The organism is Marinobacter bryozoorum, assembly GCF_023156245.1.
GTDB classification, from domain to species: Bacteria; Pseudomonadota; Gammaproteobacteria; order Pseudomonadales; family Oleiphilaceae; genus Marinobacter; species Marinobacter bryozoorum.
In genome coordinates this window covers 1-45,479 of sequence record NZ_JAKZAH010000031.1, presented here as the reverse complement: position 1 = coordinate 45,479, position 45,479 = coordinate 1, and the positions used below count along the sequence as shown (strand labels likewise).

At 58.8% G+C, this 45,479-nt stretch carries 45 protein-coding genes; 34 read left to right on the top strand and 11 right to left on the bottom strand.

The features are described from left to right. Positions 1–71 precede the first annotated feature (71 nt). The gene (locus MLC59_RS14900; protein ID WP_248235714.1) at positions 72–743 is read right to left on the bottom strand and encodes a DUF4457 domain-containing protein; all 672 of its coding nucleotides are present in this window, start codon (positions 741–743) and stop codon (positions 72–74) included. Between the two features lie 436 nt (positions 744–1,179). Between MLC59_RS14900 and MLC59_RS14895 the strand changes: the two genes are divergently transcribed. Then, the gene (locus MLC59_RS14895) at positions 1,180–1,524 is read left to right on the top strand and encodes a PBPRA1643 family SWIM/SEC-C metal-binding motif protein (RefSeq protein WP_248235713.1); all 345 of its coding nucleotides are present in this window, start codon (positions 1,180–1,182) and stop codon (positions 1,522–1,524) included. A gap of 19 nt (positions 1,525–1,543) precedes the next feature. Then, on the top strand, positions 1,544–1,981 hold the full coding sequence (locus tag MLC59_RS14890) for a DUF3010 family protein (protein WP_248235712.1): 438 nt from the start codon (positions 1,544–1,546) through the stop codon (positions 1,979–1,981). A 52-nt stretch (positions 1,982–2,033) separates the two neighbouring features. Here MLC59_RS14890 and MLC59_RS14885 read toward each other — a convergent pair whose 3' ends face one another. Next, entirely contained in the window at positions 2,034–3,296 is a 1,263-nt protein-coding gene (locus tag MLC59_RS14885) for a methyl-accepting chemotaxis protein (RefSeq protein ID WP_345799785.1), read from the bottom strand. A 388-nt stretch (positions 3,297–3,684) separates the two neighbouring features. Here MLC59_RS14885 and radD point away from each other — a divergent pair, with 388 nt between their 5' ends. Further along, positions 3,685–5,457: a DNA repair helicase RadD gene (gene radD, locus MLC59_RS14880; protein WP_248235710.1), complete on the top strand. Its 1,773-nt coding sequence runs from the start codon at positions 3,685–3,687 to the stop codon at positions 5,455–5,457. A 14-nt stretch (positions 5,458–5,471) separates the two neighbouring features. Here radD and MLC59_RS14875 read toward each other — a convergent pair whose 3' ends face one another. Continuing rightward, positions 5,472–6,074: a DUF938 domain-containing protein gene (locus MLC59_RS14875; protein WP_248235709.1), complete on the bottom strand. Its 603-nt coding sequence runs from the start codon at positions 6,072–6,074 to the stop codon at positions 5,472–5,474. 107 nt (positions 6,075–6,181) lie between these two features. Between MLC59_RS14875 and MLC59_RS14870 the strand changes: the two genes are divergently transcribed. The 6 genes from MLC59_RS14870 (at position 6,182) to MLC59_RS14845 (ending at position 9,700) form a co-directional block, all read left to right on the top strand. Next, on the top strand, positions 6,182–6,661 hold the full coding sequence (locus MLC59_RS14870) for an FKBP-type peptidyl-prolyl cis-trans isomerase (protein ID WP_248235708.1): 480 nt from the start codon (positions 6,182–6,184) through the stop codon (positions 6,659–6,661). Between the two features lie 181 nt (positions 6,662–6,842). Further along, a complete protein-coding gene (locus tag MLC59_RS14865; protein WP_248235707.1) occupies positions 6,843–7,235 on the top strand; it encodes a glutaredoxin family protein in 393 nt (130 codons plus the stop codon). Positions 7,236–7,282: 47 nt separating this feature from the next. Continuing rightward, positions 7,283–7,927, top strand: coding sequence for a class I SAM-dependent methyltransferase (locus MLC59_RS14860; protein ID WP_248235706.1), 645 nt, complete (start codon positions 7,283–7,285; stop codon positions 7,925–7,927). Positions 7,928–7,993: 66 nt separating this feature from the next. Continuing rightward, complete coding sequence (locus MLC59_RS14855) at positions 7,994–8,377, top strand: DUF2750 domain-containing protein (RefSeq protein WP_248235705.1); 384 nt, start codon at positions 7,994–7,996, stop codon at positions 8,375–8,377. A 142-nt stretch (positions 8,378–8,519) separates the two neighbouring features. After that, positions 8,520–9,227: a tellurite resistance TerB family protein gene (locus MLC59_RS14850; RefSeq protein ID WP_248235704.1), complete on the top strand. Its 708-nt coding sequence runs from the start codon at positions 8,520–8,522 to the stop codon at positions 9,225–9,227. A 68-nt stretch (positions 9,228–9,295) separates the two neighbouring features. After that, positions 9,296–9,700, top strand: coding sequence for a DUF4112 domain-containing protein (locus tag MLC59_RS14845; protein WP_248235703.1), 405 nt, complete (start codon positions 9,296–9,298; stop codon positions 9,698–9,700). Here MLC59_RS14845 and MLC59_RS14840 read toward each other — a convergent pair. Further along, positions 9,660–9,800, bottom strand: a complete 141-nt coding sequence (locus tag MLC59_RS14840) for a YdhR family protein (protein ID WP_248235717.1) — start codon at positions 9,798–9,800, stop codon at positions 9,660–9,662. The genes MLC59_RS14845 and MLC59_RS14840 overlap by 41 nt on opposite strands. A 168-nt stretch (positions 9,801–9,968) precedes the next feature. Here MLC59_RS14840 and MLC59_RS14835 point away from each other — a divergent pair, with 168 nt between their 5' ends. From MLC59_RS14835 to MLC59_RS14825, 3 genes are read left to right on the top strand one after another with little or no spacing between them, the layout of a single operon-like run. Beyond that, positions 9,969–10,301, top strand: coding sequence for a hypothetical protein (locus MLC59_RS14835; RefSeq protein WP_248235702.1), 333 nt, complete (start codon positions 9,969–9,971; stop codon positions 10,299–10,301). Then, positions 10,294–11,031 carry an AzlC family ABC transporter permease gene (locus MLC59_RS14830; RefSeq protein WP_248235701.1) on the top strand — a complete coding sequence of 246 codons (738 nt, stop codon included), beginning with the start codon at positions 10,294–10,296 and terminating at the stop codon, positions 11,029–11,031. The genes MLC59_RS14835 and MLC59_RS14830 overlap by 8 nt, the downstream gene beginning before the upstream one ends. Continuing rightward, positions 11,028–11,342 carry an AzlD family protein gene (locus MLC59_RS14825; protein ID WP_248235700.1) on the top strand — a complete coding sequence of 105 codons (315 nt, stop codon included), beginning with the start codon at positions 11,028–11,030 and terminating at the stop codon, positions 11,340–11,342. The genes MLC59_RS14830 and MLC59_RS14825 overlap by 4 nt, the downstream gene beginning before the upstream one ends. A 30-nt stretch (positions 11,343–11,372) precedes the next feature. Here the strand turns inward: MLC59_RS14825 and MLC59_RS14820 are convergent, their stop codons facing one another. Both MLC59_RS14820 and rpsT read right to left on the bottom strand, forming a co-directional pair. Then, positions 11,373–11,993 (bottom strand): flavin reductase family protein, encoded by a 621-nt coding sequence (locus MLC59_RS14820; RefSeq protein ID WP_248235699.1) that lies wholly within the window; start codon positions 11,991–11,993, stop codon positions 11,373–11,375. Positions 11,994–12,123: 130 nt separating this feature from the next. Further along, positions 12,124–12,390, bottom strand: a complete 267-nt coding sequence (gene rpsT, locus MLC59_RS14815) for a 30S ribosomal protein S20 (protein ID WP_248235698.1) — start codon at positions 12,388–12,390, stop codon at positions 12,124–12,126. 225 nt (positions 12,391–12,615) lie between these two features. On the opposite strand from rpsT, the gene murJ reads away from it, so the two are divergent. From murJ to MLC59_RS14745, 13 genes are all read left to right on the top strand, one after another. Beyond that, positions 12,616–14,193: a murein biosynthesis integral membrane protein MurJ gene (gene murJ, locus MLC59_RS14810; RefSeq protein ID WP_248235697.1), complete on the top strand. Its 1,578-nt coding sequence runs from the start codon at positions 12,616–12,618 to the stop codon at positions 14,191–14,193. 73 nt (positions 14,194–14,266) lie between these two features. Beyond that, positions 14,267–15,238, top strand: a complete 972-nt coding sequence (ribF, locus tag MLC59_RS14805; protein WP_248235696.1) for a bifunctional riboflavin kinase/FAD synthetase — start codon at positions 14,267–14,269, stop codon at positions 15,236–15,238. Between the two features lie 10 nt (positions 15,239–15,248). After that, entirely contained in the window at positions 15,249–18,068 is a 2,820-nt protein-coding gene (gene ileS / locus MLC59_RS14800) for an isoleucine--tRNA ligase (RefSeq protein WP_248235695.1), read from the top strand. A gap of 15 nt (positions 18,069–18,083) precedes the next feature. Further along, positions 18,084–18,605: a signal peptidase II gene (gene lspA / locus MLC59_RS14795; RefSeq protein WP_248235694.1), complete on the top strand. Its 522-nt coding sequence runs from the start codon at positions 18,084–18,086 to the stop codon at positions 18,603–18,605. 2 nt (positions 18,606–18,607) lie between these two features. Continuing rightward, positions 18,608–19,060, top strand: a complete 453-nt coding sequence (fkpB, locus tag MLC59_RS14790) for an FKBP-type peptidyl-prolyl cis-trans isomerase (RefSeq protein WP_248235693.1) — start codon at positions 18,608–18,610, stop codon at positions 19,058–19,060. A 99-nt stretch (positions 19,061–19,159) separates the two neighbouring features. Next, entirely contained in the window at positions 19,160–20,110 is a 951-nt protein-coding gene (gene ispH / locus MLC59_RS14785) for a 4-hydroxy-3-methylbut-2-enyl diphosphate reductase (protein WP_248235692.1), read from the top strand. A 508-nt stretch (positions 20,111–20,618) separates the two neighbouring features. Further along, entirely contained in the window at positions 20,619–21,149 is a 531-nt protein-coding gene (locus tag MLC59_RS14780) for a GspH/FimT family pseudopilin (protein ID WP_248235691.1), read from the top strand. Further along, entirely contained in the window at positions 21,146–21,628 is a 483-nt protein-coding gene (gene pilV, locus MLC59_RS14775) for a type IV pilus modification protein PilV (protein ID WP_248235690.1), read from the top strand. The genes MLC59_RS14780 and pilV overlap by 4 nt, the downstream gene beginning before the upstream one ends. A gap of 101 nt (positions 21,629–21,729) precedes the next feature. Further along, a complete protein-coding gene (locus MLC59_RS14770; RefSeq protein WP_248235689.1) occupies positions 21,730–22,983 on the top strand; it encodes an IS256 family transposase in 1,254 nt (417 codons plus the stop codon). Further along, entirely contained in the window at positions 22,955–24,139 is a 1,185-nt protein-coding gene (locus MLC59_RS14765; RefSeq protein WP_248235688.1) for a PilW family protein, read from the top strand. The genes MLC59_RS14770 and MLC59_RS14765 overlap by 29 nt, the downstream gene beginning before the upstream one ends. Next, the gene (locus tag MLC59_RS14760; protein ID WP_248235687.1) at positions 24,136–24,618 is read left to right on the top strand and encodes a pilus assembly PilX family protein; all 483 of its coding nucleotides are present in this window, start codon (positions 24,136–24,138) and stop codon (positions 24,616–24,618) included. The genes MLC59_RS14765 and MLC59_RS14760 overlap by 4 nt, the downstream gene beginning before the upstream one ends. Positions 24,619–24,666: 48 nt before the next feature. After that, positions 24,667–28,293: a pilus assembly protein gene (locus MLC59_RS14755; protein WP_248235686.1), complete on the top strand. Its 3,627-nt coding sequence runs from the start codon at positions 24,667–24,669 to the stop codon at positions 28,291–28,293. Between the two features lie 74 nt (positions 28,294–28,367). Beyond that, positions 28,368–28,781 carry a type IV pilin protein gene (locus tag MLC59_RS14745; RefSeq protein ID WP_282451016.1) on the top strand — a complete coding sequence of 138 codons (414 nt, stop codon included), beginning with the start codon at positions 28,368–28,370 and terminating at the stop codon, positions 28,779–28,781. Positions 28,782–28,832: 51 nt separating this feature from the next. Here MLC59_RS14745 and MLC59_RS14740 read toward each other — a convergent pair whose 3' ends face one another. From MLC59_RS14740 to MLC59_RS14730, 3 genes are all read right to left on the bottom strand, one after another. Continuing rightward, positions 28,833–29,414 carry a GspH/FimT family pseudopilin gene (locus MLC59_RS14740; RefSeq protein ID WP_248235685.1) on the bottom strand — a complete coding sequence of 194 codons (582 nt, stop codon included), beginning with the start codon at positions 29,412–29,414 and terminating at the stop codon, positions 28,833–28,835. 123 nt (positions 29,415–29,537) lie between these two features. Beyond that, positions 29,538–30,929, bottom strand: a complete 1,392-nt coding sequence (locus MLC59_RS14735) for a sigma-54-dependent transcriptional regulator (RefSeq protein ID WP_248235684.1) — start codon at positions 30,927–30,929, stop codon at positions 29,538–29,540. 22 nt (positions 30,930–30,951) lie between these two features. Next, the gene (locus MLC59_RS14730; RefSeq protein WP_345799784.1) at positions 30,952–32,598 is read right to left on the bottom strand and encodes a sensor histidine kinase; all 1,647 of its coding nucleotides are present in this window, start codon (positions 32,596–32,598) and stop codon (positions 30,952–30,954) included. A gap of 132 nt (positions 32,599–32,730) precedes the next feature. Here MLC59_RS14730 and MLC59_RS14725 point away from each other — a divergent pair, with 132 nt between their 5' ends. Beyond that, entirely contained in the window at positions 32,731–34,395 is a 1,665-nt protein-coding gene (locus MLC59_RS14725; protein ID WP_248235683.1) for an NAD+ synthase, read from the top strand. Positions 34,396–34,416: 21 nt separating this feature from the next. Here the strand turns inward: MLC59_RS14725 and MLC59_RS14720 are convergent, their stop codons facing one another. After that, positions 34,417–35,250 carry an outer membrane protein assembly factor BamD gene (locus MLC59_RS14720; protein ID WP_248235682.1) on the bottom strand — a complete coding sequence of 278 codons (834 nt, stop codon included), beginning with the start codon at positions 35,248–35,250 and terminating at the stop codon, positions 34,417–34,419. 256 nt (positions 35,251–35,506) lie between these two features. On the opposite strand from MLC59_RS14720, the gene rluD reads away from it, so the two are divergent. From rluD to clpB, 3 genes are all read left to right on the top strand, one after another. Continuing rightward, entirely contained in the window at positions 35,507–36,484 is a 978-nt protein-coding gene (rluD, locus tag MLC59_RS14715) for a 23S rRNA pseudouridine(1911/1915/1917) synthase RluD (protein WP_248235681.1), read from the top strand. Beyond that, positions 36,474–37,217 (top strand): peptidoglycan editing factor PgeF, encoded by a 744-nt coding sequence (gene pgeF / locus MLC59_RS14710; RefSeq protein ID WP_248235680.1) that lies wholly within the window; start codon positions 36,474–36,476, stop codon positions 37,215–37,217. The genes rluD and pgeF overlap by 11 nt, the downstream gene beginning before the upstream one ends. Positions 37,218–37,403: 186 nt before the next feature. Continuing rightward, positions 37,404–39,980, top strand: a complete 2,577-nt coding sequence (clpB, locus tag MLC59_RS14705; RefSeq protein WP_248235679.1) for an ATP-dependent chaperone ClpB — start codon at positions 37,404–37,406, stop codon at positions 39,978–39,980. Between the two features lie 77 nt (positions 39,981–40,057). On the opposite strand, the gene MLC59_RS14700 is transcribed toward clpB, so the two are convergent. Further along, positions 40,058–40,522: a DUF4124 domain-containing protein gene (locus tag MLC59_RS14700; RefSeq protein WP_248235678.1), complete on the bottom strand. Its 465-nt coding sequence runs from the start codon at positions 40,520–40,522 to the stop codon at positions 40,058–40,060. Here MLC59_RS14700 and MLC59_RS19960 point away from each other — a divergent pair. The 5 genes from MLC59_RS19960 (at position 40,521) to pssA (ending at position 45,310) form a co-directional block, all read left to right on the top strand. Further along, positions 40,521–40,643 (top strand): hypothetical protein, encoded by a 123-nt coding sequence (locus MLC59_RS19960; RefSeq protein ID WP_282451015.1) that lies wholly within the window; start codon positions 40,521–40,523, stop codon positions 40,641–40,643. The genes MLC59_RS14700 and MLC59_RS19960 overlap by 2 nt on opposite strands. 431 nt (positions 40,644–41,074) lie before the next feature. Next, positions 41,075–42,793: an acetolactate synthase 3 large subunit gene (locus MLC59_RS14695; protein WP_248235677.1), complete on the top strand. Its 1,719-nt coding sequence runs from the start codon at positions 41,075–41,077 to the stop codon at positions 42,791–42,793. A gap of 2 nt (positions 42,794–42,795) precedes the next feature. Then, the gene (gene ilvN, locus MLC59_RS14690) at positions 42,796–43,287 is read left to right on the top strand and encodes an acetolactate synthase small subunit (RefSeq protein WP_248235676.1); all 492 of its coding nucleotides are present in this window, start codon (positions 42,796–42,798) and stop codon (positions 43,285–43,287) included. A 61-nt stretch (positions 43,288–43,348) separates the two neighbouring features. Beyond that, on the top strand, positions 43,349–44,365 hold the full coding sequence (gene ilvC, locus MLC59_RS14685) for a ketol-acid reductoisomerase (protein WP_248235675.1): 1,017 nt from the start codon (positions 43,349–43,351) through the stop codon (positions 44,363–44,365). A gap of 132 nt (positions 44,366–44,497) precedes the next feature. Continuing rightward, complete coding sequence (pssA, locus tag MLC59_RS14680) at positions 44,498–45,310, top strand: CDP-diacylglycerol--serine O-phosphatidyltransferase (RefSeq protein WP_248235674.1); 813 nt, start codon at positions 44,498–44,500, stop codon at positions 45,308–45,310. The last annotated feature ends 169 nt before the right edge of the window (positions 45,311–45,479 follow it).

Genomic DNA, 45,479 nt, shown 5'->3' with positions numbered 1-45,479 from the left:
CCTTCGCCACCGCGCCTAGCTCTCAAGGCTCTCAGTGGCTCAGTAGATCAGCGAATTAACCAAACGGGACACTAGACCCACTTCCTATGAGGCCGGAAGCGGCCGAACAGGCTGGCCATGGCAATACCGAGCAAACCCAGGGAGCCTGGGCCCGAAACGGGCGCTGGGTCCGTTCCCGGGTTTGTCGGGTCTGAAACCTCGGCGCTGAAACCGATGTTCTGGAAATCAACTTGTCGGTTGGAACCCGTCAGAAATGCTGTCACGTACTGCACATTCAGAGGAGCGGCGAGGTTTATATCCTGGGCCTTAATGCCTGGGCTGCTACCCAGGTCAGGAAAGACTTCCAGGGTGCCAACTTCGGTATTCGAAGCGCTGAAGAACGTGAAATCAATTTCGTCAACATCGAAGTTCTCACCGGTGTAGTTCCAGAAATGGAGCGTACTGATGTCGTATTCCTGGCCGAAATCGAAGTCGAGCTCAAGTCCACCACCAACGCTATCTGCCGTAAACCAAATATGTGTGCTCTGGTTGTGAAATTCTTCGGCGTCCGCTGATGGCGCGTCGATAACTTTGTTGATTGTGTTGCCACCAGCAAAGGTGTTGTTGAACGAGCCGGACGATGTGCCCGATCCGACAGCTACCGAAATGTTAGTTTCGTTAAGGTAAACAGGCGCTGCAACGGCATTCACAGCACCGAACGTACAGATTAATAAAACGCAGCTAAGAGAGGGTTTAAATAACATCCATAGTCTCCTTATACCGTGGGTTTATTGCATGGCGAACCCAAGCAATTCCGGCGCCATGAAGGATTTATCTAATGTATTCCGGAGAGTTCTGTCGGAAGAGCACTTGGTGCTGTAAACCAGGTTGACAAGGAAATGTGTAACTATCCGCGCCAGTTATACGCATTGAGCTTTTCGGGCCATCTGCTGCGGTGAGGTCGAATTGAACCCGAGCGGGCTCATACGGTGGGAAATGGCTGGCCCCGGTTTAATCATCCGGCACGGGAAAGGTTTTGGAGCATTGGCACGCGAATGAAGAGGTAGCGGGTTGCCTATGGTCGCAGGTTATAGAGAAATAGATCTGTCCCGGTTGCCAAAAGCATGCTAAAACGTCGCCGCCCGGAGGCCGATCATGATCGAGCGTCCCAGGCACCCTCTCTTTCACCAGGATGTCAGCATGTCAGACAAGTTTTTCTACAAGGGCCGGCAGGACGCTCGCCAGCACCACACTGCCTACGGCGGCTTTGAGACCAGGGCTAGCAAGAAGGCGGGCAGCAAAAAGTACCCGCTGAACCTGGTGGTCACCAGCGAGGCTCGCAAGCAGGAAGTCGAAGCCCAGGTGGCAGAGGCGGGGCTCTATGCGAACATCACCGTTGATCTCAGCGAAGGGGCCAAAGAGTCCATCAGCGAACTGACAGCCCTCTCCGGAAAAGGGGCGACGGTGACCACGGCCAAGGCTCCGTCCCGGAACGATCCCTGTACCTGCGGCAGTGGCAACAAATTCAAGAAGTGCTGCGGCTGAAGGCCGTCAGGAGAATAGTATGGTGATCTGTGGCGTCGAACTGACCGGTAACGACGCGGTGGTCTGTTTACTGATTCTGGATCGCGGCCAGTTCAGCCTGCCGGAGAGCAAGGTACGAAAGCTGTCGCTGAACCGGAACTACACCCGGGAAGATCTGAAGCAGTTCCAGTCAGATTTCGTTGGCCTGGCGGCCGAGTACGGTGTCTCCCGTGTTGTCATCAAGGAGCGGATGCAAAAGGGCAAGTTCGCCGGCGGCGCCGTCAGCTTCAAGCTGGAGGCCGCCATCCAGCTCATTTCCGGGTTGGATCTGGAAGTAACGTTACTTCCGCCAGCACTGATCAAGTCCACTCTTGCAGCCAATCCGTTGCCGGTGCCGTTCGCTGAAACCGGGCTAAAGGCCTTCCAGGAAACGGCCTTTACTGTTGCCTATGTGGGTCATATGAGGGCTGCCGCCTGACAGGCCGACCCAACCCGGGGCCTGGCGGGACACTAGGGTTCAGTTCTGGCGGTTAGCTACCCAGCCGGTCTGAAAACTGTGAAACCGCATCTACCACCTGTTGCGAGGCGTCCTGGATGTCTTTGATCACGTTACTGGCCTCCACCATCTGTTGATTGACGTGCTCGGCCTGCTTTCTGCCCGTTTCAATGATGTCCACTGCCTGAGAGGTCAGTTCCTGGTTCTGTCCGACTACGCCGACGATTTCTTCAGTAGTGGATGAAGTGCGACGGGCCAGTTCTCTTACCTCATCGGCCACCACCGCAAAGCCGCGGCCCTGATCGCCAGCACGGGCCGCCTCGATGGCCGCATTCAGTGCCAGTAAATTGGTCTGGTCCGCTATACCGCTGATGCTCTGTATGAGTGAATTGATTTTCTGGGATTGCTGATCCAGGTTGCCGATGCTCTCGGCAGCGCTGGTCATTTGCTCAGCCAGTTTCTGCATGACTTCGGCGGTTTCATGCATCACCTCCATCCCGCGCTTGGCGCTGGCGTCGGTAGCCTTGGATGTTTCAAAGGCGACGCCGGCGGCATTGGCCACTTCACGTTCCTGAGAGACCTGTTCGGTGATCACGGTGGCAAACTTGACCACCTTGTAAAATTCGTCCTGGGAGTTCTGAAGCGGGTTATAGGATGCCTCCAGCCAGACTTCGTTCCCAAACTTGTCGATACGCCGGAAGCGATCCGCCACAAACTGACCCTGGCGGAGGCGCGCCCAGAAATGCTCGTACTCCGGGGATTCATAAACATCAGGGGCGCAGAACATGCGGTGGTGCTGGCCCTTGATCTCATCCAGGGTGTATCCCAACGAATTCAGGAACAGGTCATTGGCAGTCAGCACATGGCCGTCCATGTCGAATTCGATCACCGCCGTTGAGCGCTGCATCGCATTGATGAGGTTTTCGTGTTCCTTGGAGGTGCTAATGGTGCGGGTGAGGTTATTCGCGAACGCCTTGTAGCCATTCAGCTCACCGTTTCGATGCTTTACCGGGCAAAGGGTGGTCCGCAGCCACAGTGTTGTTTCATCGCTATTGCTGACCTGCCAGGCACCAACCCAGACCTCCTGGTTCTCGAGCCCGGACTTCATCTTCAGGAAGTGCCCGGTATTACGCAGGGGCTGCGGCACCAGTTCCGTCATTCGTTTGCCGGTAACAGAGTCAGCGCCTGGGCCAAATTCCGACCTGAACTTCTCGTTAACAGAGGTTATAGTCCCTGACCGGTCCATCTCGAGAACCATCATCTCACTGGATACGCTATCGAGAAGTTGACTCAGCATAAACAGTTCATCCTGAAGCGTGGAGTTCTCCTGCCGTGCTTTGCTGTGAAACATACCTGTGATCTCTCGGTTGATCAGATGGTTAGAGCGGTGCACACCAAACATCCATACTCAGTAACAAGGCCTCGAGCCGACAACCAGTTTGTTGAGACTGCTGCCAATGGGGCTCGCTCATCCCTGCTGGTTTAGGAGTCGTTGGGCTGGCATGTGGCCGAGTGCTGTATGTGTAACGGCTGCAAAAGCGAGAGCTGGAGGTTTTTGGTAGCGCTGAGTGTGAAGTTTTGGCTCGTGATGCTTCTGGATCCCGGTTATCCCGCCTATCAATCATGGCGACGGTATTTGTTAGTATGACCACCTTTCCATCGAGACAACGACCAACCGCCGCCCAATGAACACACCTTTCAAGCTCCGGCCTTACCAACAGGAAGCGGTGGAAGCCACGCTGCGTCACTTCCGACAATCCGATGAGTCAGCCGTGATTGTGCTGCCCACCGGCGCCGGTAAAAGCCTGGTCATTGCCGAGCTGGCCCGCCTTGCCCGCCGCAAGATCCTGGTGCTTACCCACGTCAAGGAGCTGGTGGAGCAGAATCACGCCAAGTACGAGAGCTATGGGTCAACCGCTGGCATCTTCTCCGCCGGTCTGAAGCGTCGGGAAAACCAGCACCAGGTGACCTTTGCCAGCGTGCAATCGGTATCGGCGAACCTGGATCACTTCGGGGATGAATACTCATTGGTCATCATCGATGAGTGCCATCGGGTCAGCGGTGAGGAAACCAGTCAGTATCAACGGATCATTGAACTGCTGAGGCAGCAAAACGCTTCCCTCAAAGTGCTCGGGCTCACCGCCACCCCCTACCGGCTGGCCATGGGCTGGATCTATCGCTACCACTACCGGGGCTTTGTTCGGGGCTCGGATGAAGAGCGGGACAAGCCCTTTGGGCGCTGCATTTACGAACTGCCGTTAAGCTACATGATCAATCGGGGCTACCTCACCCGGCCGGAGCTGGTGAACGCGGCGGTGGCGCACTACGATTTCTCCGCGTTGCCCAGGGACCGTTTTGGCGAATACGCCGAGAGGGACGTCAACGAGCTGCTGGGCAAACACCAGCGTGTAACACGAGCCATCATCGAGCAGGTGATTGAGCTGGCAGCTGATCGCCAGGGAGTGATGATCTTTGCGGCAACGGTAGAGCATGCAAGGGAGATTACCGGTTACCTTCCGGAAGACCAGGCCGCGCTGATTACCGGTGCAACGGATCAGAAAGACCGGGATCGGCTGATCCGGCGCTTCAAGCAGCGGCAGTTGAAGTACCTGGTAAATGTGTCTGTACTCACCACGGGCTTCGATGCGCCCCACGTGGACTTTATCGCCATTCTTCGGCCCACCCAGTCGGTCAGTCTGTATCAGCAGATTGTGGGTCGCGGTCTTCGTCTGGACGAAGGCAAGCAGGATTGCCTGGTGATTGACTATGCGGGCAATCATGTGAACTTGTGCCACCCGGAGGTAGGGGAACCAAAACCCAACCCCGACAGCGAGCCGGTGCAGGTATTCTGCCCGGGCTGTGGCTTTGCCAATATCTTCTGGGGCAAGACAGACGCTGAAGGCCGTGTTGTTGAGCATTACGGCCGCCGCTGCCAGGGGCTGCTGGAGCCAGCAGATGGGGACAGGCCCGTCGGGCCGAACGGGCGTGCGCAACAATGCGATTACCGTTTTCGTTTCAAGGAATGCCCGCACTGTGGTGGCGAGAATGACATTGCGGCCCGTAATTGCGGACAGTGCCAAACAGCCATTATCGACCCGGATGATCAGTTAAGGGATGCGCTGAAACTCAAGGATGCAATGGTGATCCGCTGCGCCGGGATAACATTAAGTATTGATGGCAGTAAACTGAGGATCACCTATCACGGTGAAGACGGGGAAGAGCTCGGCGAGTCGTTCGATTTCGGCAGGCCGGCGCAGCGCACCGTTTTCAACCGGTTGTTCGGACGTCGTTTTGCCAACAGCCAGGCCCCGAAAGCCTTCAGCAAGGCGGAGGAGGTGCTGGAGATGCAAGCCATGCTGCCGGCGCCGGACTTTGTCATTGCCCGCAAGCAAAAGCACTACTGGCAGGTTCAGGAACGGATCTTCGATTATCAGGGCAGCTATCGTAAGGCGTACTGAGCCTGGGGATAACTTCAAGCTACTCTCCGAAACACCAGAAGGCGGTTGTTGGCAGGCATGGGATGGTTTTCAGCAAGGGTCATCCCGGCCGATTCAGTCAGGGCGCTGAGGTCGGTGAGGTCCCGGATGCCCATATGTGGCGCCTGGGATTTCAGATGCTGGTCAAAGCGACGGTTGCTCTCACTCGAGTATTCACCCTGGTTGTTGAAAGGTCCGTACAGGCAAAAGGCGCCATCTTCTGGCAGGCGCTCGCCGATATGGCGGAACATCTGTTCGACTTCGCGCCAGGACATGATGTGGACGGTATTGGCAGAGAAAACCCACCTGAAGGATTCGACCGGCCAGTTGGCCTCACTTACGTCCAGCTCAACGACCGGCAGGATGTTGGGCAGGGACGCCTGTTTCAGCCGGGGGCGACACAGGTGAGCCGACTCCGGGTGGTCACTCGGCTGCCATTGCAGGTGAGGCATGGCCTGCGCGAAATGCTCGGCGTGCTGTCCGGTGAGGGTGCCGATCTCCAGGACCTTGCCTGGTGCGTTGAAGATGGCCTTCAGCTTCTCGAGGATTGGGGCCTTGTTATTCTCGCAGGCTTGGGAACAGGGCAGGTCGCTGGTCATCGGGTAATTCTCCTCTCGCGGGCGACAGTCGCGGCTGTGATCTATTAGCTGAGATTAAAGTCGCTGGTGGCTATAATGGCATATCCTTAACCGTCGCAGAGAATCCTATGCCAATCGAAAAGAACCAGGTTGTCCTGTTTCACTACAGCGTCAGTGATGAACAGGGTAATGTCGTTGAAGACTCCCGTGGCGGCGAGCCCAACGCCTACCTGCACGGCCACGGCGGCATCATCCGGGGCCTGGAAGAAGCACTGGAGGGTCGCGACGCCGGCGAAAGTTTCACGGTTACCGTTACTCCGGACAAGGGCTACGGTCCCCGTAAGGATGACGCCATCCAGCGTGTACCGATCAAGCACCTGATGGGCGCCAAACGCTGGAAGCCGGGGATGATCGCCCAGGTGCAAACTGAGCATGGTCCTCGCCACGTACTCGTTGCCAAGGTTGGCCACAAGTTTGCCGATGTGGACACCAACCATCCCATGGCCGGCAGAACCCTGACCTTCGATGTGGAAATCATTGAAGTGCGCCCGGCCGACGCGCAGGAGATAGCCCACGGCCACGTGCATGGCCCCGGCGGGCATCACTGAAGCCCGGTGCTTTCAGCCCGCAAGCACTTGTGTTGGCCGGACTGGTGTGTCGTTGTAGCTTGTCTTTTGCCCAGTGCCAGGTTCGGGCTGACCGCGAGAAGTGATACCCTCTGTCCTCGCGATCAAGCCTGAACGCCGACACCCGGCAGGCCGCTATCAATCCGGAGTTTGAGCATTACCCATGAGAGTCATCATTCGCTATTTTTTCCGCACTCTGCGCCTGGTACTGACCCCCTTCATGCTACTCAGCGAAAAGCTCAGTACGCCCAAAAGCGTAACCCGTTCCGCTGACGAGCAGGCCCGTGTCGACGAGGCCAGTAAAAACCTCGCCCTGTACCAGTTCGGTGCCTGCCCGTTCTGCATCAAGGTGCGCAAGGAGATCGCCCGACTTGGCCTGAACATCGAAACCCGCGATGCCCAGCATGACCAGCGGCATCGGGCAGACCTGGAAGCCGGAGGCGGCCGCATCAAGGTTCCCTGCCTGAAGATTCACCAGGATGATGGTAGCGTCAGCTGGCTGTACGAATCCGACGACATCAAGGCATGGCTGCAAGAGCGCTTTGAGCCCGCGTGACTGCTAAGCTCAACAGACACGCCCAACAGCCAGGTTGAGAAGACAGCATGGATGGAGAAAGCAGCAGCCCGAAGTATGACGCAACCCGAAGAACCAGCCCGCTGGCATTCTTTCGGGGTTTCCTGCGTGAGCCGGCCCAGGTAGGTTCGGTTATTCCCAGTTCACGATTCCTGGAGAAGCGGATTGTCGATGCGGCAGACCTGTCATCAGCCAGGCTGGTGGTGGAGCTGGGGCCCGGAACGGGAGGGACTACCCGTACCTTTCTTCGGCAACTTGGTCCCGATGCGCGTTTGCTGTCCATTGAGCTGAGCCCCTGGTTTCATGAATTACTCCATGAGATCGATGATCCACGTTTCATCAACTACCAGGGCAGTGCCGAGGACCTTGGCGAGATCCTGGCCTGGCACCAGCTTGGGCAGCCGGATGTGGTGATCTCCGGTATACCGTTTTCGAAAATGCCGGAGCAGGTGGGTACGCGTGTAGCGCAGGCGGTGCAGGACTCCCTCGTGGAAGGCGGTTGCTTCGTCGCCTATCAGTTTCTTGGGGACGTGGCGAGGATTACCACGCCGGTGATGGGGCCGGCAGTCAGCACGGCGCTGGAACTGCTGAACATTCCGCCGATGCGGGTGTATCGCTGGCGTAAGCCGTGGCCGGCCGAGTCAGATCCTGCCAACACTGAATCATCGCTGTAATGCCCGATCCTACCGGCTTTTGCGATAGACTCCCAAGACACTAACCGAAAGAGCCGTGGCCCCGTTATGAGCGATAACCCGTTAAGGCAAATTCTCCAGATGGATGGCGAGGAGCGTTATGACTACTTCCTGAGCGAAGTGGCCGAGGAGCGCGAGATCTGGATTCTGGTCAATGCCGACCAACACTTCCTGAAAATCGTATCGGACGAAGACGGCGTGGCGTACCTGCCGGTCTGGCCCCATTCAGAGCTTGCCCTGGATTATGCCCGGGCAGCCGGTGACCTCTCACCAAAAAGTATTTCGCTTCCGGATTTCTTCAAGAAATGGGTGCCAGGACTCACCAGGGACGGGCTGCAGATTGGTGTTCTCCCTGGCGAAGATGGGGAACTCTGGATCACCGCGCCGGAGGAGCTCAAGGGCGATCTGCAGGAGGCGATGGCAAGCTTCTAGGCCCGCACCTGGGTCCACAGCCGTTCCGGGCAAGGCAAAGGCGGAATGAACTTCCCGGAACGTTGCAGCGGAACTATCCTTGTTGACTGAGGGTCAAAAGCCTAGTTTCTGTTTCCCCGCAATCGCTAAAAGGAATTACCCCATGAATGTATCGTCGATTCTGAATCAGCTCATCGGCCAGGCTTCAGGCCAGTCCGGTGGCAAAGGCTCCAGCAGTGGGATGGATGTGGGTCGCGTAGTCGACAGCCTTTCCTCGCAATTAAAAGGTTCGTCGGGTTCGACTGGTGGTATCGATCTGAAAAGCCTGCTGGGTGGCGGCGCGCTGGGTCTGATGGTCGGCTCGAAACGGGGCCGGAAGATGGGCGGCAAGGCGATCAAGTACGGCGCCCTCGCCGGTATCGGCGTGCTGGCCTGGAAGGCTTATCAAAATTATCAGAGCGGGTCTGGTGCTGATGCGTCGCAGGGCCAACCCCTTGAGCATTTGCAGGGGCAGGCCCGGGAACAACGGGGCCTGGAAATCCTGCAGGCGATGATTATGGCAGCCCGTGCTGATGGCCATATTGATGCCAATGAGCGTGCCGTACTGACTCAGGAAATCGAGAAGCTGGGCGCTGACGACGAGTTGCAGGTCTGGGTTCAGCAGCAGTTCGACGCACCACTGGATGCTGATGTGCTCGCCCTGCAGGCCGACTCACCCCAGGCCGCACGGGAAATCTATCTGGTCAGTGCCGTGATTATCGACGACCAGAACCCCATGGAGCGAGCTTGGCTTGACCAGCTGGCTAACGCCCTGAAGCTGCCGCCGACGTTGACGAAAGAACTGGACCGCCAGGTGCTCGAGCCAGCCTGAGCCTGGCCAGATTATGAGTTCCTGTCTGAAGGGGATAAGCCGGTGCTGAGCCAGTCGGGCGAGACGGAATGACAGACCAACGTGCAAAGGCATTGCGCCGGGTTGATCGGTTCAGCCGGCTCATGGACAGCGCAATCGGTATACCGGGCACTCGCTTCTCTGTCGGATTGGACGGCTTGTTGGGGCTGGTGCCGGTGATCGGTGATATGACCGGGTTGTTGCTGTCGGGCTACATCCTGGTGGAGGCGCAGAGGGCCGGGGCCAGTCGGAAGGCCAGGGCCCACATTCTCAAGAACATCCTGCTGGATGCGGTTATCGGCTCGGTGCCGGTGCTAGGCGATGGCTTTGACTTTTTCTACAAGGCCAACCTGCGCAACGCACGCATCCTGCGGGATGAACTCAGTGAGATATCCGGAAGCAGCAATTCAGCCGTCACACCGGGCCGTGATCAATCACAGACAGCGCCTCGTTAACCCCGAACACCTTTGCATTTACCTCCGGTACACCAAACTCCTTGAGCCTGCGGGAGTGCATGTCGAGATAGGCGCGGGCGCTGGTTTCGTCCTCGAACAGATAGATGCCACCGGCTTCCCGTTTATCAGCCCTCTCTTGCAGTTTCCAGAGTGGCTGGCTTCAACTGGAACAGGGATTTTCGTTCAAGGCGGGCTCTCTCTCCGTTAGACTGGGTGTATCCGACCTCTACCCGGGGCCATTACACAAAGCAGACTCGTACGACGTTCCATGCCTGAAGATCCCCTCAAAGCTCTGTCCGATATGGCCAGCGATGCCCACGCCCGCATCCAGCAGGCCCATGAACACATCAACCCCGTCGTCAGCGTCAGGCGGGGCATGCGTGATGTGGGTATTCCTGCCGACGCCATGACCATTGACTGCCTGCGCACGCGTCGGCGGATCAACCTGATCCTGCACGATGAGCAGCCGGGCGTTTTGCTTTATCAGTTTGTGACCATCGATGAGGAGGCCGGGGATACGTTCCAGCCGGTGGATTTCTCAAGCGTCAGCGTGGACACACTGATTCAGTGGATGGAAGAGTTTTTCGGCTGGGATGGATAAGAACTACCCTTACCAGTGGCAGCCGGCCAGGGTCCGTGCAGAATTCTTCCGGCTGCTTCCTATCTCGCTGTTTGTCGTTGCCTTCGGTGCGGCCTTCGGACTGGCGGCGGTGCAGGAGGGGCTGACGCCGCTGCAGACGTTACTGATGAGCGTGACGGTGTTTGCCGGCGCATCCCAGTTTGCCGCGGTGGATATGTGGGGTACCGAGGTATCACTGATTCCGTTATTGGCCGTGGTGTTTGCAATCAACTCTCGTCACCTGCTGATGGGGGCCTCATTGTACCCGGTGCTGCGGGAACTGCCGCCAGGGAAACGCTACGGCGTGCTGCTGTTGCTGACCGATGCTAACTGGGCGGTGGCGGCCCAGGATTACCAGAATGGCCGCAAGAACCTGGAAGTCATCGTTGGTGGTGGCGCGGTGTTGTGGCTGGCCTGGGTGATTGGCACCGGGCTGGGCGTTTACTTCGGCGGCCTGCTCAAAGACCCGCAGGCGCTGGGCCTGGACATGGTGCTGGGGTGTTTTCTGCTGGCCATGGCACTGGGAGGCAAGAAGTCGCCCCGTACCCTGGTCGCGTGGGTGGTTGCCTCGGTGGCTGCGCTGGCGGCCTGGCGCTGGTTACCGCCCAACATCCATGTGGTTGTTGGCGCGCTCGCCGGTGGGGTAGTTGGATTTTTCTGGCTTGAGCCCCGGCAGGGTGGTCAACCCCGGGAGGAGCAGGAGGCGCCATGAGTATCGAGACCACACCCGCAGGTATCCTGGTCATCATCGCCCTCATGGCCGTGGTTACCCTGGCGACCCGCTATGGCGGCGCATTCGTTATGTCCTTTGTGCGGATCAGCCCCCGTATCGAGAGCTTCATCAATGCCATGGCCAGTTCGGTGCTGATCGCGATTATCGTGCCCATGGCCTTCAGCGGTGATGCCGGCGCGCTGGCGGCCCTGGCTACTACGGCCATCATCATGCTTGGCACAAGGCGTCCGCTGCCCGCGATTGCTGCAGGCATCCTGGTCGCAGCCCTTGTTCGCCTGGGGGTCGGGTAGATCCTGGACCTTTGCCTGGCCGGCCCCTGGTCAGCCCGGACGGTTCATCCGGAATTTTTGCCCTGGGCCGACGCTGAAATAATCCGCAGGGCCTCCGCCCCGCATGACCGGTTCAGCCGCACCGGTGTCGTAGATGCCATCCCTCAGCAGGTGCCTTGCAATATGCACCCCTACCACTTCGCCATAGACCATCCAGGTGTCTACGGGCACTCCGTCGGCACCGGTCAGGCGCAGTACCTGGGATACTTTGCACTCCAGAGCCACCGGGCTTTCTGCAACGTGGGGTGCCGATATGACCCGGGAGGGTCGTGGCGTCAGGCCGGAGAGAGTGAATTCGTCCTCCTCGGGGCCAACGGGCGCGCAGGTCTCATTCATGGCTTCGCTTAACGAGCGGGTAACCAGGTTCCAGCAGAACTCGCCGGTCTCCTCTGCGTTACGTACCGAGTCCTTATAGCCAATGCTGGAGAAACCAACGATGGGTGGATGGTAATTGAATGCGTTGAAGAAGCTGTAGGGGGCAAGATTCAGGTTGCCCTGGCCATCGCGGGAGGAGATCCAGCCAATGGGGCGTGGTGCCACCAGGGCGTTGAACGGATCGTGGGCCAGTCCGTGTCCGTTGGCGGGTTCGTAGAAATGGATATCGTCTGCCATAGCGCACACCTTGTTATTGGATCGGTGTGGGCATCATAACCCCTTTGGCAGTGGGGATGGCCAGTAGGTGGCCGGGTGAAAGGCAATAAAAAACCCCGCCGTGGCGGGGTTTTTCAGTCGATCTGACCAGTCAGGCTTTCAGCGCCTTGATCTTGGTGGTCAGACGGCTCTTGTGGCGAGCAACCTTGTTCTTGGCGAAGATGCCCTTGTTGACCATGCTGTCCATGATCGGCTGGGCTTCCTGGAAGGCCTTCTGGGCTTCTTCGTAGTTGCCGGCTTCGATCTTGGACTGAACCTTCTTCATGTAGGTACGCGCCATGGAACGCAGGCTGGCGTTATGCTTGCGGTTCTTTTCGTTCTGACGTGCGCGCTTCTTGGCTTGCGGGGTATTTGCCACCGTGTAACTCCTGAAAAATCTGTGTGAAAATCTGAATTCGCTGAGAGCGCCTTCGCGGAAGTCGCCCCGACAATCGTAGCCGCGCCCACTGCATTCGACGCGTCAAAATAAATGACGCGGAATCATGCCTTCAGACGCCGTCAATGTCAAGGGCCGGGCGCATCTCCCGACGCCCGCAAACCCTGTGATAAACTCCTGCCACCTTTACCACAGGAAGCGGTTTGAATGCGCCAGTCGGAGTCCCCGGAAACCCCGCCACAACCCCCGCAAGCACCCGGCCTGTTGCGATCGTCCGGCGTGGTGGGTGTAATGACCATGCTTTCCCGGGTACTGGGGCTGGTTCGGGATATGGTGATTGCGCGGTATTTCGGGGCCGGCGCCGGGGCAGATGCCTTCTTCGTGGCATTCAAGATTCCGAACTTCCTGCGCCGCCTGTTTGCCGAGGGGGCCTTCTCCCAGGCCTTCGTGCCGGTGCTTTCATCCTATCGTGAGCAGGGTGACATTACCGAGGTCAGGCGCCTGGTCAATGCAGTGGCCGGCTCTCTCGGGCTGGTGTTGCTGGCGGTCACCGTGGTGGCCATGGCTGGCTCCCCGGTGCTGACAGCCGTCTTCGCGCCTGGCTTCACGGATGACGCCGTCAAGTTCGGCCTGGCCAGCGACATGCTGCGCATCACCTTTCCTTATTTATTGCTGATCTCCCTGACAGCATTTGCCGGGGCCATCCTCAACAGCTACGACCGGTTTGCGGTCCCGGCATTCACCCCGGTCATCCTGAACCTGTCGATGATCAGCGCGGCGATCTTTATGACCCCGTTGATGGACGAGCCGGTCATGGCGCTTGCCTGGGGCGTATTCATCGCCGGTGCGTTGCAGTTGTTCTTTCAGTTGCCATTTTTGATGCGTCTGGGGCTCATGCCCCGACCGCGGGTGGATTACCGCCATGAAGGGGTCCGCCGGATCCTGAAGCTGATGGCGCCGGCCTTGTTTGGCGTATCCGTCAGCCAGATCAACCTGCTGCTGGATACGGTGCTGGCGTCGTTTCTGCAGACCGGCAGTGTGTCCTGGCTCTATTATTCCGATCGTTTATCGGAGCTGCCGCTGGGCGTGTTCGGGATTGCCATCGGCACGGTTATCCTGCCCAACCTCTCCCGCAAGCACGCCTCGCAGTCCCGCGACGAATTTGCAGCGACCGTGGACTGGGCGGTACGGGCCGTGCTGCTGATCGGTTTGCCGGCAGCCGTAGCATTGGTGCTGCTGGCTGAGCCGCTGATTGCCACCCTTTTCCACTACGGTGAGGTAACCGACCGGGACGTGGCCATGTCGGCCCAGAGCCTGCGGGCCTATTCCCTGGGGTTGCTCGCCTTCATGCTGATCAAGGTGCTGGCGCCCGGGTTCTTTGCCCGGGAGGATACCAGGACGCCGGTCAAGATCGGTGTGATCGCCATGGTGGCCAACATGGTCTTCAATCTCGCCCTGATCCTGCCCCTGGCCCACGCCGGCCTTGCCCTGGCAACGTCGCTATCGGCCTGGCTGAACGCGTTCCTGCTCTGGCGCGGCCTGGCAAAAGAGGGCGCCTGGAAGGCCCAGGCCGGGGCCATGAAGTTCCTGTTGCAGTTGGCGGTGGCCAATGGAGTGCTGGCTGGTGTGATACTGCTGCTCAATGAGCCGGTGCCCACCTGGCTGGCGTATGGCGGCCTGGATCGTGCGCTTGAAATGGCGGTGCTGGTCGCCGCAGGTGTTGCGGTCTACTTCCTGACTCTCGCCCTGGTGGGCGTGAGGGTAAGACATTTCCGCCGTCGATAGGTTATAATCGCGCGTTTTCTCACCAGCAACATCAGGTTGCTGGCAAGCATCCAATAGAGGGTTCGCAGTACGCATGCGTCTGATCCGGGGGCTGACCAACCTCAAGCTGCTGTCACACCAGGAGAATACCTTTCTGTCTCGGGGCTGCGTGGCCACCGTGGGCAACTTCGATGGTGTGCACCTGGGGCATCAGACCATCCTCGACCAGGTAAAAGACAAGGCCACTGAACTGGGTGTGCCATCCGTGGCCATGGTGTTCGAGCCCCAGCCCCGGGAGTTCTTCCAGGGGGATGATGCGCCACCGAGGCTGACCGGATTCCGCCAGAAGTTCGAGGCCATCCTGTCCCACGGGGTGGACTGTGTGCTGTGCCTGAAGTTCGACGAGAACTTCCGCAGCTATTCCGGCATGGGCTTTATTGAGGACGTGCTGATCGACGGCCTGAAAGTCCACCACCTGGTGGTGGGGGACGATTTCCGCTTTGGCTGCGACCGCGCCGGAGACTTCCAGCTGCTCCGTGAGGTAGGGGAGACGGAAGGCTTCTCCGTGGAGAACACCCGAACCGTCACCATCGACGGGGAGCGTGTCAGCAGCACGCGGATACGCAATGCCCTCCAGACAAACCAGCTTGAGCTGGCCGGGCGCCTACTTGGCCACCCTTACACCATTCGCGGCAAGGTGGTGTATGGCCGTCAGCTGGGCCGTACCATTGGCGCACCGACCGTCAATATACTGCTGGATCGGTTGGCCCCCTTGCGGGGCGTGTACGTGGTGGACGTGGAACTGCCGGATGGCAGTCGCCGTGACGGAGTGGCCAATATCGGCCTGCGGCCTACGGTAGACGGCCGCCAGCCCTCGCTGGAAGTGCACCTGCTGGACTTTGCTGGCACACTTTATGGCCAGCGTATTGCTGTCACGTTCCGCCACCCGCTGCGGGACGAGATCAAGTTTGATTCCATTGATGAACTCAAAGACCAGATCGCCCGGGATTTCGAGAATGCCCGGGCGTGGATCGCCGACCACGGCACGGTCGCCAACCAACACTGACCGAGAGACTATGAGCGACTACAAGCACACGCTGAATCTGCCTGAAACCGCCTTCCCCATGCGCGGTAACCTGGCCAAACGCGAGCCCGACATGCTCAAGCGCTGGCAGGACCTGGATGTGTACGGCAACCTGCGCCAGCAGCGGGAAGGCCGGGACAAGTTCATTCTTCACGATGGCCCTCCCTACGCCAACGGCAGCATTCATATCGGTCACGCGGTCAACAAGATTCTCAAGGACATGATCGTCAAGTCCCGCAGCTTCATGGGCTATGACGCGCCCTACGTGCCCGGCTGGGACTGCCATGGCCTGCCCATCGAGCACAAGGTGGAACAGGAAATCGGCAAGGCCGGGGTCAAGGTAGACTACAAGACCTTCCGCCAGGCCTGTCGTGACTACGCCACCAAGCAGATCGAAGGCCAGAAGGCTGATTTTATTCGCCTGGGCGTCATGGGCGAGTGGGACAAACCCTACCTGACCATGGATCCGAAGGTGGAAGCAGGCATCGTCCGTGCTCTGGGCAAGATCGTCGCCAAGGGGCACCTGGTTCGTGGCTTCAAGCCGGTCTACTGGAGCGTGGTCGGTCAGTCCGCGCTGGCCGAGGCGGAGGTTGAATACCAGGACAAGACCTCAACGCAGATCGATGTGCGCTTCACCGCCGTGGATCAAGGCAAGGCGCTGGCGGCCTTCGGGACCGACCAGGGGCAGGGCGATGTCTCTGTCGTGATCTGGACCACCACTCCCTGGACCATTCCGGCCAACCAGGCGGTGTCCCTCCACGCGGAGCTGGAGTACGCCCTGGTGCAGACCGATGTGGGCCATGGCCCGGAACGGATGATCCTGGCGGCTGAGATGGTCGAGGGCATCATGAGCCGTTGGGATGTGGAGCAGTTTGAAGTACTGGCCACCTGCAAGGGCGAGGCCCTGGAGCGGCTTGAGTTGCACCACCCGATCTACGACAAGCAGGTGCCTGTTGTGCTGGGTGACCACGTCTCTACCGACGCAGGTACCGGCGCGGTCCATACTGCACCGGATCACGGTATGGAAGACTTTGAAGTGGGCAAGGCCTATGGCATCGGCACCATCAACCTGGTCCGTGCGGACGGCACCTACACCGACGCCGCCGGCGAGTTTGCCGGGGTGCACGTATACAAGGCGGATGAACCTGTCTGCTCCGCCTTGGAGCGGGAAGGCAAGCTGGTGCGCTCGGAGAAGTTCCAGCACAGTTACCCGCACTGCTGGCGGACCAAGACCCCGCTGATCTACCGGGCGACGCCCCAGTGGTTTATCAGCATGGACAAGGAAAACCTCCGCGCCGACGCCCTGGAAGCCATCAAGGGTGTGCGCTGGGTACCCGCCTGGGGCCAGAACCGTATCGAAGCCATGTTCGAGCAGAGCCCGGACTGGTGTATCTCCCGTCAGCGCACCTGGGGTGTGCCCATCACCTTGTTCGTCAACAAGGAAACCCAGGAGCTGCACCCGGACACCCAGGCCCTGATCGAAAAGGCCGCCCAGGCCATCGAGAAGGATGGCATCGACGCCTGGTATGACCTCGATATCAACGACATGCTGGGCGCCGACGCGGACCGGTACGAGAAGGTCACCGATACCCTGGACGTGTGGTTTGACTCGGGCGTTACCCATGAATCGGTCCTTCGCCCCCGGTCAGAGCTGGGCCAATTCCCGGCGGATATGTACCTGGAAGGCTCCGACCAGCACCGTGGCTGGTTCCAGTCCTCCCTGAAGACCTCCATCGCCATGAACGGCGTGGCACCCTACAAGCAGGTGCTCACTCACGGCTTCACCGTGGATGGCAAAGGTCGCAAGATGTCCAAGTCCCTGGGCAACGTGATTGCGCCCCAGGAGGTGATGAACGAACTGGGTGCCGACATCCTGCGCCTGTGGGTGTCTGCCACCGACTACAGCGGCGAGATGACGGTGTCCAAGGACATCCTCAAGCAGACCGCCGACGGCTATCGTCGTATCCGCAACACCGCCCGCTTCCTGCTGAGCAACCTCACCGGTTTTGACCCGGCGGAGCATATGGTGGCGCCGGAGGACATGATTGCCCTGGACCGCTGGATGGTGGACCGTGCCCTGCAGCTGCAGAACGAGCTGAACGAGGATTACGGCAACTACGCCTTCCTGCGAATCTACCAGAAGGTCTATAACTTCTGTGAGGCTACCCTGGGTGGCTTCTACCTGGACATCATCAAGGACCGCCAGTACACCACCCCGGCTGACAGCCTGGCCCGCCGTTCCTGTCAGACCGCGCTCTACCACGTGGCCGAAGCCCTGGTGCGCTGGATTGCGCCGATCCTCAGCTTCACCGCCGATGAGATCTGGCAGCACCTACCAGGTGAGCGGGGCGAGACCGTGTTCTATGAAACCTGGTACGAAGGCCTTACCGCGCTGCCGGACAATGCCGAACTGGGTCGTGACTACTGGCGCGAAATCTATAGCGTCAAGGAAGCCGTCAACAAGTGCCTGGAAGAAGCTCGCGGCCGTGGTGAGATCAAGGGTTCTCTCAGTGCGGAAGTGACCCTGTACTGCGAGGGCGAACTGGCGGACCGGCTGAAGCATCTGGATGAGGAGCTTCGCTTTGTGCTGATCACCTCCGAAGCCGCCGTACGCCCGATCTCCGAGGCGGATGGCGCCGAGCAGACTGGTCACGAAGGCTTGATGGTCAAAGTAACCCCGGCGACCCACGCCAAGTGCGAACGCTGCTGGCACCACCGGGAAGACGTTGGCCAGCACGGGACATACACCGATCTGTGCGGCCGCTGTGTGACCAACGTGGAAGGCCCGGGTGAAACCCGCTCCTTTGCCTGACGGAGTGGAACGCTGATGGACGCTGCCATGACACAGGAACAGACCGGCACCAAACTGAAGTGGCTATGGCTGGCCGTGGCGGTGATTGCCATCGACCTGGGCACCAAGGCCATGGCCACCGCCATGCTGACCTACGGCCAGCCAGTGCCGGTGGTGCCCATGTTCAACCTGACCCTGCTGCACAACACGGGTGCGGCGTTCAGCTTCCTGGCAGACGCGGCCGGCTGGCAGCGCTGGTTCTTCGTGGCGCTGGCGGTAGTCGTCAGTGTGGTGCTGGTCTACTGGCTGAAGGGACTGAAACGCAACGAAACCTGGACCGCCGTCGCCATCGCCCTGATCCTTGGTGGCGCGATTGGTAACGTCTATGACCGGGTAGTCCACGGCTACGTAGTGGACTTCCTCCACTTCTACTGGCAGGACTGGCACTTCCCGGCCTTCAACCTGGCCGACACCGCCATCACCATCGGTGCCGGCATGATGATACTCGACATGTTCCGCAAGCCCGACGACCAGGCGGCGGACGGGAGCAACCGATAGCCATGAAAGAACTGCCCATCGACCAGGGAACCCGGGTGACCCTCAACTTCGCCCTCAAGTTCACCGACGGCCAGGTCATCGACTCCACCTTTGAAAAAGAGCCGGCCAGGCTGGAAATCGGCGACGAAAACCTGCCGGAAAACTTCGAGGCCTATCTGATGGGCCTCAAGGCCGGCGACCGGGAAACCTTCGAAGTCCCCCCGGAAAAAGCCTTCGGCCAGCACAACCCCAGCAACGTACAAACCTTCAAGCGCCACGAATTCAGCGCCGACATGGTGCTTGAACCCGGCGTCATGATCTCCTTCGCCGACGCCCGCCAGAGCGAATTACCCGGTGTGGTCAGCCGCGTGGAAGGGGACCAGGTGGACGTGGACTTCAATCACCCGCTGGCGGGGCGTACACTGGTGTTTGAGGTAGAAATTATTGACGTTGAACCTGTTGCGACAGCGCATTAGTTGGCGACTCGCAACCAGTTACGAGGATTCGATGCGGAGAGTACCGCCCCGCAGCGAAGCCAGACTCCCAAGCCAGCAGGCCCGAGTAACCAAGGCACTATGCAAATCAGACTAGCCAACCCCCGCGGCTTCTGCGCCGGGGTAGACCGAGCCATAGAAATCGTCAACCGGGCCCTGGAGGTCTTCGGTGCGCCAATCTACGTTCGCCACGAAGTCGTCCATAATAAATACGTGGTAGACGACCTCCGCAACCGCGGCGCCATCTTCGTAGACGAACTGGAAGAGGTTCCGGACGACACCCTGGTCATCTTCAGCGCCCACGGCGTCTCCCAGGCGGTGCAGAAAGAAGCCGCCGACCGTGGCCTTAAAGTCTTTGACGCCACCTGCCCGCTGGTCACCAAGGTCCACATGGAAGTCATGCGCTACAGTCGTGACGGCCGCGAGTGCATACTCATTGGACACCAGGGCCACCCGGAAGTCGAGGGCACTATGGGCCAGTACGACCGCAGCAACGGCGGCGACATCTACCTGGTGGAAAACGAGGCGGATGTGGCCAGCCTTGAGGTCAAAAACCCTGAGGGACTGTCTTTCGTTACCCAGACCACCCTGTCCATGGACGACACCGCCCGGGTTATTGATGCGCTTCGGGACAAGTTCCCGCAGATAGAAGGCCCCCGCAAGGACGACATCTGCTACGCCACCCAGAACCGCCAGGACGCCGTCAAACAGCTGGCCGGCGACTGCGACCTCATGCTGGTGGTAGGCTCCCCCAACAGCTCCAACTCCAACCGCCTGCGGGAACTGGCCGAACGCATGGGCACCCCGGCCTACCTTATCGACGAGGCCGCCCAGATCGACCCGGCGTGGCTGGAAAACTGCACCGTCGTCGGCGTAACCGCCGGCGCCTCTGCCCCGGAAGTCCTGGTCAACGACGTCATCAAACGCCTCCAGGACCTGGGCGGCACAGCCCCCGAGGAAATCGCCGGACGGGAAGAAAACATCGTCTTCTCTATGCCCAAGGAGCTACGTATCGATGCGGTGAACGTTTAGGCAGCCCCGGCCTGCCTGAACCTTCAACCCCAGCCTGCCAACCCGGGCTTGCGGGCCCCCGTTCACCCAGGCTCACCAACTCCTCCGTTCACCCAGACTCACCAACTCCCCGGTTCACCCAGGCTCGCCTATCCCCCCGTTCACCTTGAGCCTGATTTCCCCTGTTCGCCCCGGGCTTGCGCGCCGCCGTTCACCCAGGCCCACCAACTCCCCGGTTTACCCAGGCTCGCCTACCCCCCCGTTCACCCTGAGCCTGACGAAGGGTGGGATGACAAAACAGCCCCTCCCAGACAAACTCAGAATCAAACGAAGCCAGTGATGCCTTTCAAACGCTCCTCCAACCAGAACCAACGTCCTTCTTCGTTACCCATGCCTGCCATGTGATCCAGATCACGCCCAAACCCTAACCCCAACCGCTTATCCGCCAACTAAAACCGCTCATCGCCTGGCTATAGATGGCAAAATGGACGGCGGTTAATCTTTTGGTAAGTCATGATGGAAGTGGTCTATGCGCGGAAGACATCGAAGTTCCGGTTTTACGCTAGTCGAGTTAATGATCACGCTCGCTGTGCTTGCAATTATCCTGTCCATTGGCGTGCCGTCGTTCAGGACCCTGATGGAAAACAACCGGGTCACCTCACAGGCCAACACGCTGTTGAGTGCAGTGAACCTGGCGCGAACAGAGGCGGTCAAGCGCGGCATAGAGGTGACCTTGAAGCCGGAGCCGGGTGGTTTTAGTGATGGCTATTGCGTAGTCGTAGGGGCGGCAGGCGATCATGCAGACTGCGAAGCGGCGGAAACGGCGAACGACCTTGTCCGAACGTTCGAAAAGCCGGGCGCTCTGACGTTGGCTGACAATGGATTTGCAGGCATCAGTTTCGATGGCCGAGGATTCCGCTCAGATCCCGCTGTAGGCGCTGCTGACCCAGAAATAACGCTTCAGCCCGATTCGTGCTCGACAGGTGATTTAAGGCAACGGAAGCTGGTTGTATCCAATGGAGGGAGGGCATCAGTGATGACGGGGGAGGCGTGTACATGAGGCGTTCGTTTACTTCCACGGCTGTACACCCTGACACTGCCTCTGCTAAGCAGGCCGGCATAGCGTTAATCGAAGTGCTCGTGTCGGTTTTGATCCTTGGCGTGGGGCTCCTTGGTATTGCGGCGATGCAGTCCGTATCCAGTCAAATGACCAACGGCGCCGAGCAGCGTACCCAGGCAATTCTCCTGACCTATGACATGCTGGATCGAATCCGCGCGAACGGGGGCAGTGTGGCTGGCTATGACGGCACCGAGATTAAGCCAGAGGATGTTAACTGTGCCACGGATTTTGCCTGGGACAACACGAAAAGCGTTGTCGATAACGATATTGCTGAGTGGGGCAACCAACTCGCCTGTGTTCTGCCTGAAGCCACGGGCAGGATCTTTGTTAATGCCGCAAACGGAGCAGTCACAGTATGGGTTGACTGGAAGCGACAAGATCCCGATGGGCAACCAGTTGCTGCGACTTCGATACTGTAGGAGTTATGGTGATTTCTGGTGTATGGAAGCAGGCTGAAGAGGTGGCGTATCCTGTTGGTTGATCACCGCGACGATCACAACCAACAGAGGAACGATACGCCATGTCCAAGTCTAACCTGCACGCTCTTTCACAACCAGAGGTAGCCACCAACGACCCGCTGCACGAGCTGATCCAGCAGGGTGCGCGTGATCTCATTGCACAGGCTATCGAGACCGAGCTGGACAGCCTGTTGAAGCAGCATAAAGACCTCAAGGCACCTGATGGTCGCAAGGCGGTGGTGCGCAACGGACACTTGCCCAAGCGCACCGTTCAGACCGGCGTGGGCGACGTCGAGGTCCAGGTGCCCAAGGTCCGGGATCGCAGCGGTTCCGGCATCCGGTTCAACAGCCAGCTACTGCCGCCGTATCTGAAGCGGGCCCGGAGTCTGGAGGAGTTGATCCCCTGGCTCTACCTGCGCGGGGTTTCATCAGGTGACTTCCAGGAGGCCTTGAGCGCCCTGGTTGGCGAGCAGGCCAAAGGGTTGTCGGCGAACACGGTCTCTCGGCTCAAGGCGAAGTGGCTTGATGAGCACAAGGACTGGCAGCGCCGGGACCTGAGCCAGAAACGCTATGTGTACTGGTGGGCAGACGGCGTGTACAGCAACGTCCGCTTGGATGACCGACTCTGCCTGCTGGTGATCATCGGCGTGACCGAGCATGGTCACAAGGAGCTGGTTGCTGTTGAGGACGGCCACCGGGAGTCCGAAGCCAGCTGGCGAGAGCTGCTCACGGACTTGCGCGAACGTGGCCTGGAACCTTCGCCCAAGCTGGCTGTTGGTGACGGTGCATTGGGCTTCTGGAAGGCCCTGAGCAAGGTATTTCCGGACACACGCCATCAACGGTGCTGGGTTCACAAGACGGCCAACGTGCTGGACAAGCTGCCCAAATCGGTGCAGCCGAAGGTGAAGTCAGCCTTGCATGAGATCTACCTGGCCGAGACTCGTGACAGCGCCCACAAGGCTTTTGACAGCGCTTTGCGGCGGTTCCGGGACAAGTACCCCAAGGCCATGGAAAACCTGGAGAAGGATCGTGATGAGCTGCTGGCCTTCTACGATTTTCCAGCGATTCACTGGATTCACTTGCGGACGACCAATCCGATCGAATCCACCTTCGCTACAGTACGGCTCAGAACCAAGCGGAGCCGATCCTGTGGCAACCGGGACACCACGTTATCGATGGTGTTCAAACTGCTCCAGTCCGCCCAGAAACGCTGGAAACGGATCAAGGGGTTCGACCAACTGAAGCTGGTCGTGGACAACGCTCAGTTTCGAGATGGTATACAGGTGGATGATCAATCTGACAGGAACGCTGCCTGATGGTCATACACCAGATTTGACAATAACTCATACTGTAGAGGGTGTGATGGTTAAACGAGCCAATTTCGTTCACAGAACCCGAATGGCGGGTCTCTCGCTGGTCGAGCTGATGATCGCCCTGTTGCTGGGGGTGATCCTGACCCTTGGTGTTACCCAGGTGTACCTGGGAACAAGTCAAACCTATCGGCTTACCGATGGCATTGCGCATGTGCAGGAGACCGTTCGCTTTGCGACTTCAATGTTGCAGCGGGAACTTCGCAGTGCGGGCGGCATGAGCTGTTTGCCTCCGAACAGCATTGACGAAGACGGTAACCCGGACCCTTTGTTGCTCGACAGCAAGCTACAGGGTGATACAGCAGCTTTCCTGGGGACCGGTATCACTGGTTGGGAGGCGAAGGGTACCGGCGTTGGCGATTCGCTTACTATCAGTAGTACCGTCGCGACGAGTTGGGGGGATTGGGCGCAAGGGGTTGGGGGAGACAGCCTGCCTGGTGACCTGGCGGACGAAGACGCCAAACTGATTACGGGCTCCGATGTATTGGTGGTCGATTCGTTCACTAACTTGCCCATTGTCATTGAAGGATACAGCACGGGTAACCTCAAAGTTGCCAACGCATCCAACATCCCCCAGGGGAGTATCATTCTGGCTATAACCCCGGGGTGTGGCGGGGGGGAGCTCTTCCAGAAGGCTAACTCACCCAATGGTAAGTCTATCCCGATGGCAGGCTCTGGCTTTACTCCTGGTAATGAACCAGGCAGTAAATTCTTAAGGGAATATGAAGACGGTTCGAGGGTGGCTCAATTCACCAGAAAGGCCTACTACGTCGCTGAAGGTGCCAGCGGTGTCCCTTCACTGTTTATACGTAGTTTGGTTCCGGGTGTCCCTGCGCAGGAGCTGGTCGAAGGTATCGAGTCCATGCAGGTGGTTTATGGGCTCAAGGGTGAATACAAAACGGCGGATGAAATTGAAGCCAAGTCCTGGCTGGATGTTAGCAGCGTTCGTATCGCGTTTATTGCTCGTAGCGCAGGTAATGCGAACAGTGAGGATATTACCCGTACGTTCAACCTGGTGGGTACGCAAGCCACGACCCCCACGGACAGGCTGGCCCGCGTAGTGGCTTCGACCACCATTGGCCTGAGGAATCGGATGCAATGATAAAGACACCGCGAACCCCGGCCGTCGGTGGTGAGTCCGGCAGTGCCCTGATCGTTTCCCTGGTAATGCTGCTGCTGATTTCCCTGATCGGCATCAGCAGTATGCAAGGTACGGTTTTACAGGAGCGGATGAGCTCAAACCTCCAGGATCGCAACATTGCCTTTCAGGCCAGTGAGAGCGCCCTGAAGGTTGGTGAGGACTGGTTGGCAGCTAACCCATTGGCTGCACTCACAAATGAGCGTCTCGACAGCCCGGCAACATGGGCCGGCGGTGGAGACAACATCCTTCCCGTGATTGTCGGAGATGAGCAGCTTGTATCCCAGCCAAAATATTATGTGGGCTGGCTTGGCGATTACTGTCCGCCGTCTCCTGAAGGTTCATTACCTTGTTATGACCGGTTCGCCGTAACGTCTCGCGCTGAGGGTGGTACTTCAACCTCGGTGGTTATTCTACAGTCTACGTTTATGCCTAAACCTTAGCTGAAAGTGGCGGTCAGTCAGCTTTCCAGTTGAGTCAGGAGATTAGCCATGGCACAGGTCCAAAACAGAATAAAAGCTTTAATCGGCAAGAGGTCAATGCATTGCCTTGCCTCTTGCATCGCCACCGTTTTGACACTGAATTCCGCACTGGCTGATCCAGTCGATATTGCCGATATCCCGCCATCTTTGAGCGCTGGTGTTGAGCCGAATATCATGTTCATCATCGATGACTCGGGGTCTATGCAGTTTGAGTTGCCTGAGAGCCCTTATACTTCCAGTACAGATTACCTTTTCCCCCCCGTTTCTGATATGTACGGGCAGAATATATACGAGAACAATATTTTCGATTTCAGTGATAATAATCCAAGAAATCGATATTTCCGGTCAAATCACAATAACCCGTTTTTTTACAACCCGGAAAAGACCTATGAGCCCTGGTATAAGGGAGACAGGTCACAATGGCCAGATTCTGATCCGACCGCTGCCCCCTATTTCCCGGGTTTGACAAACTCCGCTACACTGGATCTCACTACCGAGCAAAGTTACAATCGGTGGGTGGAGCATGATAGTGGCAACGATTATGACTATGAAAGTGATTCGAAAAATTACTGGCCCATTACCTATTACGTTCTGAAAAACGGTGGTGATGTATGGGATAGGGATAGTTATTATCGGTACCAAATCCGGGATAAAATAGCATACCGAAAAGACCTTGCTGCAGGGGATGGGGGTGAAGAGTCGGTATCAACACTCCAGTTCGGAAATGCCCCTGCAAGAAGCGTTGAGGACGAAATTCAAAACTTTGCCAACTGGTTTTCCTATTATCGTTCGAGGACCTTGGCTGCACGCTCTGGTATAGGTAATGCCTTCTCGCAACAGCCTGAAGGAATGAGAGTAGGATATGGACGTCTTAACAAAGGCAGTTCCACTGTTGATGGCGTTTCCACTCGTACCATTGTGAATGGTGTGCGCTCATTTAAGGGTAGTGATCGAGAGCAATTTTTCACCAGCTTATACACTGATAAAACGCCGAATGAAGGTACACCATTACGATTGGCGTTAAAGCGAGCTGGTGAATACTTCGAAAGGACGGATAACCGGGGACCGTGGGGCGCCGAGCCTGGGGAAAACAATTCTTCAAAGCACCTTGAATGTCGGCAGTCATTTACGATCCTTATGACAGATGGCTACTGGAGTGGCAACAGCCCGAGTGTGGGTGATGTCGACGGTAGTGATGGCGATGCTATCGATGACTATGAAGGTTATAAAGCGGCTGCACCCTTTGAGGACAGCCATTCCAATACACTTGCTGACGTAGCAATGCACTACTGGAATCGGGATCTCCGGCCGGACCTGGATAACAAGGTGCCGACCAGCGGGGTCAATCCTGCCTTTTGGCAACACATGGTTACGTTTGGTGTGGGTCTCGGTGTAAGCGGTACCATCAATTACCCTGGCTCAGATCCGTTTGCTGAAATCGGAAAAGATAACCCCAGTTTTACCTGGCCAGACCCTGACGACAGCGAACCTGCTAAAGTAGATGACCTACTGCATGCAGCTGTAAACAGTCGTGGTGGTTTTTTCAGTGTTGATGATCCGGACAGCTTTGCGACTGAACTGTCTGATGTTCTGTCAGTAATCATTAGCCGGGTTGAACAATCCGCCACCGCAGCCGCAGCCAGTTCGGCAGTGTTCAGCGAGGGCTCGCTCAGCTATTCGGCAGGCTACCGCTCAACCGACTGGAGCGGCGCACTGCAGGCAAGCCGTATCCTGTCCGGAGGCGGCCGTGGCCAGCTCATGTGGGATGCCGAGCGGGAACTGGAATCCAAGGGCTTCAACAACCGAAAGCTCTTCACCCACACCGGGACCGGTGGCGTAACGTTTGATTACGATAACCTTTCGTCGGACCAGAAGGATGCACTGGACACAGCGCTGGACGGAAGCGCCGACGACCTGGGTGCGGACCGGGTCAGCTGGTTGAGTGGCGATACCAGTGCTGGTGAGAACTTCCGGGAACGTACGCACAAGGCGGAGGGTAGCTCCGTTACCCGTCCGCGCATGCTGGGGGACATTATTGGTTCCAACCCCCAGTACGCCGGCAAGGTCAATTTCGGCCACCGGCGTTTGGGAGGTACGGAAGGCACGGCCTACGCCACTTTCCGCGCCAGTGAGGACTATCGCGAACGCCCGGACGCCATCTATGTGGGGGCGAACGATGGCTTCCTCCATGCGTTCCACGCGAAAACCGGTTCAGAGCTGTTTGCGTACATGCCTGGTGAATTCCTGAACCCCGCACCCGGTAAAACCTATGCGGCGGTCAACGAGTTGATGGATCCGGAGTATGACCACCGCTTCTTCGTGGATGGCACGCCGACCATCGCCGACGCCTATGTCGGTGGAGAATGGAAGACCGTCCTTCTTGGTACCACCGGTGTCGGCGGCAAAACCGTCTTTGCCCTGGACGTGACCGACCCCCAAGACTTCTCTTCCAGTGATGTACTCTGGGAGTTTACCGATCCAGAACTGGGGCGTGGTGTCAGCGATGCCCAGATAGTGCGTCTCGATACCGGAAAGTCGGTTGCTGTTTTTGGTAACGGTTACAACTCCACATCCCACGAAGCCGCGCTGTTTGTCGTGGACCTGTCGAACGGGACTTTGCTCAGCAAGGTCAGCACGGGTGCGGGCGATGCCGACGATCCGAACGGCCTCGCCACCCCGGCGATCATGGTAGACCCTCAAACGGGTGAGGCCATTCGGGCATACGCAGGGGATCTCCAGGGGAATATCTGGCGGTTCAATCTTGAAGGCGGTGCTTCCAAGCCCGACCTGCTTTTTACGGCTACCAATGCAGCAGGGGAGGCACAGCCCATTACTGCAGCGCCACGACTGGCCTATGTGCCTGGTGGTGATGCCTCTGAAGTCATTGTACTGTTCGGCACCGGCGCCTATTTCCGTACCGGTGACAAGAGTGACCTTCGGGTGCAAAGTCTTTACGGCATCTATGATGACGGCAAGGCAAAATCAGTCGCCCGGAAAGACCTCCTGGAACAGGAGATCACCAGTCACAAAACGGTGGAGTACACCGTCAAGGCAGGCGCAACATCAGAGCTGCAGGATGTTGTGCTCCGCACGGTTTCGGACAACGCGATTGGTGACTCACACAAGGGTTGGGTACTCGACCTGGATGCGGTCAGTGGCGAGCGGGTGGTCAGTCTGGCGGCCTTCCCGTCCGGCTATCCGGTGAAGCGGGTTCGTTTCAGCACTTTGATTCCCGAGAGCAATGCCTGTGGCTCCGGCCAGACTGGCTGTGTGCTGGATATTGACGTAAAAACCGGCGGCAAGACTGCCGATCACGTGTTCGATCTCAACCGGGATGGCAAGTATGACCTCAGTGATGCTGCTGAATCCGACATCGTGAACGGTGTATGTGAGGTTCTCAGTGGTGAGCGCATTACTGTCATATCCGAGAACGGCAATGACCGGGTCCTGGACTCCGAAATAGTGGAGGTCGGTGACGACTATGACGGACCGGTAGTCGATCCGGATCCTCAGGATCCCGGCGACGACGATCCTGATGACCCCGCACCGGGGCAGGAGCCGCCTTGCACCGGTCCGCTGTGCATCGAAGGTAACGATATGGGATTCGGTCGCCAGAACTGGGAAGAACTGCGGTAATAAGCAGGAAGGGGACACCCTGTCCCTTTCCTGCTTTGTTTTATCACCAGCTACCTTGATTTAGGGCAGAAGTAATGAGGCAAGTCAGCAACCGGGGGTTTACCCTCATCGAGCTCATGATCGTAGTGGCCATTGTCGGCATCATTGCTGCCGTGGCTTACCCCAGCTATCAGAGTCATATTGAAAATACTCGTCGGACAACGGCCCAGGCTGACCTGATGGAATTGGCCCAGTTCATGGAGCGGCAGTACACCAACGGTTACACCTATCGCCCGGGCAATGTCAAACCTACTTTACCCTTCACGACCCAACCACGAAACGGTGGTGCAGCTTTCTATAACTACGGTTTTGATAGCATCGCCGACGACAGCTTTGTACTGCAGGCTAACCCGGTTGGTGGCCAGGCCGGAGATGACTGCGGCTGGCTGAGAGTCGACGAAACCGGCTCCAGGACCAGTGAGTTTGGAGACCCGGACTGCTGGAGGTAGTCAGGGTCGGGCGCTCCGGGTGAGGTCGTTTGATAGCCCTTAGCGGCATGCTCAGGCATTTGAACAGGACACAGGGCTCCCGCCACTGTCTTCAATCACGCCATCACTATCCTTATCCTGTGCCCAACGAGTCCTACCGTTCATTGTGAAGATCAGCCGACGTATCGCGGTGGGGGTCGTGTTTTCGTCTCTTGGGCAATAGGTGAGATTGCCCATAACACCTGGGCTGAAGCCGAGCCCGTTGAACCGGACCATCTTCAGAAAGCCTGGCTTTGCTTGCAGCGTGCCTGCAGGTATTTCCGGCACTGTCAGCAGGATGTTTTCTGAGGCGTTCCGGGTGCCATCACCGTTGCTGTCGGCAAAACTCATCAACTCCTGGTTCCAGTCTGATGTGCACGCCCCGGTGTCCTTGTCCAGAGGGCAGAGTACAACGCTCTCGCCGCGTTTGATGGCTTCCGCACGGGTAAACTGGATTGCCCGGTAGATTTGCCGGGTGACGGATTTCGCCTGGTTGAGCTCGATCAACTTGCCGCTTGCTGGAACGGCAATGGAAATAATGATGGCCAGAACGACCATGGTGATGAGCAACTCTAAAAGGGTAACCCCAATCTGGCTTGCTGGTCGGTGATTCACGCCGTGTCCTCCGTTGACATGGTTGTAACCCGACCTCGACCTGGGCGGGCGTTACCTTAATGTCACGGTGGCTTCATGGCTGTAGGAGATCGGCCAGACCCGATGTAAGTGAGCGTGGTTAATCTACTCCATCCCCAACTTCTTCAACCGATACCGCAAAGCCCGGAAACTGATCCCCAGCCGCTTGGCTGCGGCGGTTTTGTTCCATCGGGTTGCTTCAAGCGCTCTCTCAATCGCCTGGCGTTCGATGGTTTCCAGGTAGTGTTCAAGGTCTATTTCACCATCAGGCAAAGGCGGTAACCCTTCATCTTTGTCGGTTCCACTGGCTTCCGGTGCCTGTTGCTCCTGGTGCAGGTCGACCGGCGGCGTGCCTATGTGCAGGTCATCCGTATCGATCACTTCCGAGTCACACAGGGTAAATGCCCGCTCCAGGATATTCTCCAGCTCCCGGACATTGCCCGGGAAGACGTAGTCCTTCAGATAGTTCAGGGCAGCGTGGCTGAGCCGCGCGGGAGGACACTCGTATTCACGGGCGATGCGTTCGAGGATGTGGTTGGCCAGCAGCGGGATGTCATCCGGACGTTCCCGCAGTGGCGGCACGGCCAGTTCAATGACGTTGATGCGATAGAACAGGTCCTGACGGAAGCTGCCGTCTTTGACCAGTTCCGGCAGGTTCTTGTGGGTGGCGCTCAGAATGCGGATATCCACCGGTACTTCCCGTGATTCGCCAACGGGGCGCACGGCTTTTTCCTGGATGGCCCGCAGCAGTTTCACCTGCATGGCCAGGGGCAGGTCGGCCACTTCGTCCAGGAACAGGGTGCCGCCACTGGCACTGCGGAACAGGCCGTCCTTGTTCTCGTTGGCGCCGGTAAAGCTGCCCTTGCGGTGGCCGAAGAATTCGCTTTCCATCAGTTCGGAGGGAATTGCGCCGCAGTTTACCGCCACAAACGGGGCTTCGCTGCGTGGGCCCTGCATATGGATCATACGGGCGACCAGCTCTTTACCACTACCGGATTCACCGCTGATAAACACCGGCGCCTGGCTTCGGGCGAGTTTCCGTGTCTGGCCGCGAAGGCGCTGGATTTCCCGGGAGTTACCCAGCAGCAGGCCGGGTTCGTCGGCCTGCTGGATCTCCTGTCGTTCCGGCTCCGACAGCTTCAGGGCACTGTTCACCAGTTCCCGCAGGCGGGGCAGTTCCACCGGTTTGCTGACAAAGTCGAAGGCGCCGGCCTTCAGGGCCTCGATGGCGGTATCCATGTTCCCGTAGGCGGTAATCACTGCCACAGGGGTTTCCGGTCGGTGCTCCTGGATCCAGGCCACCAGGTCGATGCCGTTGCCGTCCGGCAGGTTCATGTCGGTAAGGCACAGGTGGGCCGGCTCTGCCGCCAGCAGTTCACGCGCCGTGGCCAGGTCCGGGGCCGAGCGGGTAGCAATGCCCATGCGCACCAGGGTGATTTCCAGCAATTCGCGGATATCCGGCTCGTCATCCACAATCAGCGCGGTATGGGTGGTCATAGGGTTACATCCTTTCTGTTTTTCATATCAGTCGGCCGGACGGGGCAAAGGTGATCCGGAAACAACAGCCTTGCCCGTCGCCTTCAAGCAGGGCCAGGTGGGCCTGGTTGGTTTCGCAAAGCTCCCGCGCCAGGTAAAGGCCCAGGCCCGTGCCGCTCTTGTCAGTGGTGAAGAAGGGTTCGAACACCGAATGGCGGTGCGCTTCTGCAATACCGGGGCCCTGGTCTTCCACGTCGATGTAGGCTCGCTCGCCGTCACTGGTGGCGCTGGCCCGAAGGGTGAGGGTGGCCGTTCCGGTGTGTCGCTTGCTGTAGCGTAGTCCGTTGTCGCAAAGGTTCGTCAGCACCTGTTCGATCTGGCTTTTGTCGAACCGGGCGGCGGGCAGGTCAGGGGCCAGGTCCAGGGTGATCGTGGGTGGCTCGCCGTTGTGGTGGCTGGTGGACTGCTGATAGTCCCGGACGAAGTCGGTGAGCCACTGGTCCAGGTCAATCAGGCGGGCATCTGCCTGGCGGCGGCGGGACAGGTCCAGCACGTTCTCGATAATGCCGTTTACGCGGACCGAGTGCCGCTGGATGATGTCCAGCATGCGCTGATCGGGCTCAGCAATGTCGCCTGACTCGCTCATTAACTGCGCTGCGTGGCTGATGGCGCCGAGGGGATTGCGGATCTCGTGGGCAATCCCGGCAGTCAGCCGCCCCAGTGACGCAAGTTTCATTTGCTGGGCCTGCTGGGTGACCTTGCTGAGGTCTTCGATGAACACCAGTACCAGGTCGCTGCTCTCTTCATCCAGGCGGGTAAAACTTGCCTGGATCATGGGCGATGCCGGCTGTATCTGGCAGGGTTCGGGTCGTTTCCGGGGGTCCTTTTGCCAGGCTCCCAGGCCTTCCAGTAACGCTACTGGTAACACACGGCTCTGGTGCCCACGGTACCCGGTGATGCCGAACAGCAACTCCTCGGCGGCGGCATTGGCAAGGCGGATTCGGCCATCCTGGTCGGTCACCACGATCCCTGTACGCATGCGCTGGATGATCTGCTCGTTGATCTTTTCCAGCTCGATGATACTGCGGGCCCTGGAGTCTGCCAGGGCTTCGCTGCGCTGCATGCGGCGGGTAACCGACTGGAGGATCAGTGCAGCGCCAAAGTAGAGGATACCCAGTGAGCCCGCCCTGACAATGTTGTCTACGCTGTCCCCGTGCACCATGACACCCCACCCGGCGACAGTAAGGGAGCAGATGGCTGCGAGGGCGGCATAGAAAATCCCCATGCGGCTGGGGGTCAGGATGTTCCCCGCTGCCACCGAAATAATGATCAGGTTGGCCAGGCCGTTGGTGATTCCGGAGCTGCTGAACAGCAAAAGATGAATAACCAGGATGTCCAGCAACACCGACAGGGTGATCTGGCGCTGGCTTGGGTTAAGCCCACCCACCAGCATCAGTCCGATGCCGATGTTGAGCATCAGGTAGCCCAACACACCGACCTGGTAATAGGCCGCCAGGCGCAGGGGCTGGTTAAGTTGGGTCGGGTCCACAAACAGCAGCCCGGTCAGCACCAGGCTGATCACAATCCGGTACAGGTTGTACACCCGGAACAGCCGGCGGGACTGGGTAGGTGCTCCCCGTCGGTCAATCCGGCGGGTCGTGCTGGCCATGTCGACAGACGGGTCGCTCAAATGGGGTCTCTCTGCAGTCTGGCAGTGGGTTAAAACGGCCTTCCATGAGTGACTGCGGCAGCAATCCCTTTATTACACCGCGCAGACTCCTATAATAGCCTTTTCACAGCAACAGGTTACAGGAGCGGGCGCATGTCTCAGCAGCCAGGGTCAACAGCAACAGGCCAGACCGCACGGAAACTGACCGTGGTCATGGCGCAGATGGATTTTCTGGTTGGTGATATACCCGGCAATGCCCGGCTGGTCATTGATGCGGTCCGCAGGGCTGAGCGGGAGCATAGCGCAGATCTGGTTGTGTTTCCGGAACTCTGCCTCACCGGTTACCCGCCGGAGGACCTGCTGCTGCGTCCCAGCTTGGACCTGAGGGTAGCGGAGGCACTGGCGTCGTTACAGCAGGCAAACCTGGCTGCAGGCTGTATTATCGGCGCCCCGGTGCGGCAGGGGGGCTTATTGTATAACGCCGCTGTGCTGATCGATCAGGGTGAGATCGCCGCCACCTATTTCAAGCAGTTCCCCCCCAATTACCAGGTGTTTGATGAAAAACGCTATTTTGCGGCCGGCTCCGGCCCCTGTGTCGTTGATTTCCGGGGCGTGCCGATAGGGCTGACGGTTTGTGAGGATATCTGGAGTGATGGCCCGGCAGAGCAGGCGGCGGAGGCCGGTGCCCGGTTGCTGATCAACCTCAACGCCTCCCCCTACGATATCGGCAAGCAGGCCCGTCGCAAGGCGCTGTTGGAAGGCAAGGCCCGGGATAACGGGCTGGCCATCGTGTATGTAAACCTGCTCGGAGGGCAGGATGAGCTGGTCTTCGATGGTGGCTCCCTGGCCTACGATCATTCCGGCGCACTGGCGGTAGAGGCGCCCCAGTTTGATGAGGGGCTTTACCCGGTTGAGTTTATCTGTGATCACCACTGCCAGCCCGTATCCCGGCCCCGCCCGCCTGAGCCTTCCATGGAAGAGAACGTTTACAAGGCGCTGGTACTGGGTGTCCGCGACTATGTGAACAAGAACGGGTTCCGTTCGGTGGTGCTGGGCCTTTCCGGGGGTATTGATTCGGCGCTTACCCTGGCCATTGCCGTGGATGCCCTTGGTGCGGACCGTGTGCATGCCGTGATGATGCCGTTTCGCTACACCTCTTCCATAAGCCTGGAGGATGCGGAGGCGGAAGCGAAAGCACTGGGGGTGCGCTATGACGTGTTCTCTATTGAGCCTATGTACGACAGCTTTATGGCCGCGCTGGAAAAACCGTTTGCGGGCACCACGCCGGACACCACCGAAGAGAACTTGCAGGCCCGCCTGCGGGGCGTGCTGCTGATGTCTTTGTCCAACAAGTTTGGCTCACTGGTGCTGACCACCGGTAACAAGAGTGAGCTCGCCGTGGGTTATTCGACCCTGTATGGCGATATGGCAGGTGGCTTTGACGTGCTGAAGGACGTACCCAAGACCGACGTCTTCCGGCTGTCCCGCTACCGCAATACCATCAGCCCGGTAATCCCTGAGCGGGTAATTACTCGCCCGCCCTCGGCCGAGCTGGCGCCCGACCAGAAAGATGAAGACAGCCTGCCGGGCTATGATGTGCTCGACCAGATTCTGAACCTGTATGTGGAGCGGGATTTCAGCGCTGAAGCCATCATAGCGGAAGGTTTTGAGCGGCAGGATGTGGAGCGTGTGGTGCGACTGGTTGATATCAACGAATACAAGCGCCGGCAGGCCCCGATTGGAGTCCGCATTACCGAAAGGGGGTTCGGCAAGGACCGGCGTTATCCCATCACCAACGGCTGGAAAATCGGCAACTGAGCGGCGTGGTTCCGGGCGGGGTTATTCCCGCCCGAGCAGCCCGAAGGTCATCACGTTCAGCAACGTCCGGTTCTCAGGGGTAAGGTCACGCCCCTGGAAGCGCATGTTGTCGTCGAAGGCTTCGCTCTCCGGGTGGTTCACAGCCAGCAGGCGTACCGCATCCCTGGCTGCATCGTCCAGTTCCAGTGCCTCGTAGGTTTCCGCCATCAGGATCAGGGCTTCCTCGGTAGAAGGGGATTCAGGGAAATTCTCTACCACGTACCTGGCGCGGTTATTGGCGGCCATGTAAGCCTGGCGGCGGATATAGTAGCGTGCCGCGTGGAGTTCCAGCTCCGCCAGGCGATTGCGGATGGCGATCATTCTCTGGCGGGCGTCGGGGGCGTACTGGCTGTCTGGATAGCGATCAAGCAGCTGAGAGAAATCCTGGAAGGCCTGCCGTTGCTCACCCGGGTCCCGGTCGGTGGGGTCTACACCCAGGTAACGGGTTGCCAGTCCCACATCCAGGTTATAGGACGCCAGGCCACGCATGTACAGGGCGTAGTCAGCGTGCTCGCTTTGCGGGTTCAGGCGCAGGAAGCGGTCCGCCGCACTGCGGGCGCCTTCCAGGTCGAGGTTCTGGTGCCGGGCGTAGATCAGGTCCAGCTGGGCCTGCTCAGCGTAGCGGCCGAACGGGTAGTAGGTTTCCAGCTGGTCCAGGTTGCTCTCGGCTTCATTGAAGTTGCCGGAGTTCATGGCCTTGCGGGCGTTGTCGTAATAGGCTTCTTCCGGCAGAACGTCCTGTTCCTCCGGGGTTGACGCGCAGGCGCCCAGAATCAGAGTGGCGGCCAGCAATGTACAACGAAAACCTGATCTCATGCCTGAATCCCGTATAATGACTGATTACCGGTTATCCTTACGGATAACGGAAGTTGGCCATTGTAACGACCTTGTTTGCCATTGTGCAGTGTTTAAGCTGAACATGAGGTAAACAGGCCAATGCCCGAGGGGCATGGCTTGATAACATGGCTTGATAATACAGTGCCAGACTGACTATTCACCAGGTGCGCGCAAACCATGGCAACCCATGCCGGTTTCGATGATGTTTCAGCGCCCGTAACGGCCCGGGGCCAGTATGACCGAACATTCCCGAATACAAGCGTCTTTCGAGGTGCCTCACGAACTCTCTGATCGTCGCCTGGACCAGGCCGTGGCTGAGCTGATGCCAGAGCACTCCCGCTCCCGCCTGCAGGGGTGGATCAAGGGCTGCAACCTGACGCTTAATGGCAAGCAGTGCAAGCCTCGGGACAAGGTTATGATGGGCGACCGCATCGCACTGGATGCGGAGCCCGAAGTCCAGGTGGAATGGCAGGCCCAGTCCATTGAACTGGATGTGGTCTACGAAGACGAGCACCTGCTGGTCATCAACAAACCGGCGGGTCTGGTGGTCCATCCGGCCGCCGGCCATGCGGACGGGACCCTGGTCAACGCATTGCTGAACTATGCACCGGAGGTTGAAAACCTGCCCCGGGCGGGCATCGTACACCGGCTGGACAAGGACACCTCCGGCATTATGGTGGTGGCCCGTAGCCTGATTGCGCACACCTCGCTGGTGGACCAGCTGCAAACCCGCACCATGGGCCGGGAATACGAAGCCGTGGTGGTGGGCGAGCTGACGGGCGGGGCTACGGTGGACGCGCCTATCGGGCGTCACCCCAGGGAGCGCAAGAAGATGGCCGTGGTACCTACCGGAAAGCCGGCGGTGACCCATTACCGGCTGGTGGAACGATTCGCCGCCCATACCCACGTTCGCTGCAAGCTGGAGAGCGGCCGCACCCATCAGATACGGGTTCACATGGCCCATGTGCGCCATCCGCTGGTGGGGGATCCGCTATACGGTGGTCGGCTGAGGCTGCCAAAAGGAACCACCGATGAACTCAGAGAGGTCCTGGCGGCGTTTCAGCGCCAGGCCCTGCACGCCCGCCAACTGACCCTGGAGCATCCGGCAACCGGTGAAACCCTGAGCTGGGAGGTGCCCCTGCCGGAAGACTTTGAAAACCTGCTGGCCGCGCTGCGCAAGCACGCCCGGGAGCTGGAAAGCCGTGAGTTCTGATCTGCCGCTATTGCATCCGGACTGGCCCGCGCCGTCCGGTGTGCAGGCCCTGTGCACGACCCGGACCGGTGGGGTGAGCTCTGGCCCCTGGGAGTCACTGAACCTGGGTGACCATGTGGGTGATAACCACGGAGATGTGCTGGAGAATCGTCGGCGAGTGGCCCACTGGGCCCACCTGGAACCCGAAAACTTTCACTGGCTCCAGCAGGTGCATGGCAAGGATGTAGTCCTGCTGCCTGGCAGTGATCAAATGGCCGATGCCGCGGTGACCAGTGCCCCCGGGCAGGTCTGCGCTATTCTGACCGCAGACTGCCTGCCAGTACTTTTCTGTGAACAGGCTGGTACCCGCGTGGCGGCCGCCCATGCCGGCTGGCGTGGCCTTGCTGATGGCGTTCTGGAAAACACGGTTCGAATGTTTCCTGAATCCCGCGAGGTCATGGCCTGGCTTGGGCCGGCGATCGGGCCGGAGCAGTTCGAAGTGGGGCCGGAAGTGCGGGAGCAGTTTCTGGCAGACAGCCGCGAAGCGGACCGCTTTTTCACCATGTCGCCACAGCGGCCCGGCCATTTTCTGGCGGATATCTACGGACTGGCCCGGTTCCGGTTGGGGCGCCTCGGGGTGACCCGTATCTTCGGGGGCGGGTTCTGTACCGTTACCGAGTCGGAACGCTTCTTCTCCTACCGCCGGGATGGACAGACCGGGCGAATGGCCAGTTGTATCTGGCTGAACAGCTGACCCCCCGCGTTTGCCGTCACCCGGCCCTTTTCAGATGACGTCCGTCAATTTTCTGACACTTTCTTGCTCTCCTACCTTGAAGTCCGTCAACCAGCCCCTACATTCAATGTCAACGCAAACAGGATTGTCGCCGGTTAACCCCTGAAGGGTTGCGACATCCGGACATTGAATCGGGGACTATAAAACATGCGAATCGATAAACTGACCAGCCGACTGCAGACCGCCCTTGCGGATGCCCAATCCCTTGCGGTTGGCAAGGATCACAATTTCATTGAGCCTGTGCACCTCATGCAGGTGCTGCTGGACCAGGAAGGCAGCTCTATCAAGCCGCTGCTGAAGCAGGCGGGCGCCGAGCCAGGCCGTGTTCGGCAGGCTATCGCCCGGGAAATCGAAAACCTTCCGGAAGTGAAGGGCTCTGCCGGTGATGTCTCCATGTCCAATGATATGGGGCGCCTGTTCAACCTGGCTGACAAGCTGGCCCAGCAGCGTGGCGACCAGTTCATATCCAGCGAGTTGATGCTGCTGGCGGCGCTGGACAGTCGGGGCACCCTTGGTCGCGTACTGAAGGAGCAGGGCGTCTCCAAGGAAAACCTGGAGAAGGCTATCGACGAGGTTCGTGGTGGCGAGGCCGTCAACGATGCCGGCGCCGAGGAAAATCGCCAGGCCCTTTCGAAATACACGATCGACCTTACCGAGCGGGCCGAGGCTGGCAAGCTGGACCCGGTGATCGGACGGGATGATGAAATCCGCCGCACCATCCAGGTCCTGCAGCGTCGCCGCAAGAACAACCCGGTTCTGATCGGTGAACCCGGTGTCGGCAAGACCGCCATCGTGGAAGGCCTTGCCCAGCGCATCGTTAATGGCGAAGTGCCGGACGGCCTGAAGGACAAGAAGGTGCTGTCCCTGGATATGGGTTCCCTGATTGCCGGTGCCAAGTTCCGCGGTGAGTTCGAAGAGCGCCTGAAGGCTGTGCTCAACGAGCTGTCCAAGCAGGAAGGCCAGATCATCCTGTTTATCGACGAGATCCACACCATGGTGGGTGCGGGCAAGGCAGAGGGCTCCATGGATGCGGGCAACATGCTCAAGCCCGCCCTGGCCCGTGGCGAGCTTCACTGCGTGGGTGCCACCACCCTGGACGAATACCGGGAAAACATCGAGAAAGATGCGGCCCTGGAACGTCGCTTCCAGAAAGTGCTGGTCAGCGAGCCCTCAGAGGAAGACACCATTGCCATTCTCCGTGGCCTGAAGGAGCGCTATGAAGTTCACCACGGTGTAGAGGTCACCGACGGTGCCATTATTGCGGCGGCCAAGCTGTCCCACCGCTACATTGCAGACCGCCAGTTACCGGACAAGGCCATTGACCTGGTGGACGAGGCAGCGAGTCAGATCCGCATGGAGATGGACTCCAAGCCAGAAGCCCTGGACCGCCTTGAGCGGAGGCTGATCCAGCTCAAGATTGAGCGGGAAGCCCTCAAGAAGGAGAGCGATGCAGCGTCGAAAAAGCGTCTGCAGGAGTTGTCCGACGTCATCACCGGTGTCGAGCGGGAATACGCCGACCTCGAAGAGGTCTGGAATACCGAGAAAGCAGCGCTGCACGGGTCACAGAAGATCAAGAGCCAGCTGGAGCAGGCACGGATCGACCTGGAGAACGCCCGCCGGGCAGGGGACCTGGGCAAGATGTCCGAGCTGCAGTACGGCACGATTCCCGAGCTGGAGCGTCAGCTGGACATGGCCAGCCAGGCCGAGATGATGGAAATGAGGCTGCTGCGCAACCGGGTCACCGACGAGGAAATCGCCGAGGTGGTGGCCAAGTGGACCGGTATCCCGGTATCCAAGATGCTTGAAGGTGAGCGGGACAAGCTGATGCGCATGGAAGAGGCCCTCCATGAGCGGGTTATCGGCCAGGATGAGGCTGTCGAAGCGGTCGCCAATGCGGTGCGCCGTTCCCGTGCCGGGCTGTCAGACCCCAACCGGCCAAATGGCTCGTTCCTGTTCCTGGGGCCGACGGGTGTGGGCAAGACCGAGCTGTGTAAATCGCTGGCGTCTTTCCTCTTTGACACCGAGGAAGCCATGGTGCGTATCGACATGTCCGAGTTCATGGAGAAACACTCCGTCGCGCGCCTGATCGGCGCACCTCCGGGCTATGTCGGTTATGAGGAGGGTGGCTACCTGACCGAATCCGTTCGTCGCCGGCCATACTCGGTGCTGTTACTGGATGAGGTTGAAAAGGCGCACCCGGACGTCTTCAACGTCCTGCTGCAGGTCCTCGACGATGGCCGCCTTACCGATGGTCAGGGCCGTACCGTGGACTTCCGGAATACGGTGATTGTGATGACCTCGAACCTGGGTTCCGACATCATCCAGCAGAAGGCGGGTGAGGAGAACTACGAGGCCATGAAGGGTGCTGTCATGGAGGTGGTGGGTACCCATTTCCGTCCCGAGTTCATCAACCGGGTTGACGAAGTGGTGGTGTTCCATCCGTTGGCGGAGGGCCAGATTCGCGGCATTGCCAGCATCCAGATCCAGTCGCTCAGCAAGCGCCTGAAGGAACAGGATATGAGGCTGGAGCTCGACGAGGACGCCATGGAGTTACTGGCGGAAGTTGGCTACGATCCGGTCTACGGTGCACGGCCGCTGAAGCGAGCGATCCAGAGGATGATCGAGAACCCGCTGGCCCAGAAGCTGCTGCAGGGCGAGTTCGTCTCCGGCGACGTGATTCGCGGTAGTGTTCAGGATCACCAGTTGGTGTTCACCAAGGCTTGACCCGGGCGGGGCGTCACAAAAAAACGGGAGCTTCCGGGCTCCCGTTTTTTGTGGCCGGATAGACGGCGCGGGTTGGTTCAGGATTCGGAGCCGCCGTCGCAGGTTTCCTCGACAATGGCTTCGAACTCGGCGCGTTTTTCCTGGATTTCTTCCGGTGTGAGGTAACGCTGCTCGCCGTCGGCACCTATCACGCGGACACGGGCGTTGCTGTTGACCGCCTGCAGGTTTGCCCGGGCAGCGTCACAACGGGCTTGCCGCTGCTTGCGGCGGGCTTCCTCAACTGCGGTTTCCTTTTCGTTGCGCTCCCTGTCGGCCTGTCGCTCATCCAGCGCTTTTAGCTGTTCCTGGGGTGACTTGCGTTGCGGGCTGCTGGTGGCAGTGCCTGAGCGGACGTTGACGCGGTCTGCCGCGCGACCTACCGGCTCCCGGTCGCCAAAGTGCACCACGCCATTCTCGTCAGTCCATCGGTACACCGAATCGGCTGTGCTCAGGGAGGGGGCGAGCAGCGCTAGCAGGGTGACCAAAATAAGGCGTCGAGTCATGTCTGAAGTCCTTGAGGTAAAACTGGCGGGCCGGCCACGTCTGACCGACTATAACCCGTTCATTAAAGCGAATCATGCCATGGTGGGCAAAGGTTTTCCCGGTTCGGCGCCGAATGTGTGAACCAGCAGGCACCCAGGGACGGGACCGGGTTCCGGGGCAGGAATTGCAGCTTTTTTCCAGTTTGAGGGGGTAACGGCACCATTTCTATTGACAGATACATTCCCGCTGTCAAAATTACAGGTTGCCTGAAAGCAGGGGTCAATACGGCAGGCAATCCCGAGCAGTAACCCCCGTTGAATACCACACTGTACTTCCTGTACCCCGGGTGCAGGCGGTTGCCTTTTTGTATCAGCAAAGCGCTTATATCCTGGCAACCCGTTGACTGGCCCTGTTCCGGAACCCTCAGGAGCCGGGCTGTCCAGGAGACAACCTCTGTCAGACATGGTGTGGCGGAACGCCCAGGCCGGCCTTCAAAAGAGGCATGGCACGGGGCATCCAGGCAATTCGGGAGGATTCCCGTAACATTCACTCGTTTATAGAGGGTAAATCACGTGGAGTTATTGTCTGGTGCCGATATGCTCATCCGCTCCTTGCAGGATGAGGGTATAGAGTACATCTATGGCTATCCCGGTGGTGCAGCGCTTCATATCTATGATGCGCTGTTCAGGCAGGACAAAGTCAAGCACATCCTGGTGCGCCACGAGCAGGCGGCGGTCCACATGGCCGACGGCTACGCCCGCGCATCCGGTAAACCAGGTACCGTACTGGTGACCTCGGGTCCTGGAGCCACCAACACAATTACCGGCATTGCCACCGCCTTTATGGATTCCATTCCCATGGTGGTTCTGTGCGGACAGGTAGCGTCTACCCTGATCGGTGAAGACGCCTTCCAGGAAACGGACATGATCGGCGTCTCACGCCCGGTAGTGAAGCACAACCTGTCTGTGCGTCACCCGGAGGAGATTCCCGAAATTATCCGCAAGGCTTACTACATTGCTTCAACCGGCCGTCCTGGCCCGGTGGTGGTGGATATCCCCAAGGATATGACCACGCCGAACGAGCGTTACGAGTATGCCTTCCCGAACAAGGTCAAGCTGCGTTCCTATAACCCGGCGGTCCGTGGCCACACCGGCCAGATCCGCAAGGCCGTGGACATGTTGCTGGCCGCCAAGCGACCCATTATCTACGCCGGTGGCGGGGTCATCCTGGGCAAGGCCACCGAGCAGCTCACCGAGCTGACCCGGACCCTGGGCTACCCGATTACCAATACCCTGATGGGGATCGGTTGCTATCCGGCATCTGACAAGCAGCACCTGGGCTGGCTGGGTATGCATGGCACCTATGAGTCCAATATGGCCATGCACCACTCGGACCTGATCCTTGCGGTGGGCGCCCGATTCGATGACCGGGTCACCAATGCCACCGAGAAGTTCTGTCCCGGGGCACGCATCATCCATATCGACATTGATCCGGCCTCGATCTCCAAGACGGTAGAGGCGGACGTACCTATTGTCGGTCCGGTGGATGCGGTGCTGCGTGAGATGATCGGCATGGTCAAGGAGGCCAGGCAGGATCCGGACGCCGATGCCCTCAAGTCCTGGTGGAAGCAGATTGACGACTGGCGTGCCTTCCACGGCATGCGCTATGAAACCAGTGATGAGGCCATCAAGCCGCAGGAAGTGATCGAGATGCTGCACCGGCTGACCAATGGCGAGGCCTATGTGACCTCCGATGTTGGCCAGCACCAGATGTTTGCAGCACAGTATTACAAGTTCGACAAGCCCAACCGGTGGATCAACTCCGGTGGCCTGGGCACCATGGGCTTTGGCCTTCCGGCGGCCATGGGCGTCAAGCTGAACTATCCGGACGATGAGGTACTGTGCATCACCGGTGAGGGCAGTATCCAGATGAACATCCAGGAACTGTCTACCTGTAGTCAGTACGACCTGCCCGTCAAGATTATCAACCTGAATAACCAGGCGCTGGGCATGGTCAAGCAGTGGCAGGACATGAACTACGAGTCCCGTCATTCCCAGTCCTACATGGAATCCCTGCCGGACTTCATCAAGCTGGCTGAGGCCTATGGTCACGTGGGCATCCGTATTGAGCGCAAGGAAGACCTTGAGCCCAAGCTGAAAGAAGCCCTGGCCATGAAGGACAAACTGGTATTCCTGGACATCTATGTGGACCGGTTCGAGCACGTCTACCCGATGCAGGTGGCCCGTGGTGCCATGAAAGACATGTGGCTCAGCAAGACGGAGAGGGTGTGATCATGCGTCGAATCATTTCTGTATTGCTGGAAAACGAGCCGGGGGCCCTGTCCCGGGTTGTCGGGCTGTTCTCCCAGCGCAACTACAACATCGAGACCCTGACGGTTGCGCCTACCGAGGATGAGACCCTGTCCCGGCTGACGGTGACCACTACCGGCTCTGACAAGGTCATTGAGCAGATCACCAAGCAGCTCAACAAGCTGATCGAGGTGGTTAAGCTGGTGGATCTGACCGAGGGCGCCCATATCGAGCGGGAGCTCATGCTCATCAAGCTGAAGGCCACCGGTGCCCAACGGGCCGAGATCAAGCGCACCGTGGACATCTTCCGGGGCCAGATCGTGGACGTAACCAGTACCGTTTACACGGTGCAACTGGCGGGCAGAAGCGACAAGCTGGACGCCTTTATCCAGGCTGTCGGTACCACCGGTGTGCTGGAGGTAGTGCGCTCGGGTGTGTCCGGGATCGCTCGTGGCGAAAAAGTGCTCAGTCTCTGAGTGTTCCAGGTTTTTCATTCAGGCCCTGTGATGGCAGGGTCAAATCTAGACAGAGGTTACTATGCAGGTTTATTACGATAAGGATTGCGATCTTTCCATTATCCAGGGCAAGAAAGTGGCCATTCTCGGCTTCGGTTCCCAGGGGCATGCCCACGCGTGCAACCTGAAGGAATCCGGCGTGGATGTCACTGTAGGTCTGCGCCCCGGTTCTTCCTCCATCGCCAAGGCTGAAGCCTACGGCCTGAAGACTGCTGACGTACCGACTGCGGTTGCTGCAGCCGACGTGGTCATGGTTCTGACCCCGGACGAGTACCAGGCGGAACTGTACCAGTCCCAGATCGAGCCCAACCTGAAGGAAGGCGCCACCCTGGCGTTCGCCCACGGCTTTGCCATCCACTACAACCAGATCGTTCCGCGCAAGGACCTGGACGTGATCATGGTGGCCCCCAAGGCACCGGGCCACACCGTGCGTACCGAGTTCGAGCGTGGCGGCGGTATCCCTGATCTTATCGCCATCTTCCAGGACGCGTCCGGCAACGCCAAGAACCTGTCCCTGTCCTATGCCAGCGGCATCGGCGGCGGCCGCACCGGTATCATCGAAACCACCTTCAAGGACGAGACCGAAACTGACCTGTTCGGTGAGCAGGCAGTCCTGTGTGGCGGTACTGTGGAGCTGGTGAAGGCTGCGTTCGAAACCCTGACGGAAGCCGGATACGAGCCTGAAATGGCCTACTTCGAGTGTCTGCACGAACTGAAGCTGATTGTGGACCTGATGTACGAGGGCGGCATCGCCAACATGAACTACTCCATCTCCAACAACGCGGAGTATGGCGAGTACGTGACCGGGCCGGAAGTGATCAACGACCAGTCCCGTGAAGCCATGCGCAATGCGCTTAAGCGTATCCAGAGTGGCGAGTACGCCAAGATGTTCATCTCCGAAGGCGCGCTGAACTACCCGTCCATGACTGCCCGCCGTCGCCAGAATGCCGAGCATCCCATTGAAGTTGTTGGCGAAAAGCTGCGCTCCATGATGCCCTGGATTTCTGCGAACAAGATCGTGGACAAGGACAAGAACTGATCCCCGATCAGTCATTGACCTTTGCAAAGCGCGGCCCTGGTGGCCGCGTTTTGCGTTCAGGGGCTGCCCAATTTTTTGCGGCCGCCCCTTGGGGGGTATACTGACAACTTCATCCATTACGGAATCGGTTACATGAGCGACGAAAAGCACGACCCGAAAGTGGCAGCTACTGAGCGGGACGAAACGCTACCGGGAGAGGTGGAAGAAGAAGAGGTGGTCGAAGGAGCCCGGGTCAGGCGTCGGGGTATCTATCTTCTACCCAACTCACTGACTACGGCGTCGCTGTTTTCCGGATTCTACGCCATCGTTTCCGCGGCCAACGGAATGTTTGCCAATGCTGCCATTGCCATTTTTGTCTCCATGGTGCTGGACGGCCTGGATGGCCGGGTAGCAAGGATGACCAATACCCAGAGCAAGTTTGGTGAGGAGTATGACAGCCTGGCGGATATGGTGGCGTTTGGCGTGGCGCCGGGGCTGGTTGCCTTTTTCTGGTCTCTCAACAGTCTGGGCCAGGTTGGCTGGGCTATTACCTTTATCTACGTAGCAGGTGCGGCCCTGCGTCTGGCCCGGTTCAATACCCAGATCGGCTCGGTAGACAAGAAATACTTCGTGGGGCTGCCAAGTCCGTCAGCCGCGGCCGTGGTGGCTGGCCTGGTCTGGTGCTTCCACAGCTGGGAGCCCTCAGGGTGGCTGACTGCACTGACCATCGTGGTGGTCGGTGGCTCGGGGGTGCTGATGGTCTCCAATATCCTCTATAACAGTTTCAAGGACCTGGATATGCGTGGACGGGTGCCGTTTGCTGCCATCCTGCTTGTAGTACTGATGTTTGTCGTAGTGGCCCTGGATCCGGGTACTGTGCTGTTCAGTGCGTTCCTGATTTACACCCTGTCAGGACCGGTACGTTCGTTGTTCCGTCAGGGACGCCGCCATCCGGTTGAGCGTTGATTGTCCAGATCGATCGAAAACTGGCCGATGTGGTCGCCAAACCAGCGGTCTTATAGCGGCAAACCGAAATCCACATAAAAAAGTTCAAAAACGTCGTTGACAGAAATCGGTGGGGCTGTAGAATGCGCCCCACTTCGACAGGGAACGCCGGCGACGGCGGAACCGGAAG

What these genes read in the sequence shown, in the direction of transcription:
- MLC59_RS14900 (WP_248235714.1), bottom strand. Translation starts at nt 743, where the DNA reads ATGTTATTTAAACCCTCTCTTAGCTGCGTTTTATTAATCTGTACGTTC.
- MLC59_RS14895 (WP_248235713.1), top strand. Translation starts at nt 1,180, where the DNA reads ATGTCAGACAAGTTTTTCTACAAGGGCCGGCAGGACGCTCGCCAGCAC.
- MLC59_RS14890 (WP_248235712.1), top strand. Translation starts at nt 1,544, where the DNA reads ATGGTGATCTGTGGCGTCGAACTGACCGGTAACGACGCGGTGGTCTGT.
- MLC59_RS14885 (WP_345799785.1), bottom strand. Translation starts at nt 3,296, where the DNA reads ATGCTGAGTCAACTTCTCGATAGCGTATCCAGTGAGATGATGGTTCTC.
- radD (WP_248235710.1), top strand. Translation starts at nt 3,685, where the DNA reads ATGAACACACCTTTCAAGCTCCGGCCTTACCAACAGGAAGCGGTGGAA.
- MLC59_RS14875 (WP_248235709.1), bottom strand. Translation starts at nt 6,074, where the DNA reads ATGACCAGCGACCTGCCCTGTTCCCAAGCCTGCGAGAATAACAAGGCC.
- MLC59_RS14870 (WP_248235708.1), top strand. Translation starts at nt 6,182, where the DNA reads ATGCCAATCGAAAAGAACCAGGTTGTCCTGTTTCACTACAGCGTCAGT.
- MLC59_RS14865 (WP_248235707.1), top strand. Translation starts at nt 6,843, where the DNA reads ATGAGAGTCATCATTCGCTATTTTTTCCGCACTCTGCGCCTGGTACTG.
- MLC59_RS14860 (WP_248235706.1), top strand. Translation starts at nt 7,283, where the DNA reads ATGGATGGAGAAAGCAGCAGCCCGAAGTATGACGCAACCCGAAGAACC.
- MLC59_RS14855 (WP_248235705.1), top strand. Translation starts at nt 7,994, where the DNA reads ATGAGCGATAACCCGTTAAGGCAAATTCTCCAGATGGATGGCGAGGAG.
- MLC59_RS14850 (WP_248235704.1), top strand. Translation starts at nt 8,520, where the DNA reads ATGAATGTATCGTCGATTCTGAATCAGCTCATCGGCCAGGCTTCAGGC.
- MLC59_RS14845 (WP_248235703.1), top strand. Translation starts at nt 9,296, where the DNA reads ATGACAGACCAACGTGCAAAGGCATTGCGCCGGGTTGATCGGTTCAGC.
- MLC59_RS14835 (WP_248235702.1), top strand. Translation starts at nt 9,969, where the DNA reads ATGCCTGAAGATCCCCTCAAAGCTCTGTCCGATATGGCCAGCGATGCC.
- MLC59_RS14830 (WP_248235701.1), top strand. Translation starts at nt 10,294, where the DNA reads ATGGATAAGAACTACCCTTACCAGTGGCAGCCGGCCAGGGTCCGTGCA.
- MLC59_RS14825 (WP_248235700.1), top strand. Translation starts at nt 11,028, where the DNA reads ATGAGTATCGAGACCACACCCGCAGGTATCCTGGTCATCATCGCCCTC.
- MLC59_RS14820 (WP_248235699.1), bottom strand. Translation starts at nt 11,993, where the DNA reads ATGGCAGACGATATCCATTTCTACGAACCCGCCAACGGACACGGACTG.
- murJ (WP_248235697.1), top strand. Translation starts at nt 12,616, where the DNA reads ATGCGCCAGTCGGAGTCCCCGGAAACCCCGCCACAACCCCCGCAAGCA.
- ribF (WP_248235696.1), top strand. Translation starts at nt 14,267, where the DNA reads ATGCGTCTGATCCGGGGGCTGACCAACCTCAAGCTGCTGTCACACCAG.
- ileS (WP_248235695.1), top strand. Translation starts at nt 15,249, where the DNA reads ATGAGCGACTACAAGCACACGCTGAATCTGCCTGAAACCGCCTTCCCC.
- lspA (WP_248235694.1), top strand. Translation starts at nt 18,084, where the DNA reads ATGGACGCTGCCATGACACAGGAACAGACCGGCACCAAACTGAAGTGG.
- fkpB (WP_248235693.1), top strand. Translation starts at nt 18,608, where the DNA reads ATGAAAGAACTGCCCATCGACCAGGGAACCCGGGTGACCCTCAACTTC.
- ispH (WP_248235692.1), top strand. Translation starts at nt 19,160, where the DNA reads ATGCAAATCAGACTAGCCAACCCCCGCGGCTTCTGCGCCGGGGTAGAC.
- MLC59_RS14780 (WP_248235691.1), top strand. Translation starts at nt 20,619, where the DNA reads ATGCGCGGAAGACATCGAAGTTCCGGTTTTACGCTAGTCGAGTTAATG.
- pilV (WP_248235690.1), top strand. Translation starts at nt 21,146, where the DNA reads ATGAGGCGTTCGTTTACTTCCACGGCTGTACACCCTGACACTGCCTCT.
- MLC59_RS14770 (WP_248235689.1), top strand. Translation starts at nt 21,730, where the DNA reads ATGTCCAAGTCTAACCTGCACGCTCTTTCACAACCAGAGGTAGCCACC.
- MLC59_RS14765 (WP_248235688.1), top strand. Translation starts at nt 22,955, where the DNA reads ATGATCAATCTGACAGGAACGCTGCCTGATGGTCATACACCAGATTTG.
- MLC59_RS14760 (WP_248235687.1), top strand. Translation starts at nt 24,136, where the DNA reads ATGATAAAGACACCGCGAACCCCGGCCGTCGGTGGTGAGTCCGGCAGT.
- MLC59_RS14755 (WP_248235686.1), top strand. Translation starts at nt 24,667, where the DNA reads ATGGCACAGGTCCAAAACAGAATAAAAGCTTTAATCGGCAAGAGGTCA.
- MLC59_RS14745 (WP_282451016.1), top strand. Translation starts at nt 28,368, where the DNA reads ATGAGGCAAGTCAGCAACCGGGGGTTTACCCTCATCGAGCTCATGATC.
- MLC59_RS14735 (WP_248235684.1), bottom strand. Translation starts at nt 30,929, where the DNA reads ATGACCACCCATACCGCGCTGATTGTGGATGACGAGCCGGATATCCGC.
- MLC59_RS14725 (WP_248235683.1), top strand. Translation starts at nt 32,731, where the DNA reads ATGTCTCAGCAGCCAGGGTCAACAGCAACAGGCCAGACCGCACGGAAA.
- MLC59_RS14720 (WP_248235682.1), bottom strand. Translation starts at nt 35,250, where the DNA reads ATGAGATCAGGTTTTCGTTGTACATTGCTGGCCGCCACTCTGATTCTG.
- rluD (WP_248235681.1), top strand. Translation starts at nt 35,507, where the DNA reads ATGACCGAACATTCCCGAATACAAGCGTCTTTCGAGGTGCCTCACGAA.
- clpB (WP_248235679.1), top strand. Translation starts at nt 37,404, where the DNA reads ATGCGAATCGATAAACTGACCAGCCGACTGCAGACCGCCCTTGCGGAT.
- MLC59_RS19960 (WP_282451015.1), top strand. Translation starts at nt 40,521, where the DNA reads ATGTCTGAAGTCCTTGAGGTAAAACTGGCGGGCCGGCCACGTCTGACC.
- MLC59_RS14700 (WP_248235678.1), bottom strand. Translation starts at nt 40,522, where the DNA reads ATGACTCGACGCCTTATTTTGGTCACCCTGCTAGCGCTGCTCGCCCCC.
- ilvN (WP_248235676.1), top strand. Translation starts at nt 42,796, where the DNA reads ATGCGTCGAATCATTTCTGTATTGCTGGAAAACGAGCCGGGGGCCCTG.
- ilvC (WP_248235675.1), top strand. Translation starts at nt 43,349, where the DNA reads ATGCAGGTTTATTACGATAAGGATTGCGATCTTTCCATTATCCAGGGC.
- pssA (WP_248235674.1), top strand. Translation starts at nt 44,498, where the DNA reads ATGAGCGACGAAAAGCACGACCCGAAAGTGGCAGCTACTGAGCGGGAC.